At 56.3% G+C, this 55,886-nt stretch carries 58 protein-coding genes (1 of these 58 only partly in view); 35 read left to right on the forward strand and 23 right to left on the reverse strand.

The features are described from left to right. Window positions 1–476: the final stretch of a tRNA(Met) cytidine acetate ligase gene (locus N909_RS0117200; protein ID WP_029917371.1), read on the forward strand. 790 nt of this gene lie to the left of the window's left edge; only the last 476 of its 1,266 coding nucleotides appear in the window; its start codon lies beyond the left edge, outside the window; the stop codon is at window positions 474–476. A gap of 58 nt (window positions 477–534) precedes the next feature. On the opposite strand, the gene N909_RS0117205 is transcribed toward N909_RS0117200, so the two are convergent. The 4 genes from N909_RS0117205 to N909_RS0117220 all read right to left on the reverse strand — a co-directional run bounded on the left by N909_RS0117205 (window position 535) and on the right by N909_RS0117220 (window position 3,023). Further along, entirely contained in the window at window positions 535–786 is a 252-nt protein-coding gene (locus N909_RS0117205; RefSeq protein WP_029917372.1) for an SHOCT domain-containing protein, read from the reverse strand. A 199-nt stretch (window positions 787–985) separates the two neighbouring features. Beyond that, a complete protein-coding gene (locus N909_RS0117210; RefSeq protein ID WP_029917373.1) occupies window positions 986–1,624 on the reverse strand; it encodes a TPM domain-containing protein in 639 nt (212 codons plus the stop codon). 86 nt (window positions 1,625–1,710) lie between these two features. Further along, the gene (locus N909_RS0117215; protein WP_029917374.1) at window positions 1,711–2,442 is read right to left on the reverse strand and encodes a TPM domain-containing protein; all 732 of its coding nucleotides are present in this window, start codon (window positions 2,440–2,442) and stop codon (window positions 1,711–1,713) included. Then, window positions 2,442–3,023, reverse strand: a complete 582-nt coding sequence (locus N909_RS0117220; protein WP_029917375.1) for a LemA family protein — start codon at window positions 3,021–3,023, stop codon at window positions 2,442–2,444. Before N909_RS0117220 ends, N909_RS0117215 begins: the two co-directional genes overlap by 1 nt. Window positions 3,024–3,508: 485 nt before the next feature. Here N909_RS0117220 and N909_RS0117225 point away from each other — a divergent pair, with 485 nt between their 5' ends. Both N909_RS0117225 and N909_RS0117230 read left to right on the forward strand, forming a co-directional pair. After that, window positions 3,509–4,588: a hypothetical protein gene (locus tag N909_RS0117225; protein ID WP_155005999.1), complete on the forward strand. Its 1,080-nt coding sequence runs from the start codon at window positions 3,509–3,511 to the stop codon at window positions 4,586–4,588. A gap of 130 nt (window positions 4,589–4,718) precedes the next feature. After that, a complete protein-coding gene (locus tag N909_RS0117230) occupies window positions 4,719–5,195 on the forward strand; it encodes a hypothetical protein (protein ID WP_029917377.1) in 477 nt (158 codons plus the stop codon). Window positions 5,196–5,214: 19 nt separating this feature from the next. Here the strand turns inward: N909_RS0117230 and N909_RS0117235 are convergent, their stop codons facing one another. Beyond that, a complete protein-coding gene (locus N909_RS0117235; protein WP_029917378.1) occupies window positions 5,215–6,516 on the reverse strand; it encodes a DNA recombination protein RmuC in 1,302 nt (433 codons plus the stop codon). Window positions 6,517–6,676: 160 nt separating this feature from the next. Here N909_RS0117235 and N909_RS24020 point away from each other — a divergent pair, with 160 nt between their 5' ends. Further along, window positions 6,677–7,363, forward strand: a complete 687-nt coding sequence (locus tag N909_RS24020; protein WP_051689915.1) for a YkgJ family cysteine cluster protein — start codon at window positions 6,677–6,679, stop codon at window positions 7,361–7,363. A 54-nt stretch (window positions 7,364–7,417) separates the two neighbouring features. Here N909_RS24020 and N909_RS0117245 read toward each other — a convergent pair whose 3' ends face one another. Beyond that, the gene (locus N909_RS0117245) at window positions 7,418–7,789 is read right to left on the reverse strand and encodes a hypothetical protein (protein ID WP_029917380.1); all 372 of its coding nucleotides are present in this window, start codon (window positions 7,787–7,789) and stop codon (window positions 7,418–7,420) included. 87 nt (window positions 7,790–7,876) lie between these two features. Between N909_RS0117245 and N909_RS0117250 the strand changes: the two genes are divergently transcribed. The 5 genes from N909_RS0117250 (at window position 7,877) to N909_RS0117270 (ending at window position 12,590) form a co-directional block, all read left to right on the forward strand. Further along, window positions 7,877–8,197 (forward strand): ATP-dependent Clp protease adaptor ClpS, encoded by a 321-nt coding sequence (locus tag N909_RS0117250; protein WP_029917381.1) that lies wholly within the window; start codon window positions 7,877–7,879, stop codon window positions 8,195–8,197. A 14-nt stretch (window positions 8,198–8,211) separates the two neighbouring features. Then, the gene (gene clpA / locus N909_RS0117255) at window positions 8,212–10,458 is read left to right on the forward strand and encodes an ATP-dependent Clp protease ATP-binding subunit ClpA (RefSeq protein ID WP_029917382.1); all 2,247 of its coding nucleotides are present in this window, start codon (window positions 8,212–8,214) and stop codon (window positions 10,456–10,458) included. Between the two features lie 9 nt (window positions 10,459–10,467). Next, the gene (gene aat / locus N909_RS0117260; RefSeq protein ID WP_029917383.1) at window positions 10,468–11,151 is read left to right on the forward strand and encodes a leucyl/phenylalanyl-tRNA--protein transferase; all 684 of its coding nucleotides are present in this window, start codon (window positions 10,468–10,470) and stop codon (window positions 11,149–11,151) included. A gap of 121 nt (window positions 11,152–11,272) precedes the next feature. Then, a complete protein-coding gene (locus N909_RS0117265; RefSeq protein WP_029917384.1) occupies window positions 11,273–11,923 on the forward strand; it encodes a GntR family transcriptional regulator in 651 nt (216 codons plus the stop codon). A gap of 58 nt (window positions 11,924–11,981) precedes the next feature. Continuing rightward, entirely contained in the window at window positions 11,982–12,590 is a 609-nt protein-coding gene (locus tag N909_RS0117270; protein ID WP_051689916.1) for a DJ-1/PfpI family protein, read from the forward strand. 1 nt (window position 12,591) lies between these two features. Here the strand turns inward: N909_RS0117270 and N909_RS24865 are convergent, their stop codons facing one another. The 6 genes from N909_RS24865 to N909_RS0117300 all read right to left on the reverse strand — a co-directional run bounded on the left by N909_RS24865 (window position 12,592) and on the right by N909_RS0117300 (window position 19,724). Further along, window positions 12,592–13,824 (reverse strand): phospholipase A, encoded by a 1,233-nt coding sequence (locus N909_RS24865; RefSeq protein ID WP_051689917.1) that lies wholly within the window; start codon window positions 13,822–13,824, stop codon window positions 12,592–12,594. 116 nt (window positions 13,825–13,940) lie between these two features. Further along, window positions 13,941–14,582: a MarC family protein gene (locus tag N909_RS0117280; protein WP_029917387.1), complete on the reverse strand. Its 642-nt coding sequence runs from the start codon at window positions 14,580–14,582 to the stop codon at window positions 13,941–13,943. A 129-nt stretch (window positions 14,583–14,711) separates the two neighbouring features. Then, a complete protein-coding gene (locus N909_RS0117285; protein ID WP_029917388.1) occupies window positions 14,712–16,826 on the reverse strand; it encodes a SpoIIE family protein phosphatase in 2,115 nt (704 codons plus the stop codon). Window positions 16,827–16,910: 84 nt separating this feature from the next. Then, window positions 16,911–18,074, reverse strand: a complete 1,164-nt coding sequence (gene rdgC / locus N909_RS0117290; protein WP_029917389.1) for a recombination-associated protein RdgC — start codon at window positions 18,072–18,074, stop codon at window positions 16,911–16,913. A gap of 71 nt (window positions 18,075–18,145) precedes the next feature. After that, entirely contained in the window at window positions 18,146–18,913 is a 768-nt protein-coding gene (locus N909_RS0117295) for a J domain-containing protein (RefSeq protein ID WP_029917390.1), read from the reverse strand. Window positions 18,914–19,022: 109 nt separating this feature from the next. Continuing rightward, on the reverse strand, window positions 19,023–19,724 hold the full coding sequence (locus tag N909_RS0117300; RefSeq protein WP_029917391.1) for a PilZ domain-containing protein: 702 nt from the start codon (window positions 19,722–19,724) through the stop codon (window positions 19,023–19,025). A gap of 182 nt (window positions 19,725–19,906) precedes the next feature. Between N909_RS0117300 and N909_RS0117305 the strand changes: the two genes are divergently transcribed. Together N909_RS0117305 and rpsU are read left to right on the forward strand one after the other, a co-directional pair. Continuing rightward, window positions 19,907–21,037, forward strand: a complete 1,131-nt coding sequence (locus N909_RS0117305; protein WP_155006000.1) for a THUMP domain-containing class I SAM-dependent RNA methyltransferase — start codon at window positions 19,907–19,909, stop codon at window positions 21,035–21,037. 110 nt (window positions 21,038–21,147) lie between these two features. Continuing rightward, window positions 21,148–21,345, forward strand: a complete 198-nt coding sequence (gene rpsU / locus N909_RS0117310) for a 30S ribosomal protein S21 (RefSeq protein ID WP_029917393.1) — start codon at window positions 21,148–21,150, stop codon at window positions 21,343–21,345. 106 nt (window positions 21,346–21,451) lie between these two features. On the opposite strand, the gene N909_RS0117315 is transcribed toward rpsU, so the two are convergent. Together N909_RS0117315 and N909_RS0117320 are read right to left on the reverse strand one after the other, a co-directional pair. Next, the gene (locus N909_RS0117315) at window positions 21,452–21,832 is read right to left on the reverse strand and encodes a hypothetical protein (protein WP_029917394.1); all 381 of its coding nucleotides are present in this window, start codon (window positions 21,830–21,832) and stop codon (window positions 21,452–21,454) included. A 493-nt stretch (window positions 21,833–22,325) separates the two neighbouring features. Next, window positions 22,326–23,768, reverse strand: a complete 1,443-nt coding sequence (locus tag N909_RS0117320) for a glyceraldehyde-3-phosphate dehydrogenase (protein WP_029917395.1) — start codon at window positions 23,766–23,768, stop codon at window positions 22,326–22,328. Window positions 23,769–24,042: 274 nt separating this feature from the next. Between N909_RS0117320 and N909_RS0117325 the strand changes: the two genes are divergently transcribed. Then, window positions 24,043–25,023: a class II fructose-bisphosphate aldolase gene (locus N909_RS0117325; RefSeq protein ID WP_029917396.1), complete on the forward strand. Its 981-nt coding sequence runs from the start codon at window positions 24,043–24,045 to the stop codon at window positions 25,021–25,023. 299 nt (window positions 25,024–25,322) lie between these two features. On the opposite strand, the gene N909_RS0117330 is transcribed toward N909_RS0117325, so the two are convergent. The 4 genes from N909_RS0117330 to thiD form a co-directional block, all read right to left on the reverse strand. Beyond that, entirely contained in the window at window positions 25,323–26,549 is a 1,227-nt protein-coding gene (locus tag N909_RS0117330; protein ID WP_051689919.1) for a ChaN family lipoprotein, read from the reverse strand. A 10-nt stretch (window positions 26,550–26,559) separates the two neighbouring features. Next, window positions 26,560–27,348 carry an adenosylmethionine decarboxylase gene (speD, locus tag N909_RS0117335; protein ID WP_029917398.1) on the reverse strand — a complete coding sequence of 263 codons (789 nt, stop codon included), beginning with the start codon at window positions 27,346–27,348 and terminating at the stop codon, window positions 26,560–26,562. 112 nt (window positions 27,349–27,460) lie between these two features. Further along, window positions 27,461–28,759, reverse strand: a complete 1,299-nt coding sequence (thiC, locus tag N909_RS0117340; protein WP_029917399.1) for a phosphomethylpyrimidine synthase ThiC — start codon at window positions 28,757–28,759, stop codon at window positions 27,461–27,463. Window positions 28,760–28,858: 99 nt separating this feature from the next. Further along, the gene (thiD, locus tag N909_RS0117345) at window positions 28,859–30,289 is read right to left on the reverse strand and encodes a bifunctional hydroxymethylpyrimidine kinase/phosphomethylpyrimidine kinase (RefSeq protein WP_084167800.1); all 1,431 of its coding nucleotides are present in this window, start codon (window positions 30,287–30,289) and stop codon (window positions 28,859–28,861) included. 260 nt (window positions 30,290–30,549) lie between these two features. On the opposite strand from thiD, the gene alr reads away from it, so the two are divergent. From alr to N909_RS0117375, 6 genes are all read left to right on the forward strand, one after another. Then, a complete protein-coding gene (gene alr, locus N909_RS0117350) occupies window positions 30,550–31,692 on the forward strand; it encodes an alanine racemase (protein WP_029917401.1) in 1,143 nt (380 codons plus the stop codon). Between the two features lie 254 nt (window positions 31,693–31,946). Continuing rightward, entirely contained in the window at window positions 31,947–33,512 is a 1,566-nt protein-coding gene (gene purH, locus N909_RS0117355) for a bifunctional phosphoribosylaminoimidazolecarboxamide formyltransferase/IMP cyclohydrolase (protein ID WP_029917402.1), read from the forward strand. Window positions 33,513–33,688: 176 nt separating this feature from the next. After that, a complete protein-coding gene (purD, locus tag N909_RS0117360) occupies window positions 33,689–34,966 on the forward strand; it encodes a phosphoribosylamine--glycine ligase (protein WP_029917403.1) in 1,278 nt (425 codons plus the stop codon). A 23-nt stretch (window positions 34,967–34,989) separates the two neighbouring features. Beyond that, on the forward strand, window positions 34,990–35,514 hold the full coding sequence (gene purE / locus N909_RS0117365) for a 5-(carboxyamino)imidazole ribonucleotide mutase (RefSeq protein WP_029917404.1): 525 nt from the start codon (window positions 34,990–34,992) through the stop codon (window positions 35,512–35,514). A 106-nt stretch (window positions 35,515–35,620) separates the two neighbouring features. Then, the gene (locus tag N909_RS25090; protein ID WP_029917405.1) at window positions 35,621–35,938 is read left to right on the forward strand and encodes a cytochrome c3 family protein; all 318 of its coding nucleotides are present in this window, start codon (window positions 35,621–35,623) and stop codon (window positions 35,936–35,938) included. Window positions 35,939–36,016: 78 nt separating this feature from the next. Then, complete coding sequence (locus tag N909_RS0117375) at window positions 36,017–36,802, forward strand: tRNA1(Val) (adenine(37)-N6)-methyltransferase (RefSeq protein ID WP_051689920.1); 786 nt, start codon at window positions 36,017–36,019, stop codon at window positions 36,800–36,802. Here the strand turns inward: N909_RS0117375 and N909_RS0117380 are convergent. Beyond that, complete coding sequence (locus N909_RS0117380) at window positions 36,768–37,268, reverse strand: DciA family protein (RefSeq protein WP_051689921.1); 501 nt, start codon at window positions 37,266–37,268, stop codon at window positions 36,768–36,770. The genes N909_RS0117375 and N909_RS0117380 overlap by 35 nt on opposite strands. Continuing rightward, window positions 37,265–37,522 (reverse strand): hypothetical protein, encoded by a 258-nt coding sequence (locus tag N909_RS0117385; RefSeq protein ID WP_029917408.1) that lies wholly within the window; start codon window positions 37,520–37,522, stop codon window positions 37,265–37,267. Before N909_RS0117385 ends, N909_RS0117380 begins: the two co-directional genes overlap by 4 nt. Before the next feature lie 203 nt (window positions 37,523–37,725). Between N909_RS0117385 and N909_RS0117390 the strand changes: the two genes are divergently transcribed. The 11 genes from N909_RS0117390 to rsmI all read left to right on the forward strand — a co-directional run bounded on the left by N909_RS0117390 (window position 37,726) and on the right by rsmI (window position 45,801). Continuing rightward, entirely contained in the window at window positions 37,726–37,980 is a 255-nt protein-coding gene (locus tag N909_RS0117390; protein ID WP_029917409.1) for a putative Se/S carrier protein, read from the forward strand. 89 nt (window positions 37,981–38,069) lie between these two features. Next, window positions 38,070–39,422, forward strand: coding sequence for a signal recognition particle protein (gene ffh / locus N909_RS0117395; protein WP_029917410.1), 1,353 nt, complete (start codon window positions 38,070–38,072; stop codon window positions 39,420–39,422). A 75-nt stretch (window positions 39,423–39,497) separates the two neighbouring features. Next, window positions 39,498–39,773 carry a 30S ribosomal protein S16 gene (gene rpsP / locus N909_RS0117400; protein WP_029917411.1) on the forward strand — a complete coding sequence of 92 codons (276 nt, stop codon included), beginning with the start codon at window positions 39,498–39,500 and terminating at the stop codon, window positions 39,771–39,773. Between the two features lie 58 nt (window positions 39,774–39,831). Next, window positions 39,832–40,065, forward strand: a complete 234-nt coding sequence (locus N909_RS0117405) for a KH domain-containing protein (protein ID WP_029917412.1) — start codon at window positions 39,832–39,834, stop codon at window positions 40,063–40,065. Window positions 40,066–40,112: 47 nt separating this feature from the next. Further along, the gene (gene rimM, locus N909_RS0117410; RefSeq protein WP_029917413.1) at window positions 40,113–40,643 is read left to right on the forward strand and encodes a ribosome maturation factor RimM; all 531 of its coding nucleotides are present in this window, start codon (window positions 40,113–40,115) and stop codon (window positions 40,641–40,643) included. Next, complete coding sequence (gene trmD, locus N909_RS0117415) at window positions 40,640–41,380, forward strand: tRNA (guanosine(37)-N1)-methyltransferase TrmD (RefSeq protein WP_029917414.1); 741 nt, start codon at window positions 40,640–40,642, stop codon at window positions 41,378–41,380. Before rimM ends, trmD begins: the two co-directional genes overlap by 4 nt. Window positions 41,381–41,470: 90 nt before the next feature. Next, the gene (gene rplS / locus N909_RS0117420; protein WP_029917415.1) at window positions 41,471–41,818 is read left to right on the forward strand and encodes a 50S ribosomal protein L19; all 348 of its coding nucleotides are present in this window, start codon (window positions 41,471–41,473) and stop codon (window positions 41,816–41,818) included. 137 nt (window positions 41,819–41,955) lie between these two features. Continuing rightward, window positions 41,956–42,603: a ribonuclease HII gene (locus N909_RS0117425; RefSeq protein WP_029917416.1), complete on the forward strand. Its 648-nt coding sequence runs from the start codon at window positions 41,956–41,958 to the stop codon at window positions 42,601–42,603. After that, window positions 42,600–42,974 carry a YraN family protein gene (locus tag N909_RS0117430; RefSeq protein WP_029917417.1) on the forward strand — a complete coding sequence of 125 codons (375 nt, stop codon included), beginning with the start codon at window positions 42,600–42,602 and terminating at the stop codon, window positions 42,972–42,974. Before N909_RS0117425 ends, N909_RS0117430 begins: the two co-directional genes overlap by 4 nt. Before the next feature lie 28 nt (window positions 42,975–43,002). Continuing rightward, window positions 43,003–44,967: an NAD(+) synthase gene (locus N909_RS0117435; protein WP_051689922.1), complete on the forward strand. Its 1,965-nt coding sequence runs from the start codon at window positions 43,003–43,005 to the stop codon at window positions 44,965–44,967. Then, window positions 44,968–45,801, forward strand: a complete 834-nt coding sequence (rsmI, locus tag N909_RS0117440) for a 16S rRNA (cytidine(1402)-2'-O)-methyltransferase (RefSeq protein ID WP_029917419.1) — start codon at window positions 44,968–44,970, stop codon at window positions 45,799–45,801. Window position 45,802: 1 nt separating this feature from the next. Here rsmI and N909_RS0117445 read toward each other — a convergent pair whose 3' ends face one another. Then, window positions 45,803–46,216, reverse strand: a complete 414-nt coding sequence (locus N909_RS0117445; RefSeq protein ID WP_029917420.1) for a TraR/DksA family transcriptional regulator — start codon at window positions 46,214–46,216, stop codon at window positions 45,803–45,805. A 68-nt stretch (window positions 46,217–46,284) separates the two neighbouring features. Between N909_RS0117445 and N909_RS0117450 the strand changes: the two genes are divergently transcribed. The 6 genes from N909_RS0117450 to N909_RS0117475 all read left to right on the forward strand — a co-directional run bounded on the left by N909_RS0117450 (window position 46,285) and on the right by N909_RS0117475 (window position 53,208). Beyond that, entirely contained in the window at window positions 46,285–47,403 is a 1,119-nt protein-coding gene (locus N909_RS0117450; protein ID WP_036684105.1) for a TIGR03790 family protein, read from the forward strand. Window positions 47,404–47,643: 240 nt separating this feature from the next. Next, window positions 47,644–48,930, forward strand: a complete 1,287-nt coding sequence (locus N909_RS0117455; RefSeq protein ID WP_036684107.1) for an NCS2 family permease — start codon at window positions 47,644–47,646, stop codon at window positions 48,928–48,930. 210 nt (window positions 48,931–49,140) lie between these two features. After that, complete coding sequence (locus tag N909_RS0117460; RefSeq protein WP_029917423.1) at window positions 49,141–50,235, forward strand: polyamine ABC transporter substrate-binding protein; 1,095 nt, start codon at window positions 49,141–49,143, stop codon at window positions 50,233–50,235. Between the two features lie 6 nt (window positions 50,236–50,241). Next, entirely contained in the window at window positions 50,242–51,384 is a 1,143-nt protein-coding gene (locus N909_RS0117465; protein ID WP_029917424.1) for an ABC transporter ATP-binding protein, read from the forward strand. Between the two features lie 68 nt (window positions 51,385–51,452). Beyond that, window positions 51,453–52,394: an ABC transporter permease subunit gene (locus N909_RS0117470; RefSeq protein ID WP_036684235.1), complete on the forward strand. Its 942-nt coding sequence runs from the start codon at window positions 51,453–51,455 to the stop codon at window positions 52,392–52,394. Further along, complete coding sequence (locus tag N909_RS0117475) at window positions 52,387–53,208, forward strand: ABC transporter permease subunit (protein ID WP_029917426.1); 822 nt, start codon at window positions 52,387–52,389, stop codon at window positions 53,206–53,208. The genes N909_RS0117470 and N909_RS0117475 overlap by 8 nt, the downstream gene beginning before the upstream one ends. Window positions 53,209–53,214: 6 nt before the next feature. On the opposite strand, the gene N909_RS0117480 is transcribed toward N909_RS0117475, so the two are convergent. Together N909_RS0117480 and ligA are read right to left on the reverse strand one after the other, a co-directional pair. Continuing rightward, window positions 53,215–53,493 carry an acylphosphatase gene (locus N909_RS0117480; RefSeq protein WP_029917427.1) on the reverse strand — a complete coding sequence of 93 codons (279 nt, stop codon included), beginning with the start codon at window positions 53,491–53,493 and terminating at the stop codon, window positions 53,215–53,217. 4 nt (window positions 53,494–53,497) lie between these two features. Beyond that, window positions 53,498–55,525: an NAD-dependent DNA ligase LigA gene (gene ligA / locus N909_RS0117485; protein WP_029917428.1), complete on the reverse strand. Its 2,028-nt coding sequence runs from the start codon at window positions 55,523–55,525 to the stop codon at window positions 53,498–53,500. Window positions 55,526–55,886: the final 361 nt, after the last annotated feature.

The raw sequence follows: 55,886 nt of genomic DNA on the forward strand, positions 1-55,886 counted from the left end.
ACTGGCTGGTTGACGACGGGATTGAAAACCGTTTGCAGGAGAGTGCCGATGCTGCCGCTGACCTGGAGGAGCTGATCCAGGGAAGCAAGTCGCGACAACTGACTCGGACGCGCATTCAACGCATGCTGGTTGCGATCCTGCTGGGGCTGGAAAAAGAGACTGCCCAGCAGCTGTTGGCGGCCGGGCCGCAGTATTTGCATCTGCTCGGTGTCAGCAGTCGGGGACGGCGATTCCTGGCCAGGACCAGGACCCGTCGGGACGTTCCCCTGGTGCAGAACTTCTCGCGGATCTTTGCCCAGCTCAAACGCCGCTATGATCAAGGCTCGGCCCGTTATGAGCTGGCCATGCGGCAGTTGCAGCTGGAACTGACCGCGACCCGCATCTATGGGCTGTTGCTGGAAAATCTGCATGCCGGGCGGAAGAGCCGGGATTTTTATGAGCCGATCATTGAATCAGTGGCCGGTCATAACAGCTGAATGAACTCTGCCGTTGCCGAGTCCCGGTTCCCGACCGGTTACGTTGGATGCGGCGGGTTTAGGAGGACAGGCGCTTGCGGATTTCATCGTATTCCGCTTGCGAGATCGCGCCCTCGGCCAGGCGTTGATTCAGCGTATCCAGGGCTGCGCTGTTGCTGCGACTGTGATAAGCCGGTCGCCGTAACAGGCGAAACAGTTGATAAATGATAAAGGCGATCAACAGCCAGAACAGTAATTGGGTGAATATTCCTCCTGGTCCGCTAAAACCGAACGGGCCGCAGGCCCAGCCAGAGTGGTGACCATAGAACATGATGAACTCTCCTCGCAAAAGGTTTGCCGGATAGCAAGCAGATGATAACGTCGGTGGCCTCTTTGTCCTGCCCGCTGACGTATGCAGTTTTTCCTTGTGACGCGTTAGCGGGCGATCCTTTTAACCGATCCCAAGGGTAGCACCGCTGGCCGGTCGTGCGGTGTAAAGAATTGTTAAGTCCGGCTGTGCGCCGTAAGGTTCAGCTCTTCTGCTCGATAATCAGATTGGGCAGTTCGTCGGTATCATCATCCTTGCGCGGAAAATGTTCCTGCAACAGCTCGCCGCAGCGGGCAATGGCCTGGCAGGTGGCAGCGCAGGCGGCCCCACTTTTCAGCCCGGTGACGATCATGGCAACGATCTCGTCCCAGGTATTCTGGGGGACTTTGGCATTGATGCCGCTGTCGGCCAAGACCTGCACCCGGCGCTCAAAGAGGGAAATCAGAATCAGAATTCCGGTCTTGTCGCGGGTCTCGTGAAGCCCCTGTTCCAGAAAACAGACCATGGCCTTTTCCTTGACTTCAATGGTGAATTCTTCGGGATGGATCAGCTTGCGTTTAAAGGCCGGCCAAGCCCTGATGACCAGAAAAAAAAGCGCAAAGGTAATCAAGAAGACCGGTAGGAACCACCAGATTGACTCACCGCCTACAGCCCAGCTGACGAACAGGCCACAGGCCAGCGACAGAGTGCCGCTGCCGATCAGTTCGGCCCGGGGATATTCATAGGAGCAATCGACCACCATGGGCACGATTTCACCACTGGTGGTCAGTTCAGCCGCTTTGACGGCCTCTTCGATGCGTTGTTGTTCTTCGGCGGTAAAAAAATCAGCTGCTGTTGCCATGCCTGCCTCGTTCCCTATTCCACTGTGGTTGCCGGTCTCTGATGTATTAAAAATGAGGTTCTTGAGCCCTGTTCCGGGTTGCTTGTTTACCAGCCGCCGGAGGCCCCGCCACCGCCGCCACCTCCTCCTCCACCGGAGAACCCTCCGCCGCCGAAGCCACCCCCACCGAAACCGCCGCCCCCACCGATAAAGGGGCCGCCGAAGAAGATTCCGCTGCGGCGGGAACGTCCACTTCTGCGCCCACCGATACGGCCAAGCAGCGGACCGAGAAAGAAGAGCAGAAAAAGCAGTCCAAAAGGACTGCTTTTCCGCTTGTGACCTGCGGTTTTTCCCGTCCCCTGGTATTCTCCGCGCACTGCTTCAGCCATGGCGACGACCCCGCTGACCACTCCACCGTCGAAATCCCCCTGTTTAAATCTGGGGGAGATTTCGTTGTCAATGATCCGCCCGGCGAGCAGGTCGGTCAAACGGCCTTCCAGGCCATAACCGACCTCGATCCGAATTTTGTGATCATTTTTGACGATCAGCAGCAGCGCACCATTGTCTTTTTTTTTCTGGCCCGGTTTCCAGCTGTCAAAGACCTTGAGCGAATAGTCTTCGAGCACCGCTCCTTCCAGCGATGGAATCGTCAGGACCGTGATCTGGGTCGAATCGCTGGCTTCGAACTGCTGCAGAAACTGATCCAGCTTGAGCCTGGTGGTCGGCGAGATCATCTTGGCCAGGTCGGTGACATAGCCGGTCGGTCGCGGGACATCAAGAGCCTGAACGGGAAAACCGCTCAGCAACAAAATAACCAGAGCTAAAAACAGCCTGCGCATCAGAAGGATACCTTGGGAGCTGTGGCTGCGCCGGCATCAGCTTTGAACGGTTCCTTGCGTTCCAGCTTGAGCAGAAACTTATTGGTCAGGTTGTTGGGAAAGGTCCTGATCGAGGTGTTGAAGGTCTGGACCGCAGCGTTATAGCGCTGGCGGGCGACATTGATGCGATTTTCAGTCCCTTCGAGCTGGTGCTGCAGATCACGGAAGTTCTGGTTGGCCTTGAGGTCCGGATAGCGTTCCGCAACCACCAGCAGCCGCGAGAGGGCACCGGACAATTCCCCCTGGGCCTGCTGAAAGTTCTGCATGGCGGCGGGGTTGTTGAGATTCTCTGCCGAGAGGCTGACCTGGCCAACCTTGGCCCGGGCATTGGTGACAGCGGTCAGGGTTTCCCGTTCGTGAGCGGCATACGCCTTGACTGTTTCAACCAGGTTCGGGATCAGGTCGGCCCGGCGTTGGTAGGTGGCCTCGACATCACCCCAGGCCGCGGTGACCGCTTCCTCGTTTTTCTGAATCGTGTTATAGCCGCAGCCGTTTAACAGCAGTACGCTGCTCAGCAGCATGAGTAAGACTTTAATTTTCATAAAACGTTTACCTCCCGATTGTGACGGATGCTGATGACAAGGGAGGCAGTATAGCATATGTGGACGGATTTGCTCAGCGGTGAGCATGAAAAATAGCGGTCTTGGCTGGGTCGTTCCGGTTTGTTGCGGTTGCGGAGGGTGCTGTCTGCATTTAGTAACGAAACATTTTCATTAGCATTATTCTGTATAGAATTGTCTTGGCTGTAGATAATTGATTGAAATGATTGGCCGTTTCCTCTTTGTGCCAGGAGTTTTCCTTTAATGTTAACAGGTTAGCTCAATGTTGTGATGAAATTAAATGTGCCTCAATTGAATATTATTTTGAGAAAATATAATAAAAACAGGTTGTTGAAGTGTATATTCAGTGTTGTTTTAAAAAAATAATCGACTAACGCAACTCCCATATAACTTAGTGGCCCATCGTTCGATATAGGAAGAGTTATTTCACTTTTGATGTAAGCCTATTTGATGGACGAGGTGCTGACATGAGATGTTTCTGCTTGCTGCTGACGGTTGTTTTTCTCTCCGGGTGTACCGGCTGGCATCCATTGTGGTGGCGCCATGGAACTCCCGGAGGAAAGTTGCAGCGTGGGGTTGTCCATTATGATAGTGGCCTGGATGGTCAGCTGGCCAGTTTGATGACGCAGGTGGCAGATCAACTGCGTGGCTACTCCCTTTATGATGTCGGGGTCAAGGGGGTCTCCAACCTAAACGGCAGAACGGGGCGGCTTGAGAAGTACTTGGAATCCGAGTTTGTCAGTCGGCTGGCCCGGTTCGGTAATTTTCGGGTTTTTGCCCCGGTTGATCCGGGGGAGGATAAGGGCGCTGCTGACACAACTGCCACCAAGCCACCGGTTGATCCTGGCGCACGGCTGTTTACCATCAGAAGTGGGCGGATCGACGCCTATGTCATCGGTACGACGGTGGATCTTCCCAATGGAGTGAAAATCGGGGTGGAACTGGTCCGTAAGGATACCGGCGAAGTCCTCGGGGTTTCCTCCGTACTGGTGCGCAATGATCGGACTGTCGCTGCTTTGCAGCAACAGGTCGGTGTTCAGGAAAATCTGTCCGCCGCCGGTCAGGATCGTTCAACCGGGCATATTATCAAGGCATCCGATAACGATTACCTTGAGCTGGTCCCGGATAAATTTATTCTCTACGTCAAGCAGATCAATTATGAATACAATCTGTTTACGGATAAACAGTCCAGTGTCGAACTGTTCCTTAATGACGAGTTCAGAATTCTCAGCCTTGGCGAGATGATCAGCTTTTCCGTAGGCCGTGACCAGTATGTTCTGGCCTTGCGCCGAATCGTCGATCATACCGCCCTGTTTACCTTTGCCAATGTTTCCCGGGGCATGCCTATGCCCGCTTCCACCCTGGGCACACCGGGCAAGGATGTTCCGGACAAGACCTCTTCGGGGAGCGGTGATGCCAAGCCGGCGGCGTCTTCCTCCGTTCCCGCTGTGGATCAGTCGGTATCGGCAGCAGATCTTGTGCAGCAGAACCTGTGGCTTATTATCTGTGGCGTCTGTCCGTTGCGAAATTATCGCTTCTCGGTCTGAGGCGGGCGGCGCGCAGGATTTAAGTTGTTATTAATAAAATGTTACCAAAGTTTTGTTGCCTGTATTGCAAATGTTAGCTTACTCTTAACCAGACCAACCATAATTTCCTATCCTTTATAAAGGAGGGCCTATGATCATCGGACAGCCAACAGATAATATCACCAAGTCTGCCGCTTACTCATTGCCGGATTTTCAGTCGGCAGTTCCGTCTTCCGGTGCAAACGAAGGTGCTGCCAGCGCTCCTGCGCTTTTGGATACCGTATCTCTTTCCGCGAACGCCGGACCGGCGGCGAATGACGGCCAGCCGGGCAACGGTGATCTTGGATCGCTTAAGCCGGAACTGTATACGGCCCCAACCGGCAGAGATGAGCAACCGGTTGGGCAGGTCGCAACTGGTGCCGCCGCTCCGGTGGAGGAAGCGAAGGTAGGGGGGGGGGACGAGGATGAGTCGGACTTCGGAACCGATGACCTTAAATTTTTGGCCATGGGTACGCTGGGTCTCGATCCCTCACCCGACCAGCCGGACTGTGACAGCGGTTATTACAAAGTCGGTCAATACTTGAAAGCTGCCGGAACCGTCGGCGGTTTTGTTGCCCTGTTTATCTGACCGGACCCCCTTCGCGCGGTTAATCCTCGGGTAGCTGGACTGCGCGGGGGACGGTTTCGATCTGTTCCGGCGTGTCAATATCCTTGCTGCTGCCACTGCCGAGTTCCTTGAACTTGCGTGCGGAAACCATGACGCGACTGTCCAGGGACGCCATCCCTTTGTTGTAGCTTTCTACCGCTCTGCCCAGATTTTTTCCCATTTGTTGAAAATGTTGATTCAGTGTGGCCAGGCGGTCATAGATTTCCCGCCCCAGTTGGCTGATCGCGGCAGCGTTTTCAGTCAGCTGTTCCTGCCGCCAACCGTACGCGACCGAGCGCAACAGGGCGATCAGGGTGGTCGGTGTGGCCAACAGCACTTTGCGGTCGACCCCCGCTTCGATCAGTCCCGGGTCTTTGGCCAAGGCTGCGGAAAAAAAGGTTTCCCCGGGCAAAAACAGGACTACGAATTCCGGGGTTGGCTGAAACTGTTCCCAGTAGTTTTTGCTCGACAGTTTTCCCAGGTGATCGCGAATCTGCCGGGCATGCCTGGTCAGCAGCGCTGCACGCTGTTCGTCATCGTTCGCTTCCAGCGATTCCAGGTAGGCCTGCAGCGGGGCCTTGGAATCGACCACGATGTTGCGCCCGTTAGGCAGCTTGATGACCATGTCCGGGCGCAGCCTGCCGCTGTCGACGGTTTCCTGTTCCAGAAAGTCGCAGTAATTGACCATCCCGGCCATCTCCACAACCTTGCGCAATTGAATCTCTCCCCAGCGGCCGCGGACCGCGGGCGTGCGCAGAGCGCGAACCAGGTTGCCGGTTTCCGATTCCAGCTTTTGCTGGCTGCTGAGCAGGCTCCTTAATTGCTCTTCCAGGCGGGCATAGGCACCGCTGCGCGCCCGCTCGAGCAGTTCGATTTTACCATCCACCTTGTGCAGGGAATCCTTGAGGGGCTGAACCAGTTGGTCGATGGCCTGCCGCCGTTGATCCAGGTCGCCCCTGGCCTCCTGCTGGATCGTGGCCAGCTTGGATTGGGCCAGATCCATAAAGCTGCGGTTGTTCGCTTCCAGGGCCTGGGCGGAGAGGGCTCGAAAACTGTTTTCGAGCTGGCGGCGGTTTTCTTCCAGCAGGTGCAGTTTTTCTTGGCCGCTGCTGCGCTCTGCCTCGAGCCTGGCCTGGTATCCGGCCAGCTCTTTGACCAGTTCTTCCCGCTGCTGGGAAAGTTCGGCAACGCGTCTGCGGCGGCGGCCGGTCCCAAGCAGATAGCCGATCAAGCCGCCGCAGGTCAGGGCGCCAGCCAGACCGATAGCCGCCACAAGCAGATTATTGTCAATTTCTGAGATCATTGATAACCCTTGGAATATATGTGGGATTTCTGGACACGATAGCAGAGCGGCGGGAAATCGACAAGGCGCAGGTTTGTTCTTGTCGCGATCTGCGGCTAGAATGGAAAGAGTTTGCAGGCAGTCCATAACCGGGCCAGCTGTAGACAGGAAGGATTCTGCGATGAACAGTGATCTTTCTCTTCTCTACCGGGTCACCCGAGACAGGTTCTGTGCTGCGGGGCAAGGGGCTGCCGCGCTGGACGAGGTGTTGGCCGTGTTGCGTTCGCTGTGGGATGAGGCGGAAGGGCTTCTCGCCAACGAAGACGCCGGCGATCGCAGCTTGATCGCCTGCGGGCCGGGCTGCGGGACCTGCTGTGTGGTCAATGTGGCCAGTTCTTTCCCGGAGGCGGTTGCCGTGGCCCGCTATCTGGTCGATACTCCTGCCATTGACCAGGACGACATTTTGGAGCGGCTCCATAAACTGTGGCGGGACGTGCGCGGGATTGAGGACGGTGAACGGGTTTTGATGCATCGCCCCTGCGCTTTTCTCGATGCCGCCGGTCATTGCCTGGTCCATCCGGTCCGCCCGCTGATCTGCCGCAGTGTGACCTCCACCGATCCGGAGCTTTGCCGGGCCGCAGTTGTCGCCGAGGTCTGCGGCTGTTCCGCGCCGATTGTCATGCACCAATTTCAGCAACGGCTTTACGAAACCCTGTTCACCGCGCTGACCGCTGGTTTGGCTCTGGCTGGCTGGGACGACCGCAGCTTTCAGTTAAGCGGGCTGGTGCGCTTTCTGCTCCGCCATCCGAGGGAAGAGACCCCGTGGGGACGTGACCAACCCCTTACCTGGGCAGACCTGTATCCGTAACTCCGATGGGTACCGCGTCGGGCTGAGCTTAACAGGCGGTTTTTTTACCGCCTGTTAATGCGCCAGCATTATAAAACGGACGAAAAATCCCAGTCCGACCAGAGAGATGATCAGGCTGATCAGCAGGGTTACATGAATATGGTCATCCTTGCGCCGCAAGCGCCTGCTGTTCAGGATCAGACCGACAATGCCAAGCAGGCTGCTGATCACCAGCATGACCCCGATATAATTGGCCAGTTCCAGGTCCCAGGTTTTGCGCAGAGCAATTCCATAATAACGATCGAAGAAGGTTTCCACTTTGGGCTTGGCCACGGCCAAGATCAAAAGCGCTGCTGCCAGCGCGATGACCGCTGCTGAATGACACCAGGTCAGCAGGCGAAGAACCGGGTCGGAACGCTTACGACGATTGGCGGGAGTCTGCATCATGGAATCTCTTTTTTGTCAGGCTGTTCGTGAGCGTTTCTTTGTGATAACATTGCTAGCGTTAACGAATAATGAGGACTGTGGGACTGTATGGGAAATTCTGATACCAATACCGGCAACAAGGCGAAAGTTCAAGTCAAAACCAAAGAGCATGTGGCCACGCCGTCACTGTTCAAGGTGCTGATGCATAATGATGATTATACCACGATGGAATTTGTGGTTGAGGTCTTGCAACAGGTTTTCCATAAGTCTCCGACAGATGCTGAAAAAATTATGTTGACGATTCATTTTCAGGGCGTCGGCCATTGCGGGACGTTTCCCTATGCGATTGCGGAAACGAAAGCAGACCAGGCACGGTTGCGGGCCCGTAAAGCGGGTTTCCCCTTGCGCTGTACGCTTGAGGAGGCATAACAACGGTGGCAGAGATGTTTAATCAAGATGTCCAGATAGCGTTTACCCTGGCTGTGCGCGAAGCGCAACGGCGGCGGCACGAGTACCTGACCACGGAACATGTCCTTTACGCTTTGTTGTTTGAAGGTGTCGGTCAGCAGATTCTGACTGCCTGCGGCGGTGATGTCGACGATCTCAAGCAGCAGCTGGAAAATTTCTTCGATATGCATCTCGAACATCTGCCCGAAGGGGTGGAAACCGAGGAAGTGCCACGGCAAACCTTGGCCCTGCAAAGGATGCTGCAGAGAACGGTCCTGCATATGCAGTCGTCGCAGCAGGCCGAAGTCGGCGTCGGTGACCTGCTCGCGGCGATCCTCGAAGAAGAAAACTCCCACGCCTGCTTCTTCCTGCAGAGTCAGGGGATTGAGCGGGTTGACCTGCTCGACCAGATTTCCCATGGTCAGTCGACCCGGCGAACCACGGAAAAGTCCAGCGAGCGGCCTGGGGAAACTCCTGCCACCGACCGAGGAAAGAGCAAACCGAAACAGGCGGATCCGCTGAAATCCTTTGCCATCGATCTGCTCGAGCGGGCCCGCGAGGGAAAAATTGATCCGCTGATCGGGCGTGACCAGGAACTTGAACGGACCATTCTGGTCCTCTGTCGGCGGCGCAAAAACAACCCGATCTTTGTCGGTGAACCCGGGGTGGGGAAAACCGCCATGGCGGAAGGGTTGGCCCTGCGAATTGCCGAAGGGAATGTTCCCGATCTGCTGAAAAATAGTGAGATATTTACCCTCGATATGGGTGCATTGTTGGCCGGCACCAAATTCCGGGGCGATTTCGAAGAACGTCTTAAAGCGGTGGTCGTCTCGTTGCAACAGCGGGACCGGGCGATTCTGTTTATTGATGAAATTCATACCATTGTCGGCGCCGGTGCCACCAGCGGCGGTTCCCTGGATGCTTCCAATATCCTCAAACCGGCCCTGGGCTCGGGAGAACTGCGCTGTATCGGCTCGACCACCTACGAAGAATATCGCAACTTGTTCGACAAGGATCGGGCGTTGTCCCGCAGATTCCAGAAGATCGACCTGCAGGAGCCCAGCGCCGAGGAGACCCTGGCCATCATCAAGGGGCTCTGTCCGCGCTATGAAGAACATCATCAGGTCAGTTATGCCGAGGAAGCCCTCGATGCGGCGGTGCGGCTTGCGGTTAAACATCTGCCCCAGCGACATCTGCCGGACAAGGCCATCGACGTCATCGATGAGGCCGGCGCCCAGCATCGACTGGACGGTCATCCCAACCGGCCGGTCGGGGTCGAGGATATCGAACGGGTCGTGGCACGCATGGCCCGGGTGCCGATTCGCACCGTCTCGGGCAGCGACCGGCAGCGCCTGCGTTACCTGGAGCGTGACCTGAAACGGGTGGTGTTCGGCCAGGACCCGGCCATCGAAAGCCTGGTTAAATCGATCCACCGTTCCCGTGCCGGCCTGGGGCATCCCGACAAGCCGGTCGGCTCACTGCTGTTTACCGGTCCGACCGGGGTCGGCAAGACCGAAGTTGCCAAACAGCTGGCCACGCAGCTGGGAGTGAAATTCCTGCGCTTCGACATGAGTGAATACATGGAAAAACACTCGGTGGCTCGTTTGATCGGCGCGCCTCCCGGTTATGTCGGTTTCGATCAGGGCGGCCTGCTGACCGAGCAGGTCAGTAAAAATCCATGGTCGGTGTTATTGCTCGATGAGATCGAAAAAGCCCACCCCGACCTGTTCAATATTCTGCTTCAGGTCATGGACCATGGCACCCTGACTGATAACAACGGCAAAGAAACCGATTTCCGTAATGTCATCCTGATTATGACCAGTAATTTGGGTGGCCGTGATATGAGCATTGTGCCCATCGGGTTCGGTTCCCGCGACGCGGTTCCTCCGAAGAATGCCGTCGAGAAGGCTTTTACTCCCGAATTTCGCAACCGGCTTGACGCTGTGGTCAACTTCGCCGCCCTGGATGAAAAAATCATGCTCCAAGTGGTTGATAAGTTCCTTGCCCAGCTTGCTGAACAATTGACGGAACGCAATGTCATCCTGAAGGTCTCTTCCGTGGCCCGGCGCGAGCTGGCCAAGCAGGGGTATGATCCGCTCTATGGCGCGCGGCCCCTGGGCCGCCTGATTCAGACCGAGTTGAGCGATCCGCTTGCGGAAAAGATTCTCTTCGGGCAGCTGCGGCAAGGCGGTGAAGTCCGGGTTGGCTGCAAAGGCGGAAAATTTACTTTCCGCTTCGCCTGACGGCCTGCCATGCCCTGTTATCGACTGGATGAAGATCTCTGGTTCCCCCCGGTCGAGACTGCTGAGGATTATGGTTTATTGGCGCTCGGCGGCGATCTGTCGCCGCAGCGTCTGCTGCTCGCCTACAGCCTGGGGATTTTCCCCTGGTTCAATCCCGGTGAGCCGATTCTATGGTGGTCGCCGGATCCGCGTTGCGTCCTTTTCCCTGCCGAATTACACGTCTCCCGCTCTCTACAGCACTTTATGCGCAAGACCCCTTTCCGGATCAGCTTCAATGAACATTTTGCCGCGGTCATTTACTGGTGTCGTCGGCTGCGGGCCGGCCTTGACGGGCAGGGAACCTGGATTACCAAGGAGATGAAAGAGGCTTATCAGCACCTGCATCGGCTCGGCTTTGCCCATTCCGTCGAATGCTGGGACGGAGATGAACTGGTCGGCGGGATTTACGGGGTCTGTATCGGCCGCTGTTTTTTCGGCGAATCCATGTTCAGTCGCCGCAGCAATGCCTCCAAGGTCGCGCTGGTGGCCCTGGTCCGCCATCTGCGTGAACAAAATTTCGTCCTTCTCGATTGTCAACAGACCACCGCCCATCTGGTCAGCATGGGGGCGAGGGAAATCCCCCGTGAGCAGTTTCTGCAGCAACTCAAGAAGGCGCTGGTGCCCCCTTATGGCGATCTGGTCAGCAGATTTTAAAGCCCGTAGTCAGGTTTCGTTCAGATGGAACGCTGGGCAAAATAGCAAACTGCCGACAGGTGGATTTATGCTACACTCCCGCTCAGAGATGTCGACAAGCGACAGATGGAGCGTTTGATACATGGCCATTATTAAGAAAACCTACAAAGACCAGGTTGTTGATCATGTTTATGAGCTGTTGCTGACCGGGGAATTGAGCCCCGGTCAGCAGCTTAAAGAGAGCTTGCTGGCAGCGCAGATGGGGATCAGCAGGGCGCCGATCCGCGAGGCGATGAAGGAACTGATCATGAACGGCCTGGTCGACTACCGGCCACAGGTCGGCAATTTTATCCCGGTGCTCTCACCGAAAGAAATCATCGACAGCTATACGACCCGCGGGGTCTTGGAAGGCTATGCGGTCATGGAAAGTTGCGGTAATTTTTCCGCGGACGAATTCGACACCCTGTTTGGCCTCACTGAAGAGATGGAAAATCATGCTCTGGCTCTGAATCAGAAACTGGTCGTTGAGGTCGGAGGGCAGTTCCATGATCTGCTGATCAGCCGCTGTCATAATTTGCAGGTGATCGAATATACCAACCGGCTCAGCCTGAAGCTGCATATTCTTTTTTATAAGTACTGGGGGACGCTCTATGATGCTCGGGAGATCGGCCGTCGCCACCGGCTTATTGCCGAAGCGGTTCATGCTCAAGAACCGTTGCGGATCGAGCAGGTTATTCGCGAGCATTATCGGCAAACCGGCAGCCTGATTGCCGAACTGCGGCAAGGAGCCTGAGCCGGAACCAAACTTAAGCCATTGCTCGAAACAAGAGAGGATTCAAGGAGACTGTCTTATGCGCGCGGCATTTGTGGTATTCGACCAGATGACGGCCCTCGATTTTATCGGTTTTTACGACCCCTTGACCCGCTTGAAATCAATGGATTTCATGCCCGGTTTCCAGTGGCAGCTCTGTTCGTTCAGCGACATTGTTTTTGATAACCAGGCCCTGCGGTTTTTGCCGGACAGCGTTGGCCGCTCGCTGGAAGGCTTCGATCTGGTGGTTATCCCCGGCGGTCACGGAACCCGGAGCCTGCAGCATAATGCGGAATTTATCGCCTGGCTGCAGACGGCAGCCGCGGTTCCCCTGAAAGCTTCGGTCTGCACCGGCTCCCTGCTGTTGGGCGCGGCCGGTTTTTTGCGGAATAAAAAGGCCACGACACACCCCAAAGCCTACCCGGAGCTGGAACGCTACTGTCGTCGTGTGGTCGACGCCCGGTTGGTCGATGAAGGCAATGTGGTTACGGCCCGCGGGGTCAGCTCTGCCATTGATCTCGGTCTCTACCTGGTCGAGCGCCTGGCCGACCGGAGGGTCCGCGCGGAAATAGCCGCGCAGATGGACTATCCATTCTTTACCGGCCCGGAAGAGGGCGCGAACCGCTCAGTGCCGGTGCCCCGGACTTAACTCAGCGAACCAGAGAAATTCCCACCCGTATCGCTTCCGTCCGGTCGCGGTAGTTGATCAGGCTTTCAGCCAGCGCATTGCTGTATTGGATATGAAAATAAATGTCCAGGTTGTTCTTTAGCAACCGCGATATCGGATAGCTTAAATCCGCTTGGAACGAGGTTCCTTTATCGGCAAAGCGAAAGTTGGTTGCCAGCATCAGGCTGTGAGCTCGGCCGATGCGGGTTTCCAGCTCGATATGGCCGCGATAATCCGGCAGGTCCGGGTTGGTCTCGTCATCATTGCCGATGTAACTCAGAAATTTGGGGCTGATCATCATTCCCAGCTGGGAAGGCCGATGGTAGAAAATGGCCATGGACCGGATATAGGCATAGTTGGTACTGCGGGAGACTGCCCCACCGCGGCCGTTGGATTCGTGCTGGATCCCGGTCTGAATAAACAGACCGTCCATCCAGGCTGGTCTGAATTTGAGGTTTGAAGTCAGGTAGAAAAACTCGGGTTGATAGCTGGTGTCCTCAAACGGCGCTGAGGCGGATTGCAGATCCCAGAAAGAGGTCTGTGTATAGGCGATGTGAAACCCTTCAAGCCAGGGATATTTTTGACTCAGACTGCCACCCGGGTTGAACAGGCGGTAACGGAAGCTGATCTGAAATTTGCTTTTCTGCGGATTGGTGCCAACCAGAAAGTAGGTTGGCCGATAGGGAGAAAAATTGGCCGCGTACGACTGGTAGAGCGACTCCAGGTTGCGCAGGGAAAGGTCCTCAGGTTCTTCCTGGTCGGGAGTGATTGTTGCTGTGCCAACGCTTGGCACCGACTGCGGCGCTGCAATCACCATCATGCCGCCCACCTGGCTGTAACCGGCCAGGCGGTAGCTGATCACCCCGCGCAGGTCGGTCGGTATTTTCACGCTGTACTGCTGCTTGCGAAAAGATCCGGGAGGCAACTGGATCTGTTCTTCGGCGCTGTCACAGAAGGCGCTCAGTTGCAGCTGACTGCCGTTTGCCGTGCTGACCAGCAATTGCAGCTGGCTTGGCAGAATCGTGGTCAGAGCGTCATTTCCTTCGTTGTGGAAATAAACCTCAAGGGGAATGACCGCCCCGGCGGTCGGCTTTTGCTGCGGCAGGGAGATCACCGGAATCAGGGCCGCGTCGACTCCGGCGCAGAACAGCAGCAGCGTCAAGATGAGTAAACCGATTTGTTTCAGACTGGGGAATACATTGCCGGGTTGGACCATTGGCATACCTGTCAGGGTCGCTGGTTGTCAGCCGGAAACGGTGGATGACAACGGTTACGTTCTTTGCTTGGAGCTGGGGCGAACGAGCTGTTTCCGATCAAAGCCAGCCGGGAATTCTATAAAACTGCCTGCTGTAGAAGCCCACTCTGGGCGATTCCATCGATCATGAATTGAACTGCCAGTGCGGTGAGCAGGACTCCGAAGATGCGGCTGATAACGTGCATCCCGGTGACCCCGAACAGGCGCTGCACCCGGGCCGCAGCCAGCAACAGCAATAAGCAGATCAGCAGCACGGCGAGGAGCATGGCAATGACGATCATTTCCGAGATCAGTTCCCCGCCTGCTTCGGCCATCAGCAGGATTGCCGCACCCATGGCTCCGGGACCGGCAATCAGCGGGGTGGCCAGTGGAAAGACGGAAATATCCTGTTTACCGGCCGCCTCAGTGGTTTCTTCATCAGTGGTGCCCGTCCCGCCCGAGGGGCGGGCGAAAACCATATCAATGCCAATGAGCAGCAGCAGAATCCCACCCGCAATCCTTAACGCCGCCAGGGAAATGCCGAGACTCTGGAGCAGGAACTCGCCGGCAAAAGCGAACAGAAGTAACAAAAATGCGGCAATGCTGGTGCCCCGAACCGCCATGCGCCGCCGGTGGCGAGGGGACGCGCCAGCGGTCATGGCGGCAAAGACTGCGGCCACATCCAATGGGCCTATGGTGGCAAAAAAAGTCGTAAATGCGACAGTGGCTGTTTCAAACATCGGGATAATCCTGGTTGGTGAAGAGTTTGCAAACCTGAACTATAGCATCATCCGTTCGGTTTTTCCCGGGGATAATTCTTCACCTGGTGTCGATTTGACAGGCCGTGGTGCCATCTGCGTGGGGGCGTTTTATTCCGTTGCTTTGATGACCATAAGGGTGATGTCGTCATCGATCTGGGCGTCACCCCGGAAACGAGCGATGTCGGCAATGAGCAGATCGGCTAGTTCCGAGGCCGAGCTGTCATGCTGGCTTTGCAGCAGCAGGTTGACCCGCTCGGCGCCGAACATATCTCCGCTGCTGTTGCGGGTTTCCCAGATTCCGTCTGTACCGACCAGCAGGATATCGCCTTTTGCAAAGGTGATCCTGGTGGCGGTCACAAAATCGGCCAGTTCGGCGATGCCGAGAGGGATTGCCGAACTGTACAATTCCTTAACCGCCCCGCCCTGATAGAGAAATAATGGGGCCTGACCGGCGGACAGCCAATCCAGCGATTTTGACTCGGGGTTGAGCACACCGTAGAACAAGGTCATGAAGTAAGCATCGGCGGTTCCCCGGTTGAGGTAGCGATTGAGCTCATTGAAGAGCGCGGTTAAATTGGTAGTGTGGTTTTCCACCAGGGAGTGCAGGGCGCCGCGCGCGGTCGCCATGACCAGGGCGGAGCCGATGCCGTGGCCCGATACGTCACCGACGGCCAGGCCGATGCCGCCATTGTTCAAGCGGATGAAATCATAATAATCGCCACCGGTTTCGTCACAGTAGATACTGCGTCCGGCCAGCTCAAAGCCCGGACAGGAGGGGACTTCTCCAGGCAACAGTTGCTGTTGAATCTCCTTGGCCAGCTCCAGGGATTGCTTCATCTGTTCCCGTTCCGCCAGCCGGCTGCCCAGGCCGTTGAATATTTGTCCCAGGTCTTCCAGTTCGTCACCGGTGGTGATGTTGACGCGGGCGCTGAAATCCCCTTCCGCCAAGCGATCCGCTGCCTTGGCCAGTTGCATCACCGGGCGGGTGACCTTTTTGGAGCGGACCAGGGCCAGCAGGATGGCGGCCCCGACCACCACAATGGTCAGGGCCGCACTGATGGTCAGGCCCAGCGAGATCTGCCGGTTAACATAGCTCTCGGCATCATCGGCCTTGGCCAGGATTTTTTTATAGGGAACAATCAGCAGTGGAAAGGGGTTGTTCCCCTGCCGTGCGCCATAGGCCCAAAGTGCTTTGGTGCCCTGATAGTCAATGTGTCGCACCGCCGAGACCCCGTTGTTGATATCTTCGCTGACCGCTGCAAAACGGGGCTCGGTCAGGTCAAAATATTCATGCTTAACCGGCATTTTCCAGTCGTGGCCGCGATTGTTATGGTGGCTGCGCAGGAGAATTTCCAGGGACTGTTGCGGTGCCAGCTGGTCATTGTAAACGAGGACCATGCTCTCGGTGGCTTCGGCCCATTCCGGGGGGATTGCCCAATCGGTGAAAAACTGGCGGTAGTCGATATCAAGGGCGGTGACTCCGGCCAGGGAGCCGTCCGGGTGGTAGACCGGGGTGGATAAAGTAAGGATCAGCTGGCCGGTCGTCAGATCGATCAGAATGCTCTGGGTCGGTCCCTTGTTTTGCACTGCATCCCGATACCATTGCCGTTTTCTGGGATCGTAATCGGCCGGGTAACCGTTTTTACCCGGATAACTCGAATGGACACCCGATGCAAGAGCGGTGTATTGCCAGAGAAACAGATCCGGCTGAATTTGATGCAGAGAGCGGTAGACTTCGACCATTCCGCTCAAGCGGGCCAGATCATCCGCGACCTGACCGGGGTCGGTTCCGGCCGCCAGAAAAAACACCTGCTGGGAATAGGAGATGGGAATGGGGACCGGCTTGCCGTCGGCGTCGTAGCGCAGATGTTTTTGCGACGGCTGCAGGTCGGCAGGTTGGCGCTTCGGAGAGTTGTAGTCGGCTGAAAAATAGATCGGCGCAGGAGTCTTCGGCGGGGGCTGGGCCAGCTTGCTTTCGACCGCCTGTGCCTGGTTCTGCAGGGTGAGCAGGGCCATGGTGCGGTCACGGGTCAGAATGCGTCCGTAATCATCCACCAGCGCATGCAACAACGTCTGGGCATTGTTGTTCAACAAGCTCCTGGTATCCTCCGCCAGTTTGTTGCCGAAATGGAGGATCGAGATCCGCTGAACCATAAAACTGAGGCTCAGCGGAACCAATGCCACGAGCAAGAGCAAAATCAATAGCCTGGTACGAAATTTCATAGGGACCTCAACGGCAGCTCCTTGTAATCATAGCAGCTTTGGATCGGAATGAAATCCGTGGGGCTCCCGGAACCGGACCGTTGCCTATTCATTCAGCCAGGTTTGAATGGCTCCTTGCAGATCCTGCCAACCATCACCCAACCGCAGTTCCAGAAAATCCCGCAGCAGGCTGTCAAACATCTGCTCGCCTTCTTCCGTTGCCGCCAGTTTGGTCAGGAAGGCGGCAACGGCCTCGGCCTGCGGGTCGTCATCGGGCGAACTTTCCGGTTTGATCATCGGCGTCCGATAACTGCCGAATTGAAAACGTTCCCCTTTCAAGGTTAACTTCCAGGCGTTGTCTTCGTCATGCTGGAAGTGGAGGGTCGCCTCCTCGATCTGTTTGCCCTGGGTCAACGCGGTTTTGACTTCCAGATAGTGATCCTGCGGTCCGGCGACAACGATCTTTTGTACTCCTTCCTGCCCTCCGCCGACCAGCACCAGGCGGTTGTCGAGAAAAGCGGTGAACGGCTGTTTCTCCAGCAACGGCCCGGAGGCGCTGACCTGATAGCGCGAATCCGAATTCAGGGTGCGATAAAACAACCAGAGCAGAAAATCATTGCCCAGCCAGCGATTTGCTTCGATCTGTTCCAGAACACTGTCGGTGGATGCCTGGTTGACCTGTTGCAGGCGTTCCTGCTGGGACTCGGGGAGAATTTTTTCGGCCCGCGCGAAAGGATGGAGCAATTGCAGGCGCAGTCCCGGAAAGGTCTGGTGAAAAAGCCCCTGGAAACTGTCGATCATGGTCTGCCCCAGGGAGCAGAAGCGGAGCAGTTGCCGCTCGGTGTCCCAGACCACATCATAAAACGAGGGGCTCGGCAGGGTCTTGACCAGCAGTTGTGAACGGGCACGGTCACGGATCTGCTCTTTTTCGGCCTTTGGGACATATTTCAGATCAGGTTTTTCCGCCAGAAACTGAGCGCTCAGCCTGCTGATCTGGCGTTTCAAAAGCGCTGCCGGAATGCGTCTGCGATCCTGGCGCAGGGTGAAACACAGAAAGTGATCATACCAGCATTGGGCGGTGTCGAATTCGCCGTTATCGTAATCGGTCATTTCAACCCAACCGGTTGCCAGTTCTTCAGCCGAGTTTTCGATGGAGCGGAAACCTTCGGTGCTCAGTTGTTCCGGCAACTCGGTAAATTTTTTCTGTGCATCAAGATTTCCGCTGACCTGAAAATAGCAAATACTCGCGGAGGAAGCCAGAAAGCCCATGATAACTCCTTAACCTATGAAAAAATTGAAATTTGTAGAATGAGGGATAGCCGGGGAACTCCCGACAAAAATTACTTGCGATGCCAATAGTAGTGCTGATTGGCGAAACCCTGACCGTAAGTACGGTTATGCTCTGCCTGGCGTTGTACCAGTTGCTGCATGGTGGTTTCGTCAAAATAGCCCTGCTCGACAAAAAAGAATCCCAGCGGTTTCTGCAAGCTACGTTGGTAAAATAATAAGGTGTTGACCTGTCTTTGGGTCAGCAGTTCGAGTTGGATTGCCTTCTCGCCGAATTTGCTCAAACCGCTGCGGGTATGCAGGACTTTTCTGACTCCCGCATCATCCAGCCATCCCCAGCGTTTGGCGATGTCACCAAGGTTCGGACGCTGGCGGCGTTGCCAGATAATTGCCGAAATCAAGGCATCGAAGGGGATGATTTTAAGATGGTACAGAAACATTCCGAATTGCAGCGGGCGGGTCGGCAGGGGAATGTTTTGTTGGCTCCATTTTGGTTGCTCCTGCCTGGTCCGGGACGGCTGCGGGCGAACCGTGGAATAACTTGAGCTGCTGCGCGTGTCTCGCGCAGTTCTTTGTTTCAAATAATCCTGGACTGTCTGATGTGCCTGATTCAAATCCTGAAATAAACGGTGATGCTTGGCCTGCAGGGCCGCTGCGGACACGGCAAAACGATCAGGGTGGATGACTTTGGCCTTTTTGCGATATGCCGACCGGGCACCTGCCGGTTGTAGATAGGCGAGAAACTCTTGACTGAGATTGAGTTCAGGCCCGAAAAGCGTCCGGCACGCGCGAAAAACTTCAGCTTCTGTCACCTGTGGCATGAAATGGTTCCTGCAGATCAAGTAGTCCGATGGGGCTGTAAAGCGATGCTTTTTTATAGCTTAGAATATAGGCGCTGACAAGCAAGAAGAGATCGTTATTTCAGGAGGCTTATTTTGGTTTTTGACTGTTGATGAAATCCTCGATCCGCTGCTGATCATCGCACAGAATATTGATGAAGCGCATCCCCGCAGTCATTGCGGTTTCGTCCTGCATGCAGGTCCAGACGATTTCAGCGATTGTGCAGACCGGCGGTTTTCCGTCATCAAGGGCGATCAGGATAAGACAGAGTTCCCCTTGGTTGGCAGGCGGTTTGATGGTCAGGCGAATCCCGCCCGAGCTGATATTGACGCGGGTTTTGCGGAACCCATCAAAAACCAGCGGCGCCTCCGGGCTGGAAAGGACTTCGAGGTTTTTCTCCCAGATACCACGCATGGTCTGCAGGGTTTTGGCCGCTCTGCTGAAACGGATTCCCAGGGAGCAGTCGTAGCGCTGGCTGATCCGGCGTTGGAACATTTCCAACTCCGGCTCCAGTTTCAGGGCAAAACGGCTGGTACCGATCTTTTTAAAGAACCGCCCTTTGGCCCGGACTCCTAAGCCCAGGGCATCGGTTGTGATTTCAAACTCATGGCCGGCTTCAAAGGGATATTGGTTGTCGGCATCCTCACCGTAGGGGAGGGTGAGGATGAGAGTATCACTTTCCGATGCGACCACTGTGGCGGAAATCAGTTCGGTGCGACCGTCCTGTCTGGTTTTATTCAGAACCCGCAGCAGCAGTTGCTGGCCAGATTTAAAATATCGTTGGAATTTCATTGCGAGAAACCAGTCTGATAATTTCTGTAGGCATTCAATCCTATCTTCGATAGTATATTTGATTTTAAGTGGTAAGAACAAACTAATAATTAATTTTAATGGATTTGCCAGAAGTGCCGGCCCCGCTTTCCGGGCTTAGCAGGGCAGGATTCTAATATGATTCGCGCTGACTGGATGAACTTTTGCAATGCTTGGAGCGACTGGTGGTCCCCAAAGAGAATCTGTATTTTGCAATTATAGCTCCCGGTTTTGAGCCGATCTGCGCTGGTGAACTCAGTGCGCTCGGGATCGTACCGGAGCAGATAGAACCGGGAGGGGTCAGCTTTCGTGGCGGACTGCGCGAACTTTACCTGGCCAATCTCTGGCTGCGTAGCGCCTCGCGGATTCTGGTCCGTCTTGGTGATTTGACCGCGCGCGATTTTCCGACCCTCTATCAGCGCCTGGTGCGTCTCCCCTGGGGGCGTTTTGTCAAGCCCGGCCAGGCCTGTGACTTCAAGGTTTCCTGCCGAAATTCACGACTGACCCATAGCGGTCGCATCGCCGACACCTGCCGTGAGGCCATGGCCAAGGCCCTGGGGGGCTCCTGCCAGGAGGCCGAGGCACGGTTGGCGGTTTTTATCCGCTTGATCGATGATCGTTGTACGGTTTCCGTGGACAGTTCCGGGGCTTTGCTGCATCGCCGCGGCTATCGGCAGGCTCATGGCGCGGCTCCACTGCGAGAGACACTGGCGGCCGGCTGTTTGCTGGCCTGCGGCTATGATGGCAGCAGGCCTTTGCTCGACCTGATGACCGGTTCGGGCACCTTTGCCATCGAGGCTGCGCTGATTGCCCAGAATCGGGCGCCGGGGGCAACCCGGAGCTTTGCCTTTATGGCTTGGCCAAAGTATCGTGCCGGCCTGTGGCAGCAGCTTCTGGAAGAGGCGCACAGCAAAGCCAGGGTGCGTCCTGCGGCCGCGATTATCGGCGTTGATAACAACCCGAAAGTGCTTGCGGCGGCCCAACTCAATCTGGTGCAGAGCGAGCTGCAAGAGGTGGTGGAACTGCGTTGCTGCGATATGCGTGACGTTGAGCCGCCGGCAGCTGACGGGTTGCTGATCTGTAACCCGCCTTATGGTGAGCGACTGGGGAAGAATGCTTCGCTCAGCGGTTTCTATGCGCAGCTGGGCCAGCTTTACGCGCAGCGCTTCAGCTCCTGGCGGGGTGCAATCCTGTGTCCCGACAACCGGTTGATCCGTGCCTCGGGAATAGCTTGGGAGACTCTCCTGCAAACCGTCAATGGCGGTATCAAGGTTTCGCTCTTTGGCAAGCGTTAATCCGGACGGCGGGGGACGGTATTTTTGCTTGACATTGTCGATGAAGACAGGTATAAACGCGGGCTCTTGCACCTGATGCAAAGATTTAAGGGAAAGCGGGGTGATTGTCCGTGGAAATCACTGTCATTGACGGGAACGTCGAAAAGGCGATTAAAGTCCTCAAGCGCAAATTGCAGCAGGAAGGCCTTTTTCGTGAAATGAAACAGCGTAAATTTTACGAAAAGCCGAGCATCAAGCGTAAGCGCAAAGAGAAAGAAGCTCAGCGCCGCCTGCGCAAGAAAATGCGCGCCATGAAGCGCTTCAGCTAAACGCAATTCAAAAGCCGATCCGGATTCCGGGTCGGCTTTTTATGTGCCGGTCAGGTCTCTGTCGGCACTTTGCAAAGTGCCGACCTTTGTTTGTGACGACCGCCAGTTATTTGTTGCCCTTCGTTGAGTCCGGCTTTTCCGAAACGCCTCCCCTGTCAAAAAAATGTTGATGGAACTCGACAATGTAGGAGAGGGAATTGATATATTCCGTGTCATTAATTTGACTTTCTCTCCAGATTTTTTCCAGTCTGGTGATCTCCTGGCGCATTTTCTGGTGGTCTTTAAGGTGGACCGGAGACAGGTCTCCGCTAGTTTTTTGGGGCCGGCGCTCTTCATTGTCGAGGCGATCGATGATTTTATCCGCGATTTGGGCAAGCGTCAGTTTTTCCTCTCGGTCTCCTGTTGACGTGGTTTTCTGCTCCAGAAACTGTGCGCTGATGATTTGAAATTGCTGCTTTTTCTGCTCTGCTGACCAGTCGTTGTTCATCCCTTTCCCCCTTTGCCGTTGCTCTATCAGACTGTTGAAAAAGCCCATCCCTGGCCTTTTTCAAGCTCGGTAGAGAAAAGTGCGATTTTCTCCGCCTTACAAAATCAATGACGTACAAGGCCGTCATTGGTTTTGATCGCCCGTCCATGGGGTCAACAGCCTGCTATTGCTTTCCCGTATCTCTCAAACAGGAGATAAGCGAAAAACGTGCCATTCTCATTAATTTTTTGGGTGGGCTGGTTTTTTAGGGAAGATAGCTGAAATCAAAGAAAAATTCTGAATAATTACAGAGATTGTTAGAGCGCTTGGGGGTGCCTGTTATCGCGGTTCTCCACAACGGTTTTGGCAAAAATACCTAGAGCCGAAGCCCTGGTTTTTTTGCGGGGAACTTAACCGGGAGCTGTCTGGGCAGGGGGAGAGCCTTGCTCAAGCAAGCCCGCTGCGTGTCGGGCTTGCTTGAGCAAGATAGTCAAACGGACCAGGCGGACGCTGGCTATTTGGGCCAGTGTTGCAGGTTCATGCCGGATACTTTGCCGACGATCCGGACCACCTGATAGCTGTAGCCGTATTCGTTGTCATACCAGACATAGAGCACGCAGCGGTTACCTTGAACAATCGTTGCCAGGGAATCGACGACACCGGCATAAATGGAGCCGACCATATCACTGGAGACCGCCTCCGGAGAATTGGTGTAATCAATCTGATCCTGGAGTGGTGAATCGAGAGACATCTGGCGGAGGTAGCTGTTGAGTTCTTCCACCGTGGTCTCCTGCTGCAGGGTCAGGTTCAGAATCGCCAGAGAGACGTTGGGGGTCGGCACCCTGATGGCATTGCCGGTCAATTTGCCGGCCAGTTCCGGGAGGGCCTTGGCCACCGCCTTGGCGGCGCCGGTCTCGGTAATGACCATATTCAACGGGGCGCTACGACCGCGACGTTCTTTTTTATGGTAATTGTCGATCAGGTTCTGGTCGTTGGTATAGCTGTGGCAGGTTTCGACATGGCCGTATTCGATCCCGAACTTGTCACTGACCGCTTTTAGGACCGGGACAATGGCGTTGGTGGTGCAGCTAGCCGCAGAGAGAATGGTGGCATCGGGTTGCAGGAGCTCATTGTTGACACCAAAAACAATGTTGGGAATGTCCCCCTTGCCCGGGGCGGTCAACAGCACTTGGCTGGCCCCTTTGGCCTTAAGGTGCAGGCCTAGCCCTTCGCGGTCGCGCCACTTGCCGGTGTTGTCGATAATGATGGCGTTTTCGATGCCGTAGGCGGTGTAGTCAATCTGGTCCGGACTGTCGGCATAGATGATGCGGATCATATTGCCGTTGGCAATAATGGCGTTCTCTTCTTCTTCAATCCGGATGGTGCCGTTGAAGTGTCCGTGCACCGAGTCGCGGCGCAACAGGCTGGCGCGTTTGGCCAGATCGTCATCTCCGCCCTTGCGGACAACCGCCGCCCGCAGGCGCAGTTTATTGCCGCCGCCGGCCTGTTCAATGAGAATTCGGGCCACCAGCCGGCCGATGCGACCGAATCCGTAGAGCACGACATCGCGTGGTTCGCTGAGCTGATTGCTCCTGCCGGTATTGAGCTCCTTGAGCTGTTCGCCGACAAAACTTCTGACGTCGCCACCACCCTGCTCCTGATAGCGGAGGAACAGTTTGGCAAGGTCAACCCGGCCGGGAGCCAGGTCCATGTCCGCCATGGCTTCAAGAAAGGGGAAGGTGTCCTTGACCCAGATTTCCCGATCGATGATCTGGCGGGCAAAGCGATGCACCCGCAGGATGTCATTGATCGGTTTGTTGACCAGGCTGCGATCGAAGACCGTGCAGATGACTTCGTGGTCGCGGTACAGCTTGCCGATCAGCGGTGTCATCGCCTCCGCTACGGCTTCGCGTTCTTTCCATTCTTTAAAATATTTATCCGTTTTTGCATCGACCATCTCTCACCAGTCCTTTCATAAAATGAATATCAAAGCACATTCAAGTCAGTGAAATGATCGCGGGACAGAACCTACCCACGGTCGCAAACGAGCGTATACTAATAGATGCCCTGGGCTATTGCAACCACCTTCCGGGAAAACTAAATTGAGACTTTGTTCAGCTGCTGCTGGACAACCTCTGGCAGGGTTGATAAAACTATCAACAAGGGGAGCAAAGCCCTGTTCATCAACCTCAAAAAGAGCTAAATCCTTTTTCAAACATGGAGGAACCACAATGAGTAAAGCGGTCAGTTATAAAGAGCTGGGGCTGGTCAACTCTCGGGAGATGTTTCGCAAGGCCGTTGACGGCGGTTATGCAATTCCTGCTTACAATTTCAATAATCTTGAGCAGCTTCAGGCCATTATAACCGCCTGCGTGGAAACCCGCTCCCCGGTGATTATTCAGGTGAGCAAAGGAGCCCGTAATTATGCCAACGAAACCATGCTGCGCTACATGGCCATGGGCGCCGTTGAGATGGCCAAGGAACTGGGGGCGGATATCCCGATCGTGCTGCATCTGGATCATGGTGATTCCTTTGAACTCTGCAAAAGCTGCATCGATTCCGGATTTTCGTCAGTGATGATCGATGGCTCTCATCTGTCTTACGATGAAAATGTCGCCCTGACCAAGCAGGTGGTTGAGTATGCCCATCAGCATGATGTGACCGTGGAAGGGGAGTTGGGGGTTCTGGCTGGGATCGAAGATGAGGTCGTGGCTGAAAAATCCTCCTATACCCAGCCTGATGAAGTTGAGGATTTCGTCAAGAAAACCGGCGTGGATTCCCTGGCGATCTCTATCGGCACCAGCCACGGTGCCTACAAATTCAAACTCAAAGATGGTGAGGAAGTGCCGCCGTTGCGGTTTGATATCCTGGCCGAATGTGAAAAGCGGATTCCGGGCTTTCCCATTGTCCTGCACGGGGCCTCGAGCGTTATCCCCGAATACGTCGCTCTGATCAACCAGTATGGCGGCAAGATGGAAGGGGCGGTTGGCGTCCCGGAAGATCAGCTGCGTAAAGCCGCCGCCAGTGCCGTCTGCAAGATCAACATCGATTCCGATGGCCGGCTGGCCGTGACCGCCAAGGTGCGCGAGTATCTGGCTAACGACCCGGCGGAATTCGATCCGCGCAAATACCTGGGTGCGGCCCGCAAGGAACTGATTGCGCTGATCAAGCACAAGAATGAGGCGGTGCTCGGCAGTGCCGGCAAAGCCTGATCCAGACCCGGACGGGGACTGACTAACAACAAGGCCGGTGCAATGGTTTGCACCGGCCTTGTTGTTATTGAATCGATCGGTGGGGGACTTGCCCGAATGGCGCACCTTTAAGCAACTTTGCAGTAAACTCGGGACTGTCCCCAGGGTCATCGGGGGCTGTCCCAAGAGTTTGCGAGCCATGAAACTGAAGCGGTTAGCACCGCAAAGACCTGGGACAGCCCCCGTGCGGGGACAGTCCCGGTTTTGCTGCCAGCGCCCCTTAAACGAGCGCCAATCGGGACTTGCCCGGTTTCGGACGGTTATTTGCTGCCGTGGGGCTGCTGACTGGCCGGGCTGAACCGAACCTCTTTGAGCTGTTCACGGTCTGCGCGCAACAGTTTAAGCTGCACACTGTCCCCGATTTGCTTCTGTTGCAGGGCATAAATCAGATCGAAGGGCTCGCTGATCGGGCTGTCATCGATGCCGATCAGAATATCACCCGACTCCACGCCGGCCGCTGCTGCCGCGGAGCCGGGCAGGACGCCCTGTACGGTCAGCCCTTTTGCACCCGGTTCGAACATGACCCCCAGTTTAACTCCCGGGGTCGGCAGATCCTCATATCTGGTATACATGACGAAGTGGTAGGGGGGCATCGGGTAGTCGGGTTTGACCACATTCATCAGCCGATCCTGTTTGTCGGCCGGAATATCGATTTCGTTGGAGCCGACCAGCAGGTAGCTGGCCGGAGCCCGGCGAAACATCCGTCGTGGAATGCCGAAACCGTAGCGGACATGGTTGCCACCGGCAATGACTTCTACCTGGTGGGTAGAAGGCGTTTTTTTCAGGTAGTCGGCCAGGTTGCTGGCCATGGTTTCGTCCCAGAGGGTCTGTACCCGCTGAAAGCTTGCCAACATGGCTGAGCCCATGGCGTGATCCTTGAACGTTGCTTCGACCATGGCGCGCTGGTATGGGTCGTTGAAGTCCATCTCCGGTAGTTTCTCGCGGACTGCTTCGGGGAGGTCCTCAATCGGATTGTGACTGACCAGCTTCTTGACGTCCTGCTCCGCATTCAAGGCGAGAATTTTGATGTGATGTTCCCGGCAGTACTGGAGCAGGGGGCGGTAAAATGCAAAGTTCATGCTCCAGGTACCGTACCAGTTTACTTCTTTAAGAAATTCCTTTTCGCTCAGCTTTCCGGCACTCCAGCGGTCCAGCACCTGTTGCTGAGAGGGGACGAACATTTCCATGGCCAGGGTGACATTGCCCGGATTGTGCTCCTGGAGGGCGGTCAGGATTATTCTTTCTAACCGATGTGAAGCCGGATTGTCGTGGGTTTCGCCGACAAAGACGACGCGCTCCCTGACGGCATGGTCAAGCAGGGTCTGCTCGCTGACATAGACTCCGGTCGGCAGGTGGAGGATCTCGCCGACCACGGGTTCCCGTGCCGGTGGATAGGGGAGCTCCGGATCGCCCAGCGGGAGTTGGCTCGTGCAGGCGGTCAATGACACCGCGGCCACGGTCAGAATGAGCAGACGTCTAAATGACATGCGTCCTCCATCAGTAAATATTTTTGGAATAGAAAATTTCCGTCATCTCCTGCTCAAGTATTTTTTTCACTTTGATGCGTTCTTCCTGCGACAGATCCTCGAAGGTGGTCGCGAAAAGGTACTGGTTCAGGTCAAAGTCCTTGAGCAGCATCTTGGTGTGAAACAGGTTTTCCTGATAAATGTTGATATCGACACATTGGTAAAGTTCGCGGATTTCGCGGCGAATATACTGCTGGATACTGTGGATGCGGTGATCGATATAGTGTTTGCGACCTTTGATGTCCCGGGTGAAGCCGCGCACCTTGTAGTCCATCAGAACAATGTCCGACTCAAAGGAGGAGATCAGGTGATTGAGCGCTTTCAACGGACTGATTTTGCCGCAGGTTGAGACATCGATATCCACCCGAAAGGTAGATAACCCCGATTTGGAATCAGTTTCCGGGTAGGTGTGGATACACAGGTGACTTTTGTCCAGGTGAGCCAGGACGATATCCGGCTTCGGCTCAATGGGCTCTTCGGCAATCAGGATGGTCACTGATGCACCCATGGGATCATAGTCCTGGCTGGAAATGTTCAGAATGTTGGCACCGATAATCTCGGCCACTTCGGTGAGAATCCTGGTCAGCCGTTCGGCGTTGTATTCTTCGTCGATATATTCCAGATATTCCGCCCGGGCCTGGGGCCGTTGTGCATAGCAGATATCATAGATATTGAAAGTCAGACTTTTGGTCAGATTATTGAAACCGCGCAGCTTGATTTTTGGCTTGCGGCGGGGGCGGGATACTCTTTTGGCACTCATCGGCAGATCCTCCTGAAACAGCACCGGGGTTGCCCCCGGTGCTGTTCTGATCATTCAAGGGTTGAAAAAAACGGCCGATTATAATGTCTGTCCGATTGGACGGCAACAAATTTCAGATCGCTTTCTTCTCGTTTCTTTCATTCATGACTTTGTAAGCGCACAGGGCTCCGCACATGGTGCAGGCACCATGTGCTTCATCCACCCCGGATTCGGCCCGCAGACGGCGAGCTTTTTCAGGATCAATGGCGACTGCGAACTGACCTTCCCAGTCCAGCTTCTTGCGGCTTATGGCCATGGCATTGTCTTTTTCCATCGCGCCGGGGATCCCTTTCACGATGTCCGCGGCATGGGCGGCGATGCGGGCCGCCATGACCCCTTCATGGACGTCTTCGATAGTGGGCAAGCGCAGGTGTTCGCTGGGCGTGACATAACAGAGGAAATCGGCGCCGGCAGCAGCGGCCAGGGTGCCGCCGATGGCTGCAGTGATATGATCGTAGCCCGGCGCAATGTCGGTGACCAATGGGCCGAGCACATAGAACGGTGCTCCATGGCAGAGCCGTTTTTGCAGCTTGATATTGGCTTCAATCTGGTTCAGGGGGACATGTCCCGGTCCTTCGATCATGACCTGAATGCCGGCTTCCTGGGCCCGCTGGGTCAATTCGCCGAGCAGGATCAGTTCCTGAATCTGGGCCCGGTCGCTGGCGTCGGCCAGACAGCCCGGCCGGAAACCGTCACCGAGAGAGAGCACGGCATCGTAGGGGCGCACCAGTTCCAGCAGCCGATCAAAATACTCATAGAGCGGATTTTCCGCGTTGTTATGAGTCATCCACTCAATGGTAAATGAGCCACCGCGGGAGACGACTTCCATGAGCCGGCCTTCCCGGTCCATCCGCTCCACCGATTCCCGGGTGACTCCGCAATGGACGGTGATGAAATCGACTCCGTCGTCGAGGTGCTTTTTAACGCCGGCGAAAATATCCTCGACGGTCATATCAACGATCGGTTTGCCCTGGGTCAGAACTGCGTCGCAGGCGGCCTGATAGAGCGGGACGCTGCCGATACACAGATCGGTTTCGGCAATGATCGCCTGGCGGATTTCATCGATGGGGCCGCCGGTGGACAGGTCCATCAGGGCGTCGGCGCCGGCCGCTGCTGCGACCTTGGCTTTTTCAAGCTCTTTGTCGATGCTGGTGTCGTCCTGGCTGGTGCCGATGTTGGCGTTGGTTTTGGTTCTCAACCCCTCGCCGACGGCCAGCGGACGGCCATTATTGTGTTTGACATTGCGGCAGATGACGGCAGTGCCAGCTGCAATCCGTTGGCGCAGGATTTCCGGATCGATGTTTTCGGCTGCAGCAGCCTCGCGCATAAAGTCACTGATCTGTCCCTGACGGGCCATTTCCAGCTGGGTCATTGAGTGATTCCTCTACAGAATAAAAGCAGCGCCTGACACCTTGTCGGTGCCTGCGCTGCAGTTAAAAGAAACGCTGATCTTCAAGTCGTGGGAGGTATCTTAATCCATTGCAGGCTGTTCATGCAAGAACTGCATGGCCGCAGAGAAATGATTGACCGGGCCATGCCCCTGACCGATTTGAAAAGAATCCCGTATTGCCAGGGAGATGAAGTACTTAGCTCTTTCAACCGCAAGTTTGAGCGGGTATCCCTGAGCCAGGAATGTCGCAATGGCCGCTGATAAGGTGCAGCCAGTTCCGTGGGTGTTGTGGGTTTCGTAGCGCTCCCCGTTCAGTTCGACGACCTCCTCGCCGAGCAGCAGGAGGTCGGTCGCTGCGGTGGCCAGATGGCCGCCTTTGATCAGGACATTGCGGGCACCCAACTCCTGCAGATGGCGGCCGGCTTCAACCATCTGCTCCAGGGTTTCAGGTTCAAAGCCGGTCAGTTCGCCGACTTCGGGTAAGTTAGGGGTCAGCAGATATGTCTGTGGCAGTAGCCTGGAAATCAGGCTGTCGTTGGCTTCCTTGTCGAGCAGAGATTGACCGCCTTTGGCGACCATGACTGGATCGACCACGGCGAGCAGCGATCTGTCTTCGATGGTTTTGGCGACTCGTGAGACAATCCCGCCCCAACTCAGCATGCCTGTTTTAACCGTATCGGCACCGATGTCGTCAAGGACTGTGTCCAGTTGTTTCATGACAAAATCGGTATGGACTGGGTAGGTATCTGTCACCCCGAGGGTGTTCTGGGCGGTCAGGGCGGTGAGCACACTGCTGGCATAACTGCCGAGCAGGGTGATGGTTTTGATGTCGGCCTGAATCCCGGCACCGCCTCCAGAGTCGGAACCGGCAATGGTCAGCACTTTGCCGTTGGGAAAAGGTCTCTGGCGGTTGAACAGTAAAGAATATTCCTTGGCGGCCCGGGCCGGATCGAGGTCAGCCATGATCCCGGAAATAATGGCCACCGAATCAGCTCCGGTTTGCAGCGCCTCATAGGCTCCTGCCGGGGTAATGCCCCCGATGGCGACCAGCGGAACGCGTACGGCTTTACGGACTTTGGCCAGGGTTTTCAGGCCGACCACGCTGGTGTCGTCCTTACTGGCGGTCTGAAAAATACTGCCGATGGCAACGTAATCGGCACCCTGGGCTTCGGCTTTGAGGGCTTCGTCAACATTATGGGAGGAGATGCCGATCAGCTTATTGCGACCGATAATCTGGCGTGCCTGGACCGCGGGCATGTCGTCCTGACCGAGATGGACGCCGTCGGCATCGACCTCGCGGGCCAGTTCCGGCAGGTCATTGACAATGAACAGGGCATTGTGCTGTCGGCAGAGTTCCCTGAGTTGGCCAGCCATCTGGCGCCGTTCATCCGGACGGATGTCTTTGGCCCGGTATTGGAGGATTTTGACTCCCCCGGTCAGGGCTGCCGAAACTTTGTCCAAGAGCTTTCCATCTTTATTGTTGTCCGTGATCAGGTAGAGTCCGGATAGCATACTGTGGTCTCCCTTTATTTTCATTTGGGTCCGGGATGTTTGCCTAAAGAAGCGGGTGGCGGGATAATTTTTAAAAAAATAGAATGAAAAAACAGCAATCAAGGAGAATCCTATCAGTTGCAAACCTTGGTGTCAATTAATCCCTTTTGGTTTTGTTGCTTTACAGAGTTTTCCGGCGGGTATATTTATAAACGGACTTTTTCTGCTAACAGGCTGTTGTTCAACATCCCGCATCCTTTGATCTGGAGACTATGAGGGCCATGATCGCTTTCTCAGAACGCCCGACCTGGGCTGATATCGACTTGGTGGCACTGCGCCACAACCTTGGTCAGGCACAGCGGTGCTGCCTGGAAACACAGCGGATTCTTGCCGTGGTCAAAGCTGATGCATACGGTCATGGATCGGTTCCGGTAACCCGTGCACTGCAGCAATGCGGGATCACCGATTTTGCAGTCGCCACCCTGGAGGAGGGACTGGAACTGCGCGCCGCCGGCGTTGTCGACCCCATCCTGGTGTTGGGTGGTTGCTTTCCCGGGCAGGAAGGAGCGTTTATCGAGCACCGGCTGATGCCCGCACTATTTGATGCCGACCTGGCGAGTCGCCTGAGTAGCGAAGCGATCCGGCGCGGCAAGCGGGTCCGGGTTCATCTCAAGGTGGATAGCGGAATGGGGCGGGTCGGTTTCCGGCGTGACCAGTTGCAGGAGTTCATCCCACGGTTGCAGAACTGTCCCGGGCTTGAAATTGCCGGATTCATGTCGCACTTGGCTTGCGCTGATGACCTGGATTCGCCGGTTACTGGCGCACAGCTCGAACTGTTTTTGCAGATGCTGGACATGCTACGCCAGGCGGGCATTGCTCCGCCGGATGTGCATCTTAACAACAGTGCCGGATTGGTGGCCTGGAACCGTCCTGAATTTACCCTGGCCCGACCCGGCATCATGCTTTATGGCGGCCTGCCCGGTCCTGATTTTGCCGATCGGGTCAGCCTGCGGCCGGTCATGAACCTGCGTACGCGGATCGCCCAATTGCGTGAGCTTCCGGCCGGGACCGGAGTTTCCTACGGGCACAGTTTTCATGCACCACAGAACATGAAAGTCGCGGTTTTGCCCATCGGTTACGCGGACGGTTATAATCGACTGCTAAGCAATCGCGGCCGGGCCATCCTCCACGGTCGGATCGTTCCTGTTGTCGGCCGGGTCTGTATGGACTGGATTATGCTGGACGTGACCGGGGTTGCGCAGGCCGAGGTCGGGGACTGTGTCACTTTGCTGGGCACTGCCGACGGACTGGTGATCAGCGGTGACGATTGGGCCGGGCAGTTGGAAACCATTTCCTATGAGGTGTTCTGCCGCATCGGCGAGCGGGTCCCGCGTCACTACCCGACAGTGACGGAAAACGGCTGAAAGCTGTTGTCAGCTCTGTCGAAACGTGCTAAAAGGTCCACTTTTTCAAATACATTCTCCATGGCGGTTGGTATCTGCCCCGCCGTAGCCCCTTGCTCTTTACTTTGCCGGTTTAAATATTAAACTCAAACTGTAACTTAAGATATTCATCAGCGGATTTAATTAACAGGCAGCCCGCCTTTTTTGGCGATGAGCTGCCCGTCCTTGTTTCTAGATCAGAACAACCCTTTGGATTGAAGGAAAGGAACCGCCCCATGCCTGCTATCAAGCGTGCACTGATTTCAGTGTCAGATAAAACCGGAGTCATCGACCTTGCTCGTGAACTCAACAGTTTTGGTGTCGAACTTCTGTCAACCGGCGGGACCGCCGGAATGATCCGTGATGCCGGTATTCCGGTGATGGATGTCTCGGACTATACCGGGTTCCCGGAAATGATGGATGGCCGGGTCAAAACCCTCCATCCCAAGGTGCATGGCGCACTGCTTGGCCTGCGGGACAATCCCGAGCACCTCAACGCCATGGCCAAACACGATATCGAGCCCATCGATATGGTGGTTGTCAATCTTTACCCCTTTGAAGCGACGGTGGCCAAGGACGGTTGCACCCTGGAGGATGCCATTGAGAATATCGACATCGGCGGGCCGACCATGCTGCGCAGTGCGGCCAAGAATAACAAGTTTGTGACGGTTCTGGTTGATCCGCAGGATTATGAGCCGGTCATTGCCGAAATGAAGCAGAGCAGCGGTGAGGTATCGGCGGCCACCAATTTCCAGCTCGCGGTTAAGGTTTATCAGCATACCGCAGCTTATGACGGGGCGATTTCAAACTGGCTCGGGAAAAGAACCTCCGTGGACGCCGCAGAGTTTCCGCCGACCTTGACTCTCCAGTTCCATAAAGCCCAGGGGATGCGTTACGGTGAAAACCCCCATCAGCAGGCCGCCTTTTACACCGAAAAAAACGTTGCCGAGGTCTCTATATCGACCGCACGTCAGCTGCAGGGGAAAGAGCTCTCCTACAACAATATCGGTGATACTGATGCCGCTCTGGAGTGCGTCAAGCAGTTCAACGACGCACCGGCCTGCGTCATTGTCAAGCACGCCAACCCATGCGGAGTTGCCACCGGCACGGACTTGCTCGACGCTTATCAGCGCGCTTTCTCAACCGATCCCGAATCGGCTTTTGGCGGAATCATCGCTTTTAATCAGGAACTGGATGCCGCAACCGCCCAGGCGATTGTCGACAAGCAGTTTGTCGAAGTGATTATCGCTCCCCGGGTTTCCGCGGAAGCATCCATGGTGGTGGCCGCAAAGAAAAATGTTCGCCTGCTGGAGTGCGGCGAGTGGTCGTCACAAAGCGGCCCGCGCTATGATTTTAAACGGGTCAATGGCGGGTTGTTGGTTCAGGATGCCGATCTGCTGTTGAGCGCCGATTGGAAAGTGGTGACCAAACGGGCTCCTTCGGACAAAGAACGCGAGGACCTCGAATTCGTCTGGCGGGTCGCCAAGTTCGTTAAATCCAACGCCATTGTCTACGGCCGGGACGGGATGACCATCGGCGTCGGCGCCGGGCAGATGAGCCGGGTCAACTCGGCCCGTATCGCCGCCATCAAGGCCGAGCATGCTGGCCTGGAAGTCAAAGGTGCCGCTATGGCGTCCGATGCCTTCTTCCCGTTCCGTGATGGGATTGACAACGCCGCTGCCGCTGGGATTACCGCGGTGATCCAGCCGGGCGGTTCGATCCGCGATGAAGAGGTGATTGCCGCCGCGGACGAGGCGGGCATTGCCATGGTCTTTACCGGAATGCGCCACTTCAGGCATTAACCGGTTGGTGAAAAGTCCATCCCGGGACTTTTTCAGGCACGGTCGGGACGCTGCGTTTGTTTCGGCCTAGCACAGCCAATGACACCGCAACGCGGCATTGGCTGTGATCGCCCACCCTGGACTCAGCCCGCGATTGAACAACGCTCACGGCTGGCTATTGCAGAAAAGGAAGACTCATGAAGGTACTGGTAATCGGAGGTGGCGGACGTGAACATGCCCTGGTCTGGAAAATCGTCCAGTCACCGCTGGTTGAGCAGGTTTATTGTGCGCCCGGTAATCCCGGCATTGCCGAGTTGGCCGAATGTGTTCATATTAACGTCGATGAAATCGAGGCCTTACGCGATTTCGCCTTGGCTGAACAGATCGATCTGACTGTGGTCGGTCCGGAAATTCCTTTGACCCTGGGGATTGTGGACAGTTTTAAAGCTGCCGGACTGGATATTTTCGGTCCCAGCAAGTCCGCTGCCCGGATTGAAGGGAGCAAGGGTTTTTCCAAAGACCTGATGGCCAGGCACGGCATCCCGACCGCAGCCTACAAGAGCTTTTCCGACCATTCTGAGGCCGTTGCTTACATCAAGGAGCAGGGCGCACCGATTGTGATCAAAGCCGATGGCCTGGCCGCCGGAAAAGGGGTGGTCGTGGCCATGACCGAAGCGGACGCTGTCGCGGCGGTGGATGAAATTATGCTGGACAAGGTGTTCGGGACGGCTGGCGCCAGTGTGGTGATCGAAGAGTATATGGACGGCGAGGAAGCCTCCTTTTTCGCGTTCACCGACGGCCGGAATATCCTGCCACTGGCTTCTTCGCAGGATCATAAGCGGGTCAATGACAATGATCAGGGACCGAACACCGGTGGAATGGGAGCTTATTCGCCGGCTCCGGTGGTGACGGATGTCTTACATCAAGTCATTGTCGATACCATTGTCAAACCGACCATCGCCGGCATGGCGGCGGACGGCTGTCCTTATTGCGGCATCCTTTATGTCGGGCTGATGATCAAGGACGGTCAGCCCAGGGTGGTCGAGTACAATGCCCGCTTCGGTGATCCTGAAGCACAGCCGCTGCTGATGCGGATGAAGTCGGATATTGTCCCCGTGTTGCAGGCCTGCGCCCGCGGCGAGCTGAAGCAGGACGCCATTGCCTGGCACGACAAAGCCGCGGTCTGCGTGGTTATGGCCAGCGGCGGATACCCGGCGGAGTTTGCCAAGGGCTTGCCGATTTCCGGACTGGACGCTGCCGCCGAACTGGATGACCTGGTGGTTTTTCATGCCGGTACGGCGTTTAAACAAGGGCAGATCGTCAACAACGGGGGGCGGGTTCTCGGAGTGACCGCCCTGGGCGATAGCGTACAGGATGCGATTGAAAAAGCTTATCAGGGGGTTGCCCTGATTGAATGGGAAAAGGTTCACTTTCGACATGATATCGGTGCCAAAGCACTGAACAGATCACATTAAGAGTTAGCAGGAGCGGTAAGTTGATGACAGAAAAAACACCACAGGTCGGAATATTGATGGGGAGTGACAGCGATTACGCGGTCATGGCTGAAACAGCGAAAATTCTTAAGCAGTTTGAGGTTCCTTTTGAGATGATCGTATCGAGCGCCCATCGAACCCCGGAACGGACCGCTGAGTATGTCAGCCAGGCGCGGGGCAGAGGGCTCAAGGTGTTGATCGCCGGCGCTGGTGCCGCAGCGCATCTGGCCGGTGTCGTGGCGGCCGAAACCACTCTGCCGGTCATCGCGGTTCCCATCGATGCCACCTCGCTGCAGGGACTCGATGCCCTGCTGGCCATGGTGCAGATGCCTGCCGGCATTCCTGTCGCCACCATGGCTATCGGTGCGGCCGGGGCACGCAACGCCGGGATTTTTGCGGTGCAGATGCTGGCCACAACGGATGTCGTTCTTGCCGATAAATTGGTTTTGTTTAAAGAAGAAATGGCTGCCGGAGTGATCAAAAAGTCCGCACGGTTGCAGGAAAAACTGCGCGCGGACGGTCTTCTCTGAGTTATTTGCGGATTGTATACAATATACAAATCCATTGACATGGCCAGGGGTTTTGTTTTACCTTTGCCACGGTGGTCAACCATTCAATCAAGAGGGAGGAAGTCTAATGAAGAAGTTTCTCGTATTGCTGGTCGTTGCGGCTTTTTTCGGAACAGCACTGGTTGCTGTTGCTGCCGATAAAGGGCCTGCAGAAGTCAAGTTGGAAGCCAAAATGGGGACGGTGACCTTTCCCCATGAAGCACACCAGGGGTTCATCTCCGATTGTAAAACCTGTCACCACACCGGTGAGTTTGCTGCTTGTACAAGTTGCCACGACGGTAGCAAAGCTCCCAAAGCGAAAGATGCTTTCCATAAAACCTGTACTGGTTGCCACAAAACCGAGAAAAAAGGGCCAACCAAGTGTAAGGAATGTCACGTTAAATAATGACTTTTTCCTGTCATCGGTTTCAATGCCAGTCCGGATCTCCCGGGCTGGCATTTTTTATGGGGAAAAGGGTTGTGCATGACTGAGGAGACGCTTGACGATCTGTCCCTTGGCGGGATTCGTTTGCTGCAGGCGCGAAACGGCTATCGGTATTCCCTTGATCCGATTCTTTTGGCTGATTTCGCGGCTGTGCGCAAAGGTGATCGGGCTGTTGATCTGGGAACCGGGAACGGCATCCTGGCCCTGCTGCTGGGGCGACTTTATGCGGTCGGGGAGGTTGTTGCAATCGAGCGGCAGGAGGCTTTGGCCGAGCGGGCCAGGCGTAATGTTGGCCTCAATGATATGTCTGCGCGGATTCAGGTCGTCTGTGGAGATCTTCGGGAGGTCTGTCGACAGCTGCCTGCCGCCGGATACGATCTGGTGGTCAGCAACCCGCCGTTTCGGAAACTTAACAGCGGCCGGATTGCTCCGAATGACGAGCGGGCGATGGCGCGTCATGAACTGGCCGGAGGCGTGACGGATTTTATAATGGCAGCGGCACGCCTGCTGAAGCATGGAGGTCGTTTTGCGCTGATTCATCTGGCCGAGCGATTGGCGGAGATTTGTGCCGACATGAAGACGGCCGGACTGGAGCCGAAACGGATGCGCCTGGTCCATTCAACCCTTGGTGACGAGGCCAAGCTGGTGTTGCTGGAAGGGCGCAAGGGCGCCAAGCCGGGACTGCTGGTGGCCGGGCCGCTGGTTCTCTACAACAGCAAGGGCGGTTCCCGCGATTATACGGACGAGGTGCGGCGGATCTATTCCCGCCAGGTGTCTGCCCGAGGCGAGGCTACCGACATTTCTGGTGTTGAATCTGACGGGTGAACAGGGTTCGCAGTTCATTTTTGAGTTCAGGGTTGTTCACTGCGGCCAGTTCTTTTTCAATATGTTCTTTTTCCGCGGGAGTCAATTCGACCTTAAGCCAGGGTGGCGGAGCGGCCTGCTGCGGTTTTTTTGGCCGGCCGGGGACCGGCCCTCGGCTTTGCCTGAGGAAGATATCGGTGATGCCCGCCTCTGGGGCCTGGGCAGCAAGCTTCTTGAGGATCTGCGGTTTGAGCATCTGCAACTGCTGCATCCAGACCGGATGATCGACCTGGACTTCGAGGACCCCTTGACGCAATTTCAATGGTCTGGCCCGGGCCGCAATCTGCTCGCCGACCAGTTGATCCCAGATCAGCCAGGCCTGATGACGGCTCAGCTGCCGGCCCAGTTCTGATTGGTCGAACATCTGCTTGATCAGGTGGCCGACCCGTTCGGCCCTCTTCATCGGGGGGCGCTCGATTTTTTTCATCGCCTTGCTCGCCTGCTGATGAATCCGCCCAGCAATTGCCCCGCCACGGCACAGCCAAGGGTAACGGGGATCCAGCGCCAGCTGAATCCGAACAGGTTGCGCAGGACAATGATGAAGGGGATGGAAAAGTGAACCAGGACAAACCAACGCAAAGAGAACTTTTTACTGCTTTCGCGAAAGAAGCCCAGCGGTACATTGCCGCCGAAGGCAACTGCGATAAGGGTGACAAGGGGAAGAATCTGATCTCTGTGCACGGGCCGTTCCTTTGTTTGTGACAGCGCAAAATTGTCGAGGCTATTGGTCAACATAGCATATTTTTTGCCTACTCTACCCTTGAAGAAGCCGCCCTGTCAATTTTCCCGGCAAGGTGAATATCCCTTGCATGGCAGCGGCAATCATGGCATGATGCGCGCCCGGATTGGGCTCGGTTCGCTTTGGACAGAGAGGTGGCTTTTTCGTGGTTGAGAATGGTGACATCGTGGCAATTTTTCATTCGATTCATCGGGTGATGAAAGCTGAGAAAGTTCTCAAACACGAGCAGCTCAAAGTTAAAGTCATTCCCGTGCCGCGTCAGCTGAGTGCTGATTGCGGAATGGCGGTGACGTTTAGTGAGGCGCTGCTGCCTCAGGTGAGAGCCGCTCTGGACCAGGCTGGGCTGGTTATGGTCGAGGTCTGGCAACTGGATTCGGGGGTGTTTTGCCGTCTGATGTGAAACCGGTTGTTTGTAAAAGCTTTTTTCTTGACAATGGGAAGTGCTGTTTTTATATTCATTCTTTCGTGGATTTTGCCACAGATTAAATTATGTTTGATACGCTTTCAGATAAATTAGATTCGGTTTTCAAGAAGCTGCGCGGCCATGGCCGTTTGACGGAGCAGCATATCCAGGCCACCATGCGTGAAATTCGGCTGGTGCTGCTGGAAGCCGACGTCAATTTTCGCGTGGTCAAAGATTTTATTGCCCGGGTCAGCGAGCGTGCGGTCGGTCAGGATGTGCTGAAAAGCCTGACTCCGGCCCAGCAGGTGATCAAGGTGGTGCGCGAAGAGCTCGCGGCGTTGATGGGGGAGGGCGAGGATAACAGCCTTGATCTCGCTGCGAAACCACCGGTGCCGTTGATGGTTTGCGGACTGCAGGGTGCCGGGAAAACCACCTCCTGCGGCAAGCTGGCGTTGAAACTGCGGCGGGAAAAACGTAATCCTTTGCTGGTGCCGGCTGATGTTTACCGCCCAGCAGCAATTGAGCAGTTAAAGACCCTTGGACGACAGATCAATGTCGAGGTTTTTGATTCGCAAGCCGGTCAGGACCCCGTTGATATCTGTAATCGTGCAATGGACTACGCAAAACTTAACGGTTTTGATACAATTATACTTGACACGGCAGGTCGGCTTCATATTGACACTGAGTTGATGGGGGAACTCAAAAGAATCGTTGCCAATATTTCGCCGCGAGAGATTCTGTTCGTTGCCGATGCCATGACCGGCCAGGACGCGGTTACGGTTGCCGCCAGTTTTGATGAGCAGCTTCCGTTGACCGGGGTAGTGCTGACCAAACTGGACGGCGATGCCAGGGGCGGTGCGGCGCTGTCGATACGTGCGGTGACCGGAAAGCCGATCAAGCTGGTTGGTATGGGGGAAAAGCTGGATGCTCTTGAGCAGTTCCATCCGGATCGGATGGCCCAGCGGATTCTCGGCATGGGCGATGTGCTCAGCCTGATCGAAAAAGCCCAGTCGGCGGTTGAAGCTGAAGATGCCGCCGCCATGGAGCAAAAGCTGCGCAAGGATGGATTCACTCTCGAAACCTTCCTTGAACAGATGCAGATGATTAAAAAAATGGGCTCCATTGATTCATTGCTGAAGATGATCCCTGGTGTGGGGAAGGCAATGAAGCAGGCCCAGGGAATGCAGCTTCCTGAAAATGAACTGAAGAAGATTGAAGCGATCATTCGCTCGATGACGCCGCAGGAGCGGTTGAATCATAAAATTCTTAACGGTTCAAGGCGGTTGCGGATCGCCAAAGGGAGCGGCACCCGGGTTCAAGATGTTAACCAGTTGCTCAAGCGCTTCACCGAAGCGCAGAAAATGATGAAAAAGATGCAGAAGATGGGCCCCAAGGGGCTCAAGGGAATGCTGGGCCGGGGTGGTCAGCTTCCTTTTTAAGGGCTACGAATAGAGACTCATTGTTCTGTTCGAAATAGAGACACTATAATCAGAAAAACCAGGAGGAAAGAAAGCATGGCAGTAAAAATCAGGCTCGCCCGCGGTGGCCAAAAAAAGAAACCGGTCTACCGGATTGTCGTAGCTGATGAGCGCTTCCCACGGGATGGCCGGTTTATTGAGGCCTTGGGCCAGTATAATCCGCGTCAGGACGAATTTCTGCTGGACTTCAAGGAAGATCGTGCTTTGGAATGGCTTAACAAAGGTGCTCAGCCGACCGATACTGTACGCCGGCTCTTGCGTCATGCCGGTGTCTGGACCAAGTTCAAGACCAAGGCGACAGCTGAAGCCTAATGCTTGAATCTGGTCCGAATCCGGGGCGCCGACCCCGCAACTACCCGGAGGATGACCTATGAAAGACCTGATCGAGTACATTGCGAAATCTTTAGTTGAACAACCTGACAAGATTGTTATCTCGGAAGAAGTTGCTGAAGATGGCAGTGTGTTGATCAAGCTTGCTGCGGCCCAGGAGGATATGGGCCGGATTATCGGCAAGCAGGGGCGAAATGCTAAGGCGATGCGGACATTGCTGAACGCCAAGGCAACTCGCGAAAATCAACGTGCTGCTTTGCAGATTATGGAGTAAGCGAAGACTTGGTCCGGTCTCTACGCCAAGGCGTTTATAGTTTTTAGATGAAGAATGAAACGGAAGCGCTTCTGGACGTTGGTGTCGTTGTCGGTACCCATGGTTTGCGCGGTGATATAAAAGTTCGATTGAGATCAGGTGATCCCGAGCTGTTGCAGAATATTGCTCAGGTTCACCTGGCTCTGCCGCGTGGCGATCGGCTGAAATTGCGGATCATTCGGCAGGCTGCGCATAAAAATCAGATTCTCCTCCGCTTTGCGGGCTATGAATCGATCAATCTTGTGGAACCACTGGTCGGCGGGCAGCTACTGCTGCGGCAGGATCAGCTGCCGGACCTGGAGGACGACGAATACTACTGGAGTCAGCTGGACGGGTTGCAGGTTATCGATGTGACGCGTGGTGAACTTGGCAGTCTTGTTGATTTGTTTTCCAGCTCCGCGCACGATACTTATGTTGTTCGGGGTGAATTCGGTGAAGTTCTTATCCCGGCGGTCAAGCAGTTTGTCCAGGACATCGACCTGGAACGCAGAATTATGAGAGTGGATCTCCCCGACGGGCTGATCCAGGAAGAACAATGATCTTTGATGTTTTGACCCTGTTTCCGGGAATGTTTACTTCGCCGCTGGGCGAGAGTATTCTCGGGCGGGCGGTCAGTCAGGGGTTGTTTTCGGTTCGTGCGCATAATTTACGCGACTGGGCCGAAGGAAAGCATTTGACCACAGACGACGCTCCCTATGGCGGCGGTGACGGGATGGTGATGAAACCGGAGCCGGTGGCCAGGGCGATTGCCCGTCTGCGGGAAGAGACGCCCGGCAGTAAGGTGCTGCTGATGACCCCCCAGGGGGTTCCTTTTCGGCAGCAGCATGCCAGGCAACTCTCCCGTGAGAACGGGCTGATCTTTGTCTGTGGGCGTTATGAAGGGTTTGATGAGCGGATTCGGCAGACCCTGGTTGACGAGGAATATTCGATCGGTGATTTCGTCCTGACCGGTGGTGAGTTACCGGCCATGGTGATGATCGATGCCATTGCACGTCATCTGCCCGGAGTCCTTGGCTCCAACGGCAGTGTTGAAACGGATTCGTTTGCGGACGGTTTGCTGGAATATCCCCAATATACCCGGCCGGCCGTGTTTAACGGGCTGGCCGTCCCCGAGGTGTTGCTTTCCGGGGATCATGGCCGAATTGCCCGCTGGCGCCGGGAGCAGCAACTGCAGCGGACCTTTGAACGGCGGCCGGAGTTGCTGGCGACAGCTGAACTGACTGAACAGGATCAGGTTTTTATTGAAAAATTACGCCGGCGAGCCGGCTCTGGGTAACGCGGGCGGGTTCGCTGAGAGTACCGCCGCTGGAAAAAGAATACAGGGATCATTCAAAAACGGACGAAATGAACCGAGGAGGATAGAAGAATGAACATTATCGATAAACTGGAAATGGAACAGATTAAAAAGGATATTCCGACCTTCAAGGCTGGCGACACCTTGAAAGTTCATGTCAAAATTACTGAGGGTGACAAGCAGCGGATCCAGATTTTCCAAGGGATCTGCATCAAACGCGTGAACCGTGGCCTCGGTTCTTCCTACACCGTGCGTAAAATGTCGGGAAATATCGGTGTGGAGCGGATTTTCCCGCTGCATTCCCCCAGTATTGACAAAATCGAGGTGGTCCGGATCGGTCAGGTTCGGCGTGCCAAGCTCTACTACCTGCGTAACCTGCGCGGTAAAGCTGCCCGGATCTCCGAAAAGCGGATGGTCTGATCAGCAAAGATTCGCTACAATGAAGCCCCCTTCGCAAGTCGGGGGCTTTTTTTGTTGCCGCCATGCCGGTGGGGTTGTGAACCCGCCTTTCGGGTCTGATCGGCAGCTGGTGATTTTGCCTTTAGTGGAATGATGAAGTGACAACGCTAAATCTCTTTACAGAAGCTGCGGTCTCCACCCTGTATTTCGAAGAGCAGGCCCGGCAGCGTGGTTTTCAGCTGGTCGCCGGAATTGATGAGGCGGGGCGCGGCCCTTTGGCCGGACCGGTGGTCGCGGCAGCGGTGGTTCTTCCTGAGCAGTTCCTGCTGCCCGGGCTGACCGATTCCAAAAAATTAAGTGAAAAAAAACGCGCGGCGCTGTACCCGGAAATCCGTCGGCAGGCCACCGCAGTCGGCGTAGGCGTGGCCTCGGCAGCGGAGATTGACCGCCTCAATATTCTTCAGGCGACCCTGTTGGCCATGCGCAGAGCTATTGCCCGGCTGGCAGAGTCCCCGGATCACCTGCTCATCGACGGGATCACTCCGCTGCCGGTCAAGATTTCCCAGCAGACCATCAAACAGGGGGACAGCCGTTCGTTGTCGATTGCTGCGGCTTCGGTGATAGCCAAGGTGGTGCGTGACCGGATCATGCTCAGTTTTGACAGGCAGTTCCCTGAATATGGCTTTGCCAAACATAAAGGTTACGGGACCAAAGATCATTGTCAGGCTATCGCTGCCTTCGGCCCCAGCAGCCAGCACCGCAAAACCTTTGGCGGTGTCAAAGAGCACGTTAGGGATGTGTGGTGAGCGATGCACGGCTGTCGCTTGGGGCCTGGGGGGAAGCACAGGCGGCCGAGTTTTTGAAAAAACAGGGGATGTGTATCCTGGAACGCAACTTCCGTACTCCGGTTGGGGAAATCGATATTATCGCCCGGCAGCGTGGCTGGTTGGTTTTTGTCGAGGTCAAAACCCGGCGAAGTAACGCTTTCGGTACGCCTCAGGAGGCGGTCGGTAGTCGCAAACAACGGCAGATCATCCGCACCGCCCAGTGGTATCTGCAACAACCCGGCAAGCCGGGCAGGCTGCAACCGAGATTTGATGTTCTGGCGGTTTTATGCCAGAGTGACGGCACGGCGCAAATAACGCACCTGCCAGATGCGTTTTCACTGCCTGACTGATCTTGTGACCAGGTTTTATGGAGAACTTATGACAGCAACCACTCAATCGGTTTCGCGGGATCTCAATGCTTTAGGGCTGTTCCGCGTCGGGGTCGCAACCCCGGAATTGAAAATTGCCGATATTGATTTCAACCTTGCCGAAATCCTTCGTCTTGCCAGCAGGGCCGCTGAGGCCGGGTGCCAATTGCTCCTGTTTCCCGAATTGTGCCTGACCGGCTATACCTGCGCCGATCTGTTTTTTCAAAAACATCTGCAGCAAGGGGCCTTGCAGGCGTTGGAGACTGTCGCCGGGTTTACCGCCGGGACCGATATGGTGCTGGTCGTGGGCGTTCCCGTGTCCTCGGCCGGCCGATTGTTCAACTGTGCCGCATTTTTGGCCGGGGGGGAGATCAAGGGATTGGTACCGAAGACTTATCTGCCCAACAGCGGTGAGTTCTATGAACAACGCTGGTTCTGTTCCGAATGGTCCCGGACCTGCGCCGAGCTGACTATCGGTAGCCGCCAGGTTCCCTTCGGGAGCGATCTGTTGTTTCAGGCCGAAAACATCCCGGAGCTGCGCATCGGCATCGAGGTCTGTGAAGACGGCTGGTCGGTTGCGCCGCCGAGCGGCCCTCAGGCCTTGGCCGGAGCGACCCTCTTGCTGAACCCTTCGGCCAGTCCGGAAATCCTCGGCAAGGAAGCTTACCGGCGTGCCCTGGTTGCGGCCCAGTCGGCTCGCTGTCTGGCCGCTTACGCCTATGCCTCGGCCGGGCCCAATGAATCGAGTACCGATCTGGTCTTTTCCGGTCATTCGCTGATCGCCGAGAATGGTCGGATTCTGGCCGAAACCGAACGCTATCAATTCACCAGCCAGTTGGCAGTGGCTGATATCGATTATGCCATGCTCTGTGGTGAGCGTCAGCGCAACACCACTTTCGGCAACGCCCAACCGGAGCGCGATTTTCGCCTGCAACCATTCCGCGCTGCCGCCTTAAGTGCCGGGCAGCTTTGCCGTTCGGTGGTGCGCACTCCCTTCGTGCCGCCGGATGATGGTGAACGGGCCGAGCGCTGCCGGGAGATTTTTCAGCTACAGACCAGCGGCCTGATCAAGCGCCTGAAACATACCGGCAGCAGGCAGGTGGTCATCGGCCTGTCCGGCGGACTTGATTCCACCCTGGCTCTGCTGGTGACGGTCAAAGCCTTCGACCGTCTCGGCCTTGATCGGCAAGGGATCGTCGCCATTACCATGCCCGGTTTCGGCACCACGGCCCGGACCCGCGGCAATGCCGAGGAACTGGCCCGGCACCTGGGAACCGAACTGCGGATTATCTCCATCGATGCAGCGGTGCGCGGTCATTTCAATGATATCGGCCATGATCCGGCCACGCATGATGTGACTTTTGAAAACAGCCAGGCCCGGGAGCGAACCCAGGTGCTGATGGATGTCGCCAATCAGGTTGGCGGCCTGGTGATCGGGACCGGTGACCTGTCGGAACTGGCTTTGGGCTGGTGTACTTATAACGGTGATCACATGTCGATGTATGCGGTCAATTCAGGGGTGCCCAAGACCCTGGTGCGCTATCTGGTCGAATGGTGCGCCCGCGAGGAATTCAGCGGCAGGACCTCGGCGGTGTTGGCGGATATCTGTGCCACCCCGGTGTCGCCCGAGTTGCTTCCGCCTGATGCTGAAGGACGGATCAACCAGTTGACCGAGGAAGTGGTTGGCCCCTATGAGCTGCACGATTTCTTTCTCTATCAGGTGGTGCGACTGCATTTCCCGCCTCTAAAGGTCCTGGCCCTGGCCGAACTTGCCTTTGGGGAGGATTATTCACATGAGGTTATTCTGGGCTGGCTGCGTAAGTTTTATCAACGTTTTTTCAGCCAACAGTTCAAACGCTCCTGTCTCCCGGACGGCCCCAAGGTCGGCAGCGTCGCGTTGTCGCCGCGTGGCGACTGGCGGATGCCCAGCGATGCGACCGTGACCTGGTGGCTGAGCCAATTGGAGGAATTGTAAGTGAGCGGTCTTCTCTATGTGGTGGCAACGCCCATCGGCAACCTGGAGGATATCACTTATCGGGCGGTGCGAATTTTGGCGGAGGTGGAGATGATCGCCGCCGAGGACACCCGGCACAGTCGCAAATTGCTCGATCATTATGCCATCAGAACCCCGCTAATCTCCTATCATGAGCATAATGAGGAACAGCGTGCCGAACAACTGCTTGACAAGCTTCAGGCTGGCCACTCTTTGGCATTGATCAGCGATGCCGGGACCCCCTGTATTGCCGATCCCGGCTTCCGGCTGGTTTCGCGCTGCAGAGCTGCCGGGATCGAGGTGGTTGCGGTTCCCGGTCCTTCAGCCCTGGTTGCGGCCCTGTCCATCTCCGGGTTGCCTACAGACGGTTTTCGTTTTGTCGGTTTTGTTCCGGCCAAGGCGCACGCCCGGCAGCAGTTTCTGGAACGCTACCAAAACGAATCGCATACGGTGGCTTGCTACGAAACCCCCCATCGGCTGCAGAAATGCCTGGCCGATATCGTCGCCGTCTGCGGCGCGGACCGCCCGCTGGCCATAGCTCGCGAGCTGACCAAACGCCATGAAGAACTGTTCACCGGGAGTGCCGCCGAAGCACTGGAGCATTTCAGCGCGGGAGCGGTCAAGGGCGAACTGGTCTTGCTGCTGGCTCCGGCCGTGCAGGCGGCGCCGACCCTGACCGTCACCGAATCCCTCCGGCAATTGCGGGCGGACACCGAGCTGAGCTGGAAGGAGATCGTCCGGCAGGTCGCGCGGGAACACAACCTGCCGGGCAGCGATGTTTATCGCGAATCGCTGGCCCTACGGGCGGAGGACTGACTCAGCAGTGGACGAGGCGCTGACGGTTTTCTAGTTGCTCCTGGGCTTCCACGGAGAGCGTTGCGATCGGATAGGCATGCAGCCGCTGCAGGCCGATCTCTTCACCTGATGCCAGGCAATAACCGTAAGAACCCTCATCCAGCCGGCGCAACGCGGCATTGATCTGCACGATGGTCTTTTCGACTCGGTCACGGGCGATGAAGTCCATGATTTTGTTGCGGTCATGCACACTCTGATCGATCAGGTCGCCGCCGCTTGGTTCATTGCTGCGGATTCGATCCTGCGATTGTTTCAGCTCGGCCAGCAACCCTTCCCGCCAGCACAGCAGTTTGTGGCGAAAATAGCTCTGCTGTTTGCTGTTCATGTACTGCTCATCCAGCTCCAAATGACAAAGATCGCTATCGACAATATTCATGACGCTCCCTCCTTTGTTTGGTAGCCTATATAAATCCGTTATTTTTTGAATTTGATGAGGGTTTTGTCATGATTTTGCAAAGGCCCGGGTATCAATTTGCCATTGTGCCGCTGGCCCTGCTGCTGCTCGTTCTGGCCGTGCTGCCGGCGGTAGCGCTGGGTCCGAAGAATATCCTGCTGATTGCCAACCGGGCGGTTCCCCACAGTGTTGAACTGGCCCGCTATTATCAGCAAAAAAGACTCGTCCCGGAGACCAATCTGCTGACGGTGACCATGCCCGCCGAGGAGCAGTGCAGCCGCCAGGAGTATCAACAGCAGCTGCTGGCACCGCTGCGGCAGAGGCTGGCCCAGCCCGGAGCGGAAAAGATTCACTGTTTAGTGCTGTTTTACGGGCTACCCCTGAAAATTCTGGCAGAGCAACCCGCCGCCGCGGATTCCACCGCTGAGGGCGCGCAAGCAAGTGGCCTGGCGGTCAGTTCTGCCGCCGTTGACTCCGAAATCGCCCTGGCCCGCGTAGAGGATTATCCATTGGCAGGCTGGCTTGCTAATCCTTTGTTGGAAAAGCGCGGGGGGCAGGGGGCTGTCGAAACGGTCCTGCTGGTTTCCCGCCTGGATGCGGCGACCCCGGATATCGTGCGCCGGATGATCGATGACAGTCTGGCCACAGAGCGCAGTGGGCTGCGGGGGAAGGCTTATTTCGATGCCCGCTGGCCGGCGAATGGCGGGCAGGGCGCTTACCAGCGCTATGATACCGCCCTGCATCAGGCGGCCAGGACCACGGCTGCCATCAGCCGTCTGGAGGTGGTTCTGGAGGAGACCGAGGCGCTTCTCGCGGCAGCCCCGCAGGCGGCCATTTACAGTGGCTGGTACAGCCTGGGTGCTTATACCGATATCTTTACCTGGCAACCCGGTGCAGTTGGTTACCATATTGCCAGCGGCGAATGTACCACCTTGAAGCAAGCTGCCAGCCAGGGCTGGTGTAAACGAATGCTCGATTCCGGCGCGGCGGCGACCCTGGGGCCGGTGGCCGAGCCCTATGTCCAGGCCTTTCCGCGCCCCGACCTGTTCTTCGGCTATTTGCTCGATGGCTATTACTCGCTGGTGGAAAGCTATTTTTACAGTCTCCCTTACCTGTCCTGGCAGATGATCCTTCTCGGCGATCCGCTGTATCGTCCGTTTCGTAACTGATCTGGACTAGGCGGTCTGGTTGCGCTCTGCCCGCCCTGCTCCCGGGCTAACCGCACATCGAGGTGCCACTGGCCGCCCGCACGAATTTAACAGCGGTAAGCTATCGGCCTGTTCCATAGCAGATCTGGCATTTTTTTCTTTTCATGGCGCTGTGAAATAGCGCATGATTATCGTTTCGGTTTTTTTGAAATTTATAATAGCCAAAAACTTATTTGGCCGATGCTCTGCCAGGAGGTTGCTATGCTGGAAGAATTTTTCAAAATCAAAGAGCGGCATTCGAGTGTCCGCACTGAAGTTATCGCGGGAATCACCACTTTTCTGACTGCTGCCTATATTGTTTTTGTCAATCCCGACATTTTGTCGGCCACCGGGATGGATCAAGGAGCACTAACCACGGTCACCTGTCTGACCGCCGGATTGGCCACGCTGCTGCTCGCTTTGTGGGCCAATGTTCCGTTGATGATGGCACCGGGCATGGGCCTGAACGCCTTTTTTGCCTTTGTGCTGGTTGCCGGGCAGAAACTGCCCTGGCAGACCGCCCTTGGCGTGGTGTTTCTGTCCGGGGTCTTTTTCCTGATTCTGACCTGGCTGGGCCTGCGCGAACGGATTGTTCATGCCATTCCCATGTCCCTGCGCCTGGCAACCTCCATCGGCATCGGTCTGTTCATCGCTTTTATCGGCATGAAGAACCTCGGCCTGATTGTCAAGAACGATGCCACCCTGGTCGGGCTGGGGCCGTTGACTCCGCCGGTTCTGCTGGGGTTGTTGGGCCTGCTGCTGATCGCTATTTTCGAGATCCGCAAAATTCGCGGTTCCATCCTGCTGGCGATCCTTATTATTGCCGTCATCGGGATGCTGACCGGCTTTTCTCCGGTCCCCACCGGACTGGTGGCGATCCCGCCATCAATCAGTCCGATCGCTTTTAAGCTCGATATCATGGGGGCGCTGAAACTGTCCATGTGGGCCAATATTTTCGCCTTCATGTTTGTCGATCTGTTCGACAGCCTGGGGACCATGCTTGCGGTTTGTCGGGAAGCCGGGCTGGCTGATGAAAAAGGTGATATCGTCGAATTGCCGGTCATGCTCAAGGCTGACGCCCTGGCCACGGTCGGTGGGGCGCTGCTGGGAACCAGCACCACCACCACCTATATCGAGTCGGCCAGCGGCGTGTCCGACGGCGGACGGACCGGCCTGGCTTCAGTGGTCACGGCCCTGTTGTTTTTGCTGGCGGCATTCTTTACCCCGGTGATCGTCGCGATCCCTGCCTTTGCCACGGCACCGGCTCTGATCGCGGTCGGTATCTTCATGATGCGCGGGGTCCGCGACATCGATTTTTACAATTTCGAAGAGGGGCTGCCGGCCTTTTTAACCTTTGTCATGATGCCGTTGAGCTTTTCAATCGCCAAGGGACTGGCTTTCGGTTTCCTGTCTTTTGTGTTGATCAAGATCTGCCTCGGCAAAGCGAAGGAGTGCGATCCGTTTTTGATCGGCGCGGCCTTTTTTTCCGCCTTGAGCCTGATCTATTAGCCGTCTGGGGAAGTCGTCTCCGGCGGGCCGCTCAGTATCGTTTGCCACAGGGTTGTGTGCCGGCCGCTTTGCCGTTTTGCGTCGGCGACCCGGATTTTTGCGTTTGACAGTTTCGCCCGCGTCACATTATACAGAAACTTGATTTTTGTCCGGCTGTCAGGACGTTGTCTGTCGCCGTTATATCGTCTGTCCGTTGCAAGGAGGTTTGCCATGAAGTGGGTATTGGTTTGGGGATGTCTATGGTTCAGTTGCCTGGCAACACCGGCGTTGGCGGAAGATCGGGTCGTGAATGTTTACAACTGGTCCGATTATGTTGCTGAAGACACGATTGCCAATTTTACCGCAGCAACCGGCATCAAGGTTGTTTACGATGTCTATGATGCCAATGAGACTCTGGAAGCCAAACTGTTCGCCGGGCGCACCGGTTATGATGTGGTCTTCCCTTCGGCGCACCCTTTTGCCGGCCGGCACATCGCTGCCGGTTTGTATGCCACTTTGGATAAAAGCCAACTGACGAACCTGAAGCATCTTGATCCGATGGTGGAGAAAATCCTGCAGGCCATGGATCCGGGCAATGCCCATCTGGTCCCATATATGTGGGGAACCACGGGGATCGGCTATAATGTCGCCAAGGTGAAAGCGTTGCTTGGCGAGCAAGCGCCGCGCAATTCCTGGGAACTGCTGTTCAATCCGCAGTACGCTGCGAAGCTTGCCGACTGTGGCATCTCCCTGCTTGACGACGAGCAGGAGGCGCTCGGTGCGGCCCTGCTTTACCTCGGCAAGGATGCCAATTCCACCTCTGCCGAAGATATTGCCGCGGCAGCCGAAGTGATCAACAAGGTCCGCCCCTATATCCGTTACTTTCATTCCTCCCAATATATCAATGATCTGGCCAACGGCGACATCTGCGTTGCCCACGGCTACTCCGGCGATGTCTTGCAGGCCAGGGACCGGGCTGAAGAAGCCGGCCAGGGAGTGCAGGTCGCTTACAGTATCCCCCGAGAAGGGGCCATCATGTGGATCGATGTCATGGCCATTCCGGCTGATGCCCCGCATCCGGAGGAAGCCCACGCCTTTATCAATTACCTGCTCGAGCCGCAGGTGATTGCCGGGATTAGTAATTATGTCGCCTATGCCAACCCCAACAAAGATGCCACCGCGTTGCTTGACGAAGGTATCCGCAATGATCCGAGTATCTATCCGCCGGAAGAGGTCATGGCCCGGCTGGTGGTTCCTACGGCCATGCCCAACAAGATCCAGCGTCTGAAGACCAGAACCTGGACCCGCATCAAGACCGGGTACTGATCCTACATGGCCCGGCCGGATTCCAGGGCTTATGAACCCTGGCAGGATGTCAACGCCAGTCCGTTGGTGAGGATCGAAGGGGTGACCAAGACGTTCGGTGACACGTACGCCGTCGACAACGTCAGCGTCGATATCTATCGTGGAGAGTTCTTTTCCCTGCTCGGGTCGTCCGGGTGCGGCAAGACCACCCTGCTGAGAATGCTGGCCGGATTCGAACAGCCGACGGCGGGGCGGATTTTCATCGATGGGACGGACATCACCCATGTCCCCCCCTATGAGCGTCCGGTCAACATGATGTTTCAGTCCTATGCGTTGTTCCCCCACATGAATGTGGAAAGGAACATCGCCTTCGGCCTGCGCCAGGAAAAACTGCCGAAAGGGGAAATTCAGGAGCGGGTGAACGACGCCCTGCAGCTGGTCAAAATGACCGAGTACGCCCGACGCAGACCGGAGCAGCTGTCCGGTGGTCAGCGCCAGCGGGTGGCTTTGGCCCGGGCGCTGGTCAAACGACCCAAAATTCTGCTGCTTGACGAACCTCTTGGGGCGTTGGATAAAAAATTGCGTGAGCATACCCAGTTTGAACTGGTGAACATCCAGGAAAAGCTCGGCATCACTTTCATCATGGTGACCCACGATCAGGAAGAGGCGATGACCATGTCAACGCGGATGGCGGTCATGAACGACGGGGTCATTGTCCAGTTAGGCACCCCGGCGTACATTTACGAATACCCGGCGACCCGTTTTATCGCCGAGTTCGTTGGTGCCGCCAATGTCATTGAGGGGCGGGTTCTCGCGGTGCAGGAGGATTGCCTGAGCATTTACAGTGATGCCTATGACTGCGAACTGCTGATCCAGCATCATAAGCCGATGGATATCGGCGCGCCGGTCGCGGTGGCGCTGCGGCCGGAGAAGGTCCACATGGTTGAGGCGCCGGCTGCCGCTCCGGCCGCGGTCAACACCATCTCCGGTATTGTCTCGGAAATTGCCTATCTCGGCGATATCTCCATCTATCACATCCGCACCACCGGCGGTCAGCTGCTGCAGGCGCAACTGACCAACCGTAACCGGGGTGAGAATCCCGGGCCGACCTGGGACCAACCCGTTCAGCTGACCTGGCATCAGTCCAGCGGAGTGGTCCTGGACGCATGAGCAGTCGTCGATCTCCACTCTTGTCGCAGACCCTGTTCGGACGTTTCTGGTTGTGGTTGGTCAGGGTGATGAGCTGGCGACGGGTGCAGGGGGTTGCTCATCGCCTGCACGGCCGGCCGCTGGTCATCCTGGTGCCGATCCTCTGGTTCAGTATCTTTTTCCTGGCCCCGTTTCTGTTCGTCCTCAAGATCAGCTTTGCCGAATCGCTGCTGGCGTTGCCACCGTTTTCAGCTTTGGTTCAGTTCTCGGCCGACGGCCTGCTGCAGATCCGACTGAATATCGCCAACTATCTGCTCTTGCTGGAAGATTCGCTGTATTTCCGGGCTTTTGTCAATTCCATCAAGGTGGCCGGGATTTCCGCATTTTTAACCCTGCTGGTCGGTTATCCCATGGCCCTGGGAATTACCCGGGTCAGGGCGCGCTGGCGGTTGGTCCTGCTGATGCTGGTGATTCTGCCGTTCTGGACCAGCTTTTTGATCCGCGTCTATGCCTGGATTGGCCTGCTGAAGAATAACGGCCTGCTCAACAATCTGCTGCTCTGGCTGGGAGTGATCGATCAGCCGTTGCCGCTGCTGCACAGCGATTTTGCCGTATATTTGGGGATTGTTTATTCCTACCTGCCGTTCATGGTGTTGCCCCTCTACGCCACCCTGATCAAGCTGGATCAAAGTTTGCTCGAGGCGGCCGAGGATCTTGGCTGCCGGCCGCTACGCAGTTTCTGGAGCGTGACCTTTCCCCTCTCTTTGCCAGGAGTGATTGCCGGCTGCCTGCTGGTGTTCATTCCGGCCGTCGGTGAGTTCGTCATCCCCGACCTGCTCGGCGGTCCGGACAGTCTGATGATCGGCAAGATTCTCTGGAACGAATTTTTCACCAACCGCGATTGGCCGGTGGCCTCGGCCATTGCGGTATTGCTGTTGTTGCTGCTGGTTGTGCCGATGATCCTCTTTCAGCGGGTTCAGGGACGGACCCAGGATCAGCCCGAACGCCTGAAGGGAGCTCCCGATGCGTAAGCCTTGGTTCCTGTTCAGCATGCTGGCGTTCGGTTATGCTTTTCTGTACGGGCCGATCGTCTCGCTGGTGATTTATTCCTTTAACAAGTCGCGTTTGGTCACGGTCTGGGGCGGTTTTTCAACGCACTGGTATCGGGAACTGTTTGCCGATGAGCAGATCCTTTCCGCAGCCTGGCTGAGCCTGAAAATTGCTGCCCTCAATGCCAGCCTGGCGGTGGTTCTGGGACTGTTCGCCGGTTTCTCCCTGGCCCGCTTCGGACGCTTTCGGGGGCGCGGATTCCTCTCCAGCATGGTCGGCGCGCCGCTGGTGATGCCGGACGTGATCATCGGGCTGTCGACGTTGCTGTTGTTTGTCGGTCTGCAGCAGCTGACCGGCTGGCCGGAAACCCGTGGGATGATCACCATCCTGCTGGCTCATGTAACCTTCAGCGCCGCTTATGTGACGGTGGTGGTGCAGTCGCGGTTGGTCGATATGGATATTGCTTTGGAAGAGGCGGCGATGGACTTGGGCGCCCGGCCGTGGAAGGTGTTTTTGCTGATTACCCTGCCGGTGATCGCTCCGGCGATCAGTGCCGGTTGGTTGCTGGCGTTCACGCTGTCGCTGGATGACCTGGTGATCGCCAGTTTTGTCTCCGGTCCGGGAGCCACCACCTTGCCGATGGTGGTCTATTCCAGCGTCCGCCTGGGGGTGAGTCCGGTCATCAACGCCCTGGCCAGTCTGATCCTGTTGGTGGTCACCAGCGGGATTGTGCTGACCGGGATTGTGCTGCACCGACAGGAACGGCGGCACGAGCGCAGCCGGCTGCCGCGCTGAGCGGTTTCAGGGCTCGATACTAAAAGTGCTGAACTCGCCGGTGGCTTCTCCCCAGCGGACCTGAACGTCGTCGACCCGGGCCAGGGCTGGACCCCGCCGACACCATTCCAGCATAGCTTCCAGGGCCTCCTGCTCACCTTCAAAAACGGCCGCTACGGTATGATCGGGATTGTTTCGACACCAGCCGGTCAGACCGTTCCGCTGTGCGACTCGGAAGGTGCTGTAGCGAAAACCGACCCCCTGCACCCGGCCGCTGATAATAACCTCCGCCCTTGTTTGCGGCACGCGATCACTCCTTTTCGAGCAACTGTAAAAACTCCTCTTCGCTCAGTACGGCGATACCGAGCTGCTCGGCCTTGGCCAGCTTGCTGCCGGCACCGGGGCCGGCTACCACATAATCGGTTTTTTTACTGACCGAGCCGCTGGCTCGGCCGCCCTGGGCTTCGACCAGATGTTCCCCTTCCTTGCGGGTAAAACGTTCCAGTGCCCCGGTGAAAACGAAAGTTTTTCCTTTAAACAATTCTCCGGCGGGCTGGCTGGCGGACGCTTGCGGTTTGACTCCCAGTTTTTTCAGCTCGGCCAGTAGCTGTCGGTTGCTCTCGGTGCGAAAAAACAGGGTCACGCTTTTGGCTACCTGCGGGCCGATTTCGTGCAGCTCAATAAGCTCATCATAGTCGGCCTCGGCCAGGGCGTCCAGGTCGGGATAGCGGCGGCTCAGAACCTTGGCCAGGTGATTGCCGACATGGCGGATGCCGAGGCCATAAATGAAGTTTTCCAATGGCCGCTGCTTGCTTGCGGCAATGGCTCCGAGCAGGTTCTCCGCCAATTTCTCGCCCATTCGCTCGAACTGGAACAGGTCATCCCGCTTCAGCCGGTAAAGGTCGGCCAGACTGCTGACCAGTTCCAGGCGCAACATCTGATCGATAAATTTATCACCGAGCCCTTCGATGTCCATGGCGCCGCGGGAGCAGAAATGCTTGAGGGATTCCTTGAGCTGGGCCGGGCAATCGACCCCCTGACAGCGCGGCACCACTTCGCCTTCTTCGCGAACCACCAGGGAATTGCAGACCGGGCAGCGCTCCGGCTGGACGATGGGTTGTTCCTGGCCGGTGCGATGCTCGGTCAGGACCTTGACAATATCCGGGATGACATCTCCGGCCCGCTCGACCACGACCGTATCGCCGATCATTACCCCGAGCCGTTCGATCTCATCCCAGTTGTGGAGGCTGGCGCTGGACACCGTCACGCCGCTGACATTGACCGGCCGCAGATTGGCCACCGGGGTGATAGCGCCGGTGCGGCCGACCTGAAGACGAACCGATTCCACCACGGTCTGTTCCTGGCGGGCCGGGAACTTACCGGCAATGGCCCAGCGCGGTGTGCGGCTCTTTTCCCCCAGTTCCTGTTGCAGTTCGATGGCATTGACCTTGACCACCATGCCGTCGATTTCATAGGGCAGGTCGTCGCGCTGCTCCATCAGTTCCAGGTATCTGGCGGCAACGCCGGCGATGGCCGGGACGACCCGGACAATATCCAGGTTGACTTTGAGCCCCCAGCGGCTGAGTGCTTCGAGCAGTTCCATATGGGATTTCGGGCTTGCTCCAGACATCTCGCCACAGCCGTAGCAGCACATGGTCAACGGGCGCGCCGCGGTCAGCCGGGCATCGAGTTGACGCAGGCTGCCGGCGGTCAGGTTGCGCGGGTTGGCGTAAGTGGCTTCACCTTCTTCGCGGCGCTGTTCGTTAACCTGGCGGAAGGCGGCAAGTTCCATGTAGACCTCGCCGCGGACTTCGAGGCGTTCCGGAAAATCCCCCCGCAATTGCAAGGGCACCGCATTGATGGTACGGATATTCTGGGTGATGTCCTCGCCGACCGTACCGTTGCCGCGGGTCGCGCCGCGCACCAGTTTGCCCTGCTCATAGGTCAGGGCCACCGCCACCCCGTCCAGTTTCGGTTCGCAGATATACTCGATGTCGGCGGTGCTGGAGAGGAACCGTTTGATCCGGGCATCAAATTCGATCAAGTCGGCGGTGTTGAAGGCGTTTTCCAGGGACAACATCGGTTGGGAATGCCGGGCCGGCGGGAAACTTTCCAGCGGGGTGCTGCCGACCCGCTGCGAAGGTGATTCCGGGGTGACCAGCTGTGGGAACTGCTGCTCAAGTTGCAGCAGCTGCTGCATCAGCCGGTCATATTCAGCGTCGCTGATCTCAGGCCGGTCCAGAGCATGATACTGATAATTATGATGGTGCAGGCTGGTCGCCAATTGCTGATGCTGCTGGCGCGCTTCTTCAAAATCTAGCGGGGTGTCTGATGCCATTGCTTTGTTCCTTGGGTTACCGAAGTTCAATTTGTTGAGGGCTTATAGCATGCAGTACGGTTTGTTGCAACGATCAGGGGCTGTTTGGATGATCCTTGAAATGTACCTTAAAAAATTGGTTGTGGTACAGGTGAAAAGGGGAGGGGGGTGGTTTCATCCCTGTCTTGGCATTTTCCCAGCAAAGGGGGACTCAGGGGGATTTGGCTTTTGTTGCGAGACCGAACCGACTTGCTAATCAACAATAGAAACCGTCGGGTCTCGGCCCGACAGCCGACCTCCTTTTTTTTGATCGCAAAATAAAAGGAGGCAAAAAAAACTCTTTTGATTTCTCTGGAGGAGCAACCCTGTTGGGTTACTCGCT

Origin of the sequence: Pelobacter seleniigenes DSM 18267 (assembly GCF_000711225.1) — a bacterium.
In the GTDB taxonomy this organism is placed as follows: domain Bacteria; phylum Desulfobacterota; class Desulfuromonadia; order Desulfuromonadales; family Geopsychrobacteraceae; genus Seleniibacterium; species Seleniibacterium seleniigenes.

Coding starts and splice junctions, on each gene's coding strand:
- N909_RS0117470 (WP_036684235.1), top strand. CDS start 51,453: ATGAGCTGGCGACGGGTGCAGGGGGTTGCTCATCGCCTGCACGGCCGG.
- N909_RS0117270 (WP_051689916.1), top strand. CDS start 11,982: ATGCGCGCGGCATTTGTGGTATTCGACCAGATGACGGCCCTCGATTTT.
- N909_RS0117435 (WP_051689922.1), top strand. CDS start 43,003: ATGACAGCAACCACTCAATCGGTTTCGCGGGATCTCAATGCTTTAGGG.
- N909_RS0117235 (WP_029917378.1), bottom strand. CDS start 6,516: ATGATCTCAGAAATTGACAATAATCTGCTTGTGGCGGCTATCGGTCTG.
- purE (WP_029917404.1), top strand. CDS start 34,990: ATGACAGAAAAAACACCACAGGTCGGAATATTGATGGGGAGTGACAGC.
- trmD (WP_029917414.1), top strand. CDS start 40,640: ATGATCTTTGATGTTTTGACCCTGTTTCCGGGAATGTTTACTTCGCCG.
- N909_RS24020 (WP_051689915.1), top strand. CDS start 6,677: ATGAACAGTGATCTTTCTCTTCTCTACCGGGTCACCCGAGACAGGTTC.
- N909_RS24865 (WP_051689917.1), bottom strand. CDS start 13,824: ATGGTCCAACCCGGCAATGTATTCCCCAGTCTGAAACAAATCGGTTTA.
- N909_RS0117465 (WP_029917424.1), top strand. CDS start 50,242: ATGGCCCGGCCGGATTCCAGGGCTTATGAACCCTGGCAGGATGTCAAC.
- N909_RS0117230 (WP_029917377.1), top strand. CDS start 4,719: ATGATCATCGGACAGCCAACAGATAATATCACCAAGTCTGCCGCTTAC.
- rplS (WP_029917415.1), top strand. CDS start 41,471: ATGAACATTATCGATAAACTGGAAATGGAACAGATTAAAAAGGATATT.
- N909_RS0117280 (WP_029917387.1), bottom strand. CDS start 14,582: ATGTTTGAAACAGCCACTGTCGCATTTACGACTTTTTTTGCCACCATA.
- ligA (WP_029917428.1), bottom strand. CDS start 55,525: ATGGCATCAGACACCCCGCTAGATTTTGAAGAAGCGCGCCAGCAGCAT.
- N909_RS0117475 (WP_029917426.1), top strand. CDS start 52,387: ATGCGTAAGCCTTGGTTCCTGTTCAGCATGCTGGCGTTCGGTTATGCT.
- N909_RS0117315 (WP_029917394.1), bottom strand. CDS start 21,832: ATGAACAACGACTGGTCAGCAGAGCAGAAAAAGCAGCAATTTCAAATC.
- N909_RS0117300 (WP_029917391.1), bottom strand. CDS start 19,724: ATGAAATTCCAACGATATTTTAAATCTGGCCAGCAACTGCTGCTGCGG.
- purD (WP_029917403.1), top strand. CDS start 33,689: ATGAAGGTACTGGTAATCGGAGGTGGCGGACGTGAACATGCCCTGGTC.
- N909_RS0117285 (WP_029917388.1), bottom strand. CDS start 16,826: ATGAAATTTCGTACCAGGCTATTGATTTTGCTCTTGCTCGTGGCATTG.
- N909_RS0117250 (WP_029917381.1), top strand. CDS start 7,877: ATGGGAAATTCTGATACCAATACCGGCAACAAGGCGAAAGTTCAAGTC.
- N909_RS25090 (WP_029917405.1), top strand. CDS start 35,621: ATGAAGAAGTTTCTCGTATTGCTGGTCGTTGCGGCTTTTTTCGGAACA.
- N909_RS0117225 (WP_155005999.1), top strand. CDS start 3,509: ATGAGATGTTTCTGCTTGCTGCTGACGGTTGTTTTTCTCTCCGGGTGT.
- N909_RS0117405 (WP_029917412.1), top strand. CDS start 39,832: ATGAAAGACCTGATCGAGTACATTGCGAAATCTTTAGTTGAACAACCT.
- aat (WP_029917383.1), top strand. CDS start 10,468: ATGCCCTGTTATCGACTGGATGAAGATCTCTGGTTCCCCCCGGTCGAG.
- rimM (WP_029917413.1), top strand. CDS start 40,113: ATGAAGAATGAAACGGAAGCGCTTCTGGACGTTGGTGTCGTTGTCGGT.
- ffh (WP_029917410.1), top strand. CDS start 38,070: ATGTTTGATACGCTTTCAGATAAATTAGATTCGGTTTTCAAGAAGCTG.
- N909_RS0117460 (WP_029917423.1), top strand. CDS start 49,141: ATGAAGTGGGTATTGGTTTGGGGATGTCTATGGTTCAGTTGCCTGGCA.
- alr (WP_029917401.1), top strand. CDS start 30,550: ATGATCGCTTTCTCAGAACGCCCGACCTGGGCTGATATCGACTTGGTG.
- N909_RS0117375 (WP_051689920.1), top strand. CDS start 36,017: ATGACTGAGGAGACGCTTGACGATCTGTCCCTTGGCGGGATTCGTTTG.
- N909_RS0117205 (WP_029917372.1), bottom strand. CDS start 786: ATGTTCTATGGTCACCACTCTGGCTGGGCCTGCGGCCCGTTCGGTTTT.
- N909_RS0117455 (WP_036684107.1), top strand. CDS start 47,644: ATGCTGGAAGAATTTTTCAAAATCAAAGAGCGGCATTCGAGTGTCCGC.
- N909_RS0117265 (WP_029917384.1), top strand. CDS start 11,273: ATGGCCATTATTAAGAAAACCTACAAAGACCAGGTTGTTGATCATGTT.
- purH (WP_029917402.1), top strand. CDS start 31,947: ATGCCTGCTATCAAGCGTGCACTGATTTCAGTGTCAGATAAAACCGGA.
- N909_RS0117330 (WP_051689919.1), bottom strand. CDS start 26,549: ATGTCATTTAGACGTCTGCTCATTCTGACCGTGGCCGCGGTGTCATTG.
- N909_RS0117220 (WP_029917375.1), bottom strand. CDS start 3,023: ATGAAAATTAAAGTCTTACTCATGCTGCTGAGCAGCGTACTGCTGTTA.
- N909_RS0117215 (WP_029917374.1), bottom strand. CDS start 2,442: ATGCGCAGGCTGTTTTTAGCTCTGGTTATTTTGTTGCTGAGCGGTTTT.
- N909_RS0117320 (WP_029917395.1), bottom strand. CDS start 23,768: ATGGTCGATGCAAAAACGGATAAATATTTTAAAGAATGGAAAGAACGC.
- N909_RS0117450 (WP_036684105.1), top strand. CDS start 46,285: ATGATTTTGCAAAGGCCCGGGTATCAATTTGCCATTGTGCCGCTGGCC.
- clpA (WP_029917382.1), top strand. CDS start 8,212: ATGTTTAATCAAGATGTCCAGATAGCGTTTACCCTGGCTGTGCGCGAA.
- N909_RS0117380 (WP_051689921.1), bottom strand. CDS start 37,268: ATGAAAAAAATCGAGCGCCCCCCGATGAAGAGGGCCGAACGGGTCGGC.
- rpsP (WP_029917411.1), top strand. CDS start 39,498: ATGGCAGTAAAAATCAGGCTCGCCCGCGGTGGCCAAAAAAAGAAACCG.
- N909_RS0117210 (WP_029917373.1), bottom strand. CDS start 1,624: ATGGCAACAGCAGCTGATTTTTTTACCGCCGAAGAACAACAACGCATC.
- N909_RS0117295 (WP_029917390.1), bottom strand. CDS start 18,913: ATGCCACAGGTGACAGAAGCTGAAGTTTTTCGCGCGTGCCGGACGCTT.
- thiD (WP_084167800.1), bottom strand. CDS start 30,289: ATGCTATCCGGACTCTACCTGATCACGGACAACAATAAAGATGGAAAG.
- N909_RS0117245 (WP_029917380.1), bottom strand. CDS start 7,789: ATGATGCAGACTCCCGCCAATCGTCGTAAGCGTTCCGACCCGGTTCTT.
- N909_RS0117325 (WP_029917396.1), top strand. CDS start 24,043: ATGAGTAAAGCGGTCAGTTATAAAGAGCTGGGGCTGGTCAACTCTCGG.
- thiC (WP_029917399.1), bottom strand. CDS start 28,759: ATGACCCAGCTGGAAATGGCCCGTCAGGGACAGATCAGTGACTTTATG.
- speD (WP_029917398.1), bottom strand. CDS start 27,348: ATGAGTGCCAAAAGAGTATCCCGCCCCCGCCGCAAGCCAAAAATCAAG.
- N909_RS0117445 (WP_029917420.1), bottom strand. CDS start 46,216: ATGAATATTGTCGATAGCGATCTTTGTCATTTGGAGCTGGATGAGCAG.
- rdgC (WP_029917389.1), bottom strand. CDS start 18,074: ATGGGCTTTCTGGCTTCCTCCGCGAGTATTTGCTATTTTCAGGTCAGC.